Consider the following 57,245-nt stretch of genomic DNA (forward strand, 5'->3'; position numbering starts at 1 on the left):
CGCCCAGCGCGGCACCGGCCGGCGCGGCGGCACCGCGCCGAGGCGACGTGCCAGGCCGGCGCCGTAGGCGGCGCCGACCAGCAGCGGCAACAAGGTCAGGAGTCCGTGTACGCCCCGGCCGGCGAGCAGCGCCACGACACCGAAGCCGGACAGGTGCGGACGGTCGACGGTGGGCCCGCGCAGCCGCAGCCGGACCAGCTCGACAGCCACCGCGAAGATCACCGGCGCGACGAGCATGAACCAGCGGGACCGGCCCAGCCACCCGACGGCCAGCCCGACGGCCAGGCTCACCGCGACGGAGGCGAGTGCCGTGCCCACCGTGCCGGGCCCGCGCGGGGTCCACCAGCCGGCGACAGCACCCCAGAGCAGGGGCAGCGTCGACGCGAGGAGCATCCGGGTGCGCATGACGTCTCCCTCCGCCGAGATCGTCAACCCTAGCCAGAGCGGCCACTCTTCGCTGTCCCGTCCTCACGCTCGGTGCCGACCACGGCTCGCTCGGCGCACATACCCGCGCCCCCACCGGTCGATCATGAAGTTGACGGCCGTCGCGTCGGCGTGTCGCGCCGCCAACTTCATGATCGCCGAAGAAAAGGATGGGGCGGGTCAGGGGAGCCAGGTCAGGGACTGGCCGTGGCCTGTCGTCCAGGCCAGGGGGCGGCCGTCCAGGGCCAGGACGTTGTGGAAGCCTTGGGCGGGCGGCTCGGGCAGGTCGGCGTGGGGCAGGACCGACGGGTCCTCGTTGGCTATCCAGTGGCCGGGCAGGGTGCGGACCAGCGCGGTGAACGCCTCCCGCCGTGGCTGCGGCACCTGGTAGAGCACCGAGCTGTGGAACACCACGAGCGTCGCCCCGGCCGGGGCCTGCTCGGCCAGCGCCGGCAGGTCGTCGACCAGGTCACCGCGTACCAGCAGCGGCGGATCGGCCGCCGCGACCGCAGCCGCCGCGCGCAGCCGCTCCCGGCGGTGCCGGTGTTCCGGCCAGATCAACGCGTCCAGCCAGGCCACGTCGGCCGGGTCGGTGACGTCGAGCGGGTTCACGTCGAGCCCGGCCCGCCACACCACCTCCGGGCGCCGCTCCGGCGGGTCGGTGCCGGTCAGGTCACAGTCGAGCACCGGCTCGCCGTCGCCGACCCGCCGGTCGCCGTAGCGGTAGGCGTACCGGTCCGGGTAGAGGCACAGCCCGGCGGACGCGCCCACCTCCAGCAGCGCCAGCGGCTGCGGCAACGCGGCGAGCACCGGCAGCAGCACCGCACAGCGCCCCGCCTCGTTCGTCTGCGTCGCCCGCACCCGCATCTGCGCCGAGACGTCCGGCCAGTGCCCCATCACGTACGCGCGGAACGCCGCCGGGTCGTCCACCGGCCCGCCGCGCAGCCGCACCACCCCGAACAGCAGGTTCGGCTGACGCTTCGCCGGCGGCAGCGTGTCGAGCAGGGCGAGCAGATCCGGGTCGCCGGCTACCGACCGCGACAACCGCTCGTACGCCGGGGACACGCCGCGCGTCTCACGCTCGGCGAAGACCCGATAGATGTCGGTCGTGCTCATCCCCCGAGCATTCCAGCTCGCGTACACGATGGGGTGTGACAGTGGGCACCTATGGCCGTTTGGGCCGACGGGGACGAAGCCCTCGGGAGATCTCCTCCAGGTGCCGCTGTTGGTGTTCGCGCACCATGGCCTCCCAGACCTCCTGGTCGAAGTCAGGATCGAGCGGCACCCATCGATGCGAGCCGTCGCAGTAATGAAACCGTTCGTCGCCCGGCCGAATGACACTCATCGCACCCACCCGAGGAAGCGCTGATGCAACACCCCGGCCGGCACCCAGGTCAGATCCTCCGCCGCCCACACCAGATAAGACCCCATGTACAAGCCCAACGACACCGGCGCTCCGGCGAACTCGGCCCGCAGCTCACGACGCCGCGTCGGGCAGGGCCACGGAGCGCCACACCCACCGCAGCTCCACACTGGAAGAACCGGCCCGTGGGTGGTCACCGGAGGCCGTCCAGGAAGCGCCGCGTGGCGGTCCGCGCCTGCCGGCGGGCCGCCCATTCGACCTGCTGACAGGGGTACGGGGACAGGCGCGCCCACCATGCCCGGCACCCCGTGCAGAAGCCGTCGAGGCCGGGTACGTGCACCGACAGGATCTGCCGGACCTGCGACTCCGTCACGTCTGCTCCTCTCCCGGCCAGTGGCCGCGACGGATCGAGATGCGATGGCGTGCGCGGCACGGCAGTTCCGCGCCGCAGCGGCAGATCCGCCGGCATCGCCGCCAGGACCACACCGGCCGGTGCCGCCGGGCGAGGGTCAGCGCGACCGCCACCACGTAGTCCTCGTACGACACACGAGCACGCATGCCGCCTCCTACGTCGCTCATGCGCCACTAATTTTGCGCGCGCATTTTTAATCAGTCAACAACGGGCGCGCATGTCGCGCGGGCGTGTCGCGTGTTCACGACAGGCCAGCCGACGGCACAATCACCGCCATGGAGAGTCCGACCTTCGTTCGCTTCCAGCTCGGGGCGCAGTTGCGCAAAGCGCGGGAGCAGGCCGATGTCACCGCCGAGGAAGCAGCCGCGGCCATTGAGGTGACCGCGAGCACCCTGCGGCGGATCGAGGCCGGCCGGGTCGGCATCAAAGGTCCAGCGCTCAACGCGCTGCTTGATCGCTACGGCGTCACCGATGCCGGACTGCGCGACACGCTGCTGTCGATGGCGCGCACTGGGAAGCAGCGCGGTTGGTGGGCGAAGTACGGGGATCTACCCTCGTCGTATCGGCAGTACATCGGCCTGGAGTCTGCAGCCGACGAGGTACAGAACTTCGAGACGCTGGTGGTGCCGGGTCTGCTCCAGACACCGGCGTACACGCGGGCGATGATGGCGGAGGACGCCTTCGAACCGTCACCCGAGGCGGTCGAGAGGCGAGTCGCCGTCCGGACGCACCGCCAAGAGTTGATCTCGTCGGGAAAGCTCCGCCTGGTGGCTGTACTGGACGAAGCAGTTCTACACCGCCAAATCGGCGGTGCGGACGTCATGGCCGACCAACTCACCGCCCTGCTCCATGCCGGCAGCCGATGGAACGTCACGATCCAGGTGATCCCGTTCCGGGAGGGTGCCTACGCTTCCATGCTGTCGAGCTTCCACATCCTCAACTTCGCTGACGGCCCCAGCGTGGTCTACATCGAGGGCCTGACAGGTGATCTCTACGCGGAGGGCGAGGATGTACGCCGCTGTACGGTGGTGTTCAACAGCCTGCGCGCCGCGGCCCTGTCCTCCACCGACTCGGCGGCCATGATCGAAGCGATCCGAGGCGCGCTGCCCATGGAGTAGGAGGCGGACGTGGACTCGCAGTGGCGCAAGAGCAGCCGGAGCGGCAGCAACGGAGCCTGCGTCGAAGCGCGATACGCCGACCAGGCAGTAGAAGTCCGCGACAGCAAGGATGCAGGCGGCCCGGTTCTACGCTTCGAGCGTCAGCCGTGGCAAGCGTTCCTCCGCACCCTGCGCTGAGCGCCCACCTCGGCGGTGCTCGTGCCAGGCGCTGGTAGGAAATGGAGGTGGCATGACAGACCGGATCGGCATCAAGTGGCGCAAGTCGAGTCGCAGCGACAACAACGGCGGAGCGTGCGTAGAGATTGCCGCCGTCAACGGGAGCATCCTGATCCGCGACAGCAAGGACGCGTGCGGCCCGGTTCTGCGCTTTGGACGTCAGCCGTGGCACGTGTTCCTCCGCACCCTGCGCTGAGCCCGGGTCGGTCTTCCGGTGCAGCTAGGACAAACGACCACGCTTCCCAGCCGCACCCGGCACGGTCGTTTGCGCTCAGACGGTCTTGTCATACCCGTGAGCAACGCTCTCCGACATGTCTGGACCTCGCTCGCGCGTCCGCTCCGACTATGCCCTGCGCCTGCTGCTCGGGAAGATCGTCGAGTACGGCCTCTCCGACCACATCCGCAACCTCGTCGAGGACGCACAGAGGCACATGGGATACCGCAGTCCCTATCGCGGCGGCAGGACGCTCACCGACCTGCTGCGTCAGGCTCACAGCGCGGCTCGGGTCGAGGGCGACCAAGATACCGCCGAGCGGTTGGAGGACGCCCTCTCGTACGCAACCAACGTGATGCTCGCCCCAGACTTGGAAATCAAGTATCAGTTGCTCGGCGGTCCCCGTAGCCGACACACGAATACACTGACGAACTTCTTTTCGATCTCCGCGGCAATTGTCGCCGACAAGGCTCGCACGTTCCTCGACGAACACCCACAGGCAACCCGCGACGAGCTCATGGCATACCTCAACGAAATGAAGCGTCTAGTAATCACGGACCTAACCGGGGTAGCCGGGGCCTTTGAGGTCAGCCGCGGCATGAACGAGCAAGTGACCTGGATGACGGAGGTGCTGCTCGACCGGTTGCACGATGGCGATTCAGGCGTTGGTGTTACGCCGACCGCCCAGGCCACGGCAGAAGAGATCGCCGACGTGGTGTTGTTGCGAGCACGGCGCCGGGCACTTCGGGAACTCGATGCCGTCGTTCTCAACCGGCACAGTAGCGAGCGCGACCTGCAGCGAGCGCTGGAGAAGAATCTCTGGATATTCGGTGGGACGCAGCTGGCGGACAAGCTAGGGCCACGGCGAATTAGTCGCGGCATCGAGTTGGACCTGACGCTGCTGCGGCCGGACGGCACCGTGCACGTGGTCGAGTTGAAGCGGGCCGCCGTCCCGCTGCTCACCCATCAGCGGGGCCGATGGGTGCCGACCAACGAAGTACATCGGGCGGTAGCGCAGGCGATGAACTACCTCGTGACCCTTGACGAGGACCGAGCACGGCTCGCCCAGCAGGGCATCGACGTACGACGGGCCTCAGCAGCGGTGATCATTGGGCATCCGCAGTTTGAGGAAGAGGCGAGCGAGAACGAGGTGGACGCGGCGCTGCGCGTCTACAACAGCCATCTCTCCCGCGTCGAGGTCGTCACCTACAAGCACGTGGTGGACCGAGCCGACCGGGTCTTGCGGTTGGCGGAATGAGTGGCAGCTCCGAGCGGATACTGATCGGCTCTTGCCCGGACGCAGTGGCCGGAGGTCGGCATCGGGGTTCTTGGGCGCGCTCGACTGTGCACGGCGAGACGACCTTCAACGACATGTCTGCCCCCTACGCCGAAGCAGGTGTCTCCTATCCGAATTCGGATAGGAGACACCTGCTGTAGAGCTTCACCAGGGCGATGTCATCCAGCGGCTCCTTCTAGGAGCTGGAGACATGCCAACCTTTCTCGGTTCAGCTGCAGCCGCTGGTGGAGCCGCAGCCCTCGCAGACGTAGCAGCTACCGGCGGGCCGCATCTTCGTGCCACAGGTGAAGCAGAGCGGCGCGTCGGCGGCCTTGCCGATCACGGCCTCCAGCAGCTCGGTGCTGGAACCCACCGACGGCGCGGGCTTGACGGCCGCGGCGTCGGCCATCTCCTGCGCCGGCTGCGCGATCGGGCCGGTCTTCGGTTCGGGCGCCTCGACCGGGGCGGAGGCGGCCATCGCGGTGAGGTCCGCACCGCTCGCCTCCGCCTCCGCCTCGGCCGCGAGCTGGGCGGCCCGCTCCTTGGCGGTGAAGATGCCCAGCTCGGCGCGGCGGTCGTACGGCAGGAAGTCCAGCGCCAGGCGACGGAAGATGTAGTCCATCACCGAGGCGGCCATGCGCACGTCCGGGTCGTCGGTCATGCCGGCCGGCTCGAAGCGCATGTTGGTGAACTTGCTGACGTACGTCTCCAGCGGGACGCCGTACTGGAGACCGATGGAGATGGCCACCGAGAAGGCGTCCATCACGCCGGCCAGGGTCGAGCCCTGCTTCGACATCTTGAGGAAGACCTCGCCGAGGCCGTCGTCCGGGTAGGACGAGGCGGTGAGGTAGCCCTCCGCGCCGCCGACCGAGAACGAGATGGTCTCCGACGGGCGCTTCTTCGGCAGCCGCTTGCGCACCGGGCGGTACTCGACGACCTTCTCCACGACCTTCTCGACCTCGGCGGCCGGGGCCTGCGTCTCGGCGGTGGCCTTGTTCGGCTTGGCGGCCGACAGCGGCTGGCCGACCTTGCAGTTGTCCCGGTAGATCGCCAGCGCCTTGAGGCCGAGCTTCCAGCCCTCGAAGTAGATCTTCTCGACGTCCTCGACGGTGGCCTGCTCCGGCATGTTCACCGTCTTGGAGATGGCGCCGGAGATGAACGGCTGGACGGCCGCCATCATCCGCACGTGGCCCATCGGCGCGATCGAGCGCTCGCCCATGGCGCAGTCGAAGACCGGGTAGTGCTCCGGCTTCAGGCCCGGGGCGTCCACCACGTGGCCGTGGTCGGCGATGTGCTCGACGATCGCCTCGACCTGCTCCTCGGGGTAGCCGAGGCTGCGCAGGGCGCGCGGCACGGTCTGGTTGACGATCTGCATCGAGCCGCCGCCGACCAGCTTCTTGAACTTCACCAGTGCCAGGTCCGGCTCGACACCGGTGGTGTCGCAGTCCATCATCAGGCCGATGGTGCCGGTCGGGGCGAGCACGCTGGCCTGCGAGTTGCGCCAACCGAACTTGTCACCGAGCTTGTTGCCGAGCGTCCACTGCTTGGTGGCCTCGCGCTGCACGGCGGTCGCCACGGTGCCGGTCGCCTTGATCGCGTCGTTGGCGGCGGCGTGCTTGCGCATGACCCGCTTGTGCGGCTCGGCGTTGCGCGCGTAGCCGTCGTACGGGCCGACGATGCCGGCCAGCTCGGCGGAACGGCGGTAGGCGGTGCCGGTCATCAGCGAGGTGATCGCGGCGGACACCTCCCGGCCCTGCTCCGAGTCGTACGGCAGGCCGGAGGCCATCAGCAGCGCGCCCAGGTTGGCGTACCCGATGCCGAGCTGCCGGTAGGCGCGGGTGGTCTCACCGATCTTCTCGGTCGGGAAGTCGGCGAAGCAGATCGAGATGTCCATCGCGGTGATGACGAACTCGACCGACTTGACGAACTTCTCCACCTCGAAGCCGCCGTCGGCGCGGAGGAACTTCATCAGGTTCAGCGAGGCCAGGTTGCACGAGGAGTTGTCCAGGTGCAGGTACTCCGAGCACGGGTTCGACGCGGTGATCCGGCCGGTTTCCGGGCAGGTGTGCCAGTCGTTGATGGTGTCGTCGTACTGCAGGCCCGGGTCGGCGCACTCCCACGCGGCCTGGGAGATGGTGCGGAACAGCTTCTTCGCGTCGATCGTCTCGATGGTCTGCCCGTCGAGCCGGCCGCGCAGGTCGAAGCCGCCGCCGTTCTCCACGGCCGTCATGAACTCGTCCGAGACGCGGACCGAGTTGTTGGCGTTCTGGTACTGCACGCTGACGATGTCGGCGCCGCCCAGGTCCATGTCGAACCCGGCGTCGCGCAGCGCGCGGATCTTGTCCTCCTCGCGCGCCTTGGTCGCCACGAACTCCTCGATGTCCGGGTGGTCGACGTCGAGGATGACCATCTTGGCCGCGCGCCGGGTGGCGCCACCGGACTTGATGGTGCCGGCGGAGGCGTCCGCGCCGCGCATGAAGCTGACCGGGCCGGAGGCGGTGCCGCCGGAGGAGAGCAGCTCCTTCGAGGAACGGATGCGGGACAGGTTGACCCCGGCGCCCGAGCCGCCCTGGAAGATCCGCCCCTCCTCCTTGTACCAGTCGAGGATGGAGTCCATCGAGTCGTCGACCGACAGGATGAAGCAGGCGCTGACCTGCTGCGGCGACGGCGTGCCGACGTTGAACCACACCGGCGAGTTGAAGCTGAACACCTGGTGCAGCAGCATCCAGGTCAGCTCGTGCGCGAACACCTCGGCGTCGGCCGGGGTGGCGAAGTAGCCGTACTCCTCACCGGCGGTGCGGTAGGTCTCGACCACCCGGTCGATCAACTGCCGCAGCGACCACTCCCGCTCCGGGGTCCCCACCGCGCCCCGGAAGTACTTGGTGGTCACGATGTTCGCCGCGTTCACCGACCAGGACTCGGGGAACTCCACCCCGCGCTGCTCGAAGTTGATCGAGCCGTCCCGCCAGTTCGTCATGACGACGTCGCGGCGCTCCCAGGCGACCTCGTCGTAGGGATGCACCCCCTCGGTCGTCCAGACGCGCTCGATCTTCAGCCCCGCCCCGGCCTTGTTCCGTGACTTGCTGGTCGTCACGCCCTCGCCCCCCTCGTCGGCACGGTCACCCACCGCGCCTCGTGTACCTGTCAGAAACCCGAAAATGTCAGCTGATCGCGCCGGCGGCGTCCGCCGCACCGGCACCGGCGCCCTCCCGGGCGCGCGCTGCGGCCCGCAGCGTCTCGATCTCGCGCTCGAAGTCGGCGAGCGAGTCGAAGGACCGGTAGACGCTGGCGAACCGCATGTAGGCCACCTCGTCGAGGTCACGCAACGGGCCGAGGATGGCCAGGCCCACCTCGTGGCTGGGGATCTCGGCCGCCCCCTTGGCCCGTACGGTCTCCTCGACCTTCTGTGCCAGCAGCGCGATCGAGTCGTCGTCGACCGGCCGCCCCTGGCACGCCTTGCGCACCCCACCGATGATCTTCGTACGGCTGAACGGCTCGGTCACCCCGCTGCGCTTGACCACCGCGAGCACCGCCTCCTCGACGGTGGTGAACCGCTTGCCGCACTCCGGGCACGACCGTCGCCGCCGGATGAGCTGGCCGTCGTCGGCCTCCCGCGAGTCGACCACGCGGGAGTCGGCGTGCCGGCAGTACGGACACCGCATTCGCCCGACCTCCTCAGTCGATTCGCGGGCACACCTACCGGCTCCCGGGCACGCGTCGACACGGCGGGGCCATCGTCGGATGACCGTCGCCGAGTGCGCGGTGCGGGAGTGCGTTCGGTAGTTGAACCCAACCTGTAGGCAACTTACGCCCGTGTGACTACTACATCTAGGGGTCGACCGTATGCCGAACCCCAAGCGAGGTCAAGTTGACGGGCGTGTCCGGCGAGTCGTCAGGATCACGCCCGGCGCGACGCCACCGAGGAGCCCAACGGACGGCCTCCCGTGCTAGTCACGGGCGTCCGGGATAGAACATCCGTTCGAGCGGCGTACTCTTCTATCAGAACACCAGTTCGGAAATCCAGGAATTCGGCGCGACACGCCGACAGCAGGTCGTACAGATGTTTGAAAATGGCCGATCTCACCTATACGGTCAGACCACACGCACCACGAGCCGACGAGGCACCCCAGCGCCGACCAGGGAGGGACGGACGTGACCGAGGACCGGGCCAGCCGGCAGAAGAACCCGCAGCCGAACGACGGGGCGGGTCCTCCGGCGACCCGTCGCCCCCGCACCGCCCGCAGCCGCACCGCCCCCGCGGCGGTGCGTCCGGTCACCCCGGTGGTGAGCAGCTTCCCCGACCCCGCGACGGTCGACCTGACCGCCCGGCAGCGGCGGATCCTGGAGTTCATCCGCACCTGGGTCGAGCGCCACGGCTACCCGCCGAGCGTGCGGGAGATCGGCGAGGCGGTCGGGCTGGTGTCCCCGTCCAGCGTCGCCTACCAGCTCAAGGAGCTGGAGAAGAAGGGCTTCCTGCGCCGCGACCCGAACCGTCCGCGCGCCGTCGACGTCCGCGCGCCGGGCGAGGCGGACGACGAGGCGGCCCGCGCGCAGCGGCCCGCCCCCGCGTACGTGCCGATGCTGGGTCGCATCGCCGCCGGTGGGCCGATCCTGGCCGAGCAGGCGGTGGAGGACATCTTTCCCCTCCCCCGCGAGCTGGTCGGCGAGGGCGAGGTCTTCATGCTCCAGGTCAAGGGCGACTCGATGCTCGACGCGGCGATCTGCGACGGCGACTGGGTGGTCGTCCGGCAGCAGCCCAACGCCGAGGTCGGCGACATCGTGGCCGCCATGCTCGACGGCGAGGCGACGGTGAAGACCTACCGGCGCCGCGACGGGCACGTCTGGCTGATGCCGCAGAACCCGGCCTTCGACCCGATCCCCGGCGACGACGCCACCATCATGGGTCGCGTGGTGGCGGTCCTGCGCCGCATCTGAGGCGACAGCAGCGAAAAGGGGTGACCGTGGCCGGTCACCCCTTTTCCGTGTCGTCTCAGTATCGGTCGCCGCGGTACTCCCGGCCACCGCCGGACACCGGGCCGTACCGGCCCTGGTCGTCGTAACCGTCGCGGCGCCCGCCACGCGGTTCCTGGCCGCGGCGCGGCGGCTCGGCCCGGCCGCCCTCTGCGCGCGGCCCGCCGCCGTTCGGCTGCCCGCGATATCCGGCCCCGCCCGGGCCGCCGCCGTAGCCGCCACCCGGGCCGCCGCGGCCCGGACTGCCCTGGCCGCCGCCCGGTCCGCCACGACCGGGACCGCCCTGGCCCGCGCCCGGTCCGCCCTGGCCTCCGCCGCCGTAGACGCCGCCTCCGCGCCCTCCGCCGCCGGCCGGGGCTGCGCCGCCGCCGTAGACGCCGCCACCCTGCGGACGGGTACCGCCCGGAGGACGGCCACCGCCCTGACCACGACCACCGTCCTGAGGGCCGCCGCCGTACACGCCGCCGCCCGGCCGGCCACCGCCGTAGACACCGCCGGACGCCGGGCGGTCGCCGTTGGCCACGCCGCCGTAGACGCCGCCCTGACCGCCGCCGTAGACCCCGCCGCGCGGGGCGTCCGGCCGCTCGCCCGAGGGGAAACCGTTGTTCACCGGGAACTCGCCGCTGCGCTCGGGCTCGTCGGCGGGCGCCCGGGGCGCCGGCTTGCGCCGCGCCCGCAGGATGCCGAACACGCCCGCGCCGACCAGGAGCGCGCCGAGCACCCCGACGGCCGCGATCAGGTACGTGATCTCGTCGAGCGAGAGCCCTTCGAGCCAGGACTTCTCGGCGGACGCCTTGGTCTCGGCCTTGCCGCCGTTCGGCAGCGCCTCGGCGCCGGTGGTGGACGGGGTGTAGCTGAGGATGTCGATCGGGTCCGACTCGTCGAGCGTGCCGCCGTCGGAGACGGTGACGAACAACTTGCCGTCCGGCGTGTAGGAGATCGCCTCGCCGAACGGGTCGGCGAGCGGCGTGACCCGGGGCTTGCCGGTGGTGATCGCCTTGACGATGTCGCCGCCGGCCACGTCGAACTCGAAGGCGTCGGCGTACGTGCGCAGCACGACCTTGCTGCCGTCCGGTGAGCGGGCGGCGCCGGTGACCAGCGCCCGCCCGGGCGAGCCGAGTTTGTTCTCGGTGCTGGTCTTCGGGAGCGTGACCTCGCCGACCTTCTTCATCGGGATCGGCTCGGTGTCGCCGCTCGCCTTCAGCTTCACCGTCGGGGTGTAGATCTCCGACTTGCTGGAGAGCTCCTTCGTGATCACCAGCGGCATGTTGTCGTCGCCGACGAGCAGGGCCTCCGCGTCGTGCGGCTCCTTGCCCGGGTAGCTGAGCCGGTGCAGTACCGGCTGCTTCGAGCCGCTCAGCGGCATCGTCCAGACCGCGACCCGCTCCCGGCGGGTCTTCTTCTCCACGTTGTCGCCGGTGTCGGCGATCCAGAGCGTCTTGCGGTCCGGGCTGAGCGCCAGGTCCTCGGTGTCGAGCGGCCCGTCACCGGAGTAACGGACCTCCTTGTCGACCTTGCACTTGGTGTCCAGGTAGAAGACCCGCTTGCGGCTGGGGTCGTCCGAGCCGTCGTTGATCACGACGTACCCGTTGCTGGTGGCCACCAGGCCGGACAGCTCGCGGAGGCGATTGTCCTCGACAGTGCACTTCTTCTTGGGAGCCGCGGCCAGCACGGGGGCCGCGGCGGGAGCCGCCGGGGCCGGCCCGGCCGGCGCCACGACCGCGCCGACCAGGCCGAGCGCGAGCGTGACCGAGGAGACAACGTGCCGCATGACGCTCAGTGTCGCACGGCGCGGGTTTCCGGCGGGTGACGCCGGACGGCTCACCGCCCGGCGCCCACCCGCTCGTCGCTGGTCAGCCGGTCACCCGCCCGGTACGGCGCGAGCTCCGCGGCCAGACCCTCGCTGACCCGCACGTGCACCAGCGTGCCCTCGGGCAGGTGCGCGGTGCTGAGCACCTCACCCTGCCGGTGCACCCGGGAGACCAGGTCACCCCGGTCGTACGGGAGCACCGCGCGCACCTCGACGGCCGGCCGGGGCAGTCGACGCTCGACGGCCTCGCGCATCTCGTCGACTCCGCGCCCGCTGTGGGCGGAGACGAAGACCGCGTCCGGCCAGAGCCGCTTGAGCCGCAGCATCGTCTCCTCGTCGGTGGCGTCGGTCTTGTTCACCACCAGGAGTTCCGGCAGCCGGTCGGCGCCCACCTCGGCGAGCACCTCGCGTACCGCCCGGACCTGCTCCTCCGGATCCGGGTGCGTGCCGTCGACCACGTGCACGACCAGGTCGGCGTCGGCGACCTCCTCCAGCGTCGAGCGGAACGCCTCGACGATCTGGTGCGGCAGGTGCCGGACGAATCCGACAGTGTCGGACAGCGTGTAGAGCCGCCCGTCGGACGTGGTGGCCCGGCGGGTGGTCGGGTCCAGCGTGGCGAACAGCGCGTTCTCCACCAGCACGCCCGCACCGGTCAGGCGGTTGAGCAGGCTGGACTTGCCGGCGTTGGTGTAGCCGGCGATCGCCACCGCGGGCACCGCGTTACGGGTACGCCGGGCGCGCTTGGTCTGGCGTACCGTCGCCATGCTCTTGATCTCGCGGCGCAGCCGCGCGATGCGGTGGCGGATGCGCCGCCGGTCGGTCTCCAGCTTGGTCTCACCGGGACCACGCAGGCCCACGCCGCCGCCGGCGCCACCGCCGCGGCCGCTACCACCGGTCTGCCGGGACAGCGTCTCGCCCCAGCCGCGCAGGCGCGGCAGCAGGTATTCGAGCTGGGCCAGCTCGACCTGCGCCTTGCCCTCCTTGCTCTTGGCGTGCTGGGCGAAGATGTCGAGGATCAGGGCGGTCCGGTCGACCACCTTGACCTTGGTGCGCTGCTCCAGGTTGCGCAGCTGCGACGGCGACAACTCACCGTCGCAGATGATCGTGTCGGCGCCGGTGGACAGCACCACCGCGCCCAGGTCGTCCACCTTGCCCCGGCCGATGTACGTGGCCGGGTCGGGCCGGTGGCGACGCTGGATCAGCCCTTCGAGCACCTGCGAGCCGGCCGTCTCGGCCAGCGCCGCCAGCTCGGTGAGACTGTTGTCGGCGTCGGTCTGGGTGCCCTCGGTCCAGACCCCCACCAGGACGACCCGCTCCAGCCGGAGCTGGCGGTACTCGACCTCGGTGATGTCGGTGAGTTCGGTGGAGAGGCCGGGGACCCGCCGCAGCGCCTGCCGCTCCGACAGCTCGTACTCACCGGTGGTGGCGTCGAGCTCGTCGTCCTCGTAGGGATGGAAGGTCTCCTGCTCGCGCAAACTGCGTCTCCTGTCCGTTATGTGCAACGCCGAGAATTTTCGGCGCGTGACAGCAATCCTGACATGTGACAACGCCGGACGCACGCGTGTTATGCCCGCGACGCTACCCACTGGTAGCGGGGGCGGATGCCGGGCGACCAGGGCGGGCGAGTAGAAATGCCAGTCGAGCCGCTCAGCGCCGACGGAGGAGTTTCTCGTGGCCAACACACGACTGCCGAGTGCCGGATTCTCCATCACCATCCGGATCGCGGTACCCGCCGACGCCTCCTCCATCGGCCGGCTCACCACCGCCGCCGGCGAGGCCGGGGCCATCGTCACCGCGCTGGACGTGGTCGACTCCGACCCCGCGCACGTGATCGTCGACCTCACCTGCGACACCGCCGACGCCGGCCACGCCGACCAGGTCGTCGACGCGCTCACCGCGCTCGACGGGGTGGACGTGCGCAAGGTCTCCGACCGCACCTTCCTGCTGCACCTCGGCGGCAAGATCGAGGTCACCCCGAAGGTCGCGCTGCGCACCCGCGACGAGCTGTCCCGCGCGTACACCCCGGGTGTGGCCCGGGTCTGCATGGCGATCGCGGAGAACCCGGCCGACGCGCGCCGGCTCACCATCAAGCGCAACACCGTCGCCGTGGTCAGCGACGGCACCGCGGTGCTCGGCCTGGGCAACCTCGGTCCGGCCGCGTCGCTGCCGGTGATGGAGGGCAAGGCGGCGCTGTTCAAGCGCTTCGGCGGGGTGGACGCCTGGCCGGTGGTGCTGGACACGCAGGACACCGACGAGATCGTGGCGATCGTCAAGGCGATCGCGCCCGCGTACGGCGGCATCAACCTGGAGGACATCGCCGCGCCGCGCTGCTTCGAGATCGAGGCCCGGCTGCGCGAGGCGCTGGACATCCCGGTCTTCCACGACGACCAGCACGGCACCGCGATCTGCGTGCTGGCCGCGCTGACGAACGCGCTGCGCGTCGTGGGCAAGCAGCTCGCGGACGTCCGGGTCGTGGTCTCCGGCGCCGGCGCGGCCGGCACCGCGATCATGAAGCTGCTGCTGCGTCAGGGCGTGGGCGACATCATCGCGTACGACCGCCAGGGCGCCCTGCACCGCGGACTGCCGGACCTCAACCCGGCGTGGCAGTGGCTGGCCGAGAACACCAACAAGGAGAACTACTCCGGTGACCTGGCCGGGGCGGTACGCGGCGCGGACGTGTTCATCGGCGTGAGCGCGCCGAACCTGCTCACCGGCGAGGACGTCGCCCAGATGGCGAAGGACTCGATCGTCTTCGCGCTCGCCAACCCCGACCCGGAGGTGGACCCGCGGGAGGCGCGCAAGTACGCCGCAGTGGTCGCCACCGGCCGCTCGGACCAGCCCAACCAGATCAACAACGTGCTCGCCTTCCCCGGCGTGTTCCGCGGCATGCTCGACGCGCACGCCGAGGAGTTCACCGAGGAGATGGCGCTCGCCGCCGCGCGGGCCATCGCGGACGTGGTCGGCGAGGACAAGATCAACCCGACGGTGATCGTGCCCAGCGTCTTCGACTCCCGGGTCGCCCCGGCGGTGGCCGCCGCCGTGCGGGCCGCTGCCCAGAACCCGGCCGCCACGCCGGCCCCGGCGGCCGACCGGGTCCGGCCGACCTCCCCGAGATCGCCGCCAACGCCAGCGCCACCCCCTGACCCGCTCCCACGCCGCGCCGCCCAGCCCTCACACGGCCCCGCACGAGATCTTGGAAGGAAAAGGCCCTCACGGGGGCCCCAATCTTCCAAGATCTCCAACGACGCATCACCCGTGATCAACACCAGTTCGCCGAGGTGGTGTTGATCAACTGCGGGGGGTGCCAGGCGGAGGGGGCGCCGGTCAGGGGGTCAGAGCTGACGGGGTCAGGGTGCCTGTGGCCACCAGGACGGCGGGGCCGGACAGCCAGCAGGAGTCGGCTGTCACAGTGACGGTGAGGCGTCCGCCGGGCACGTCGACCGCCACCGTGCCGGTGTCGAGGCCGGCGTCGCGCAACGCCACCGCGCCGACCGCGCACGCGCCGGTGCCACAGGAGAGCGTCTCGGCCGAGCCGCGCTCGTAGACCCGCATCAGCACGTGCGCGTCGGTGCCGGTCACCGGCTCGCCGGGCGTGGTGAACTCGACGTTCACCCCGGACGGGAAGGTGGCGGCGTCGACGCCGGGCGCGCGGGTGAGGTCGAGCGCGGTCAGATCCAGCGCGGCGGGCAGCGCGCACACCAGGTGCGGGTTGCCGACGTCCACGGCGGCACCGGGCAGGGTCAGCCCGCCGAGCGTGGCGGTCGCCGTGTCGTACAGCCGGGGGCGGCGCATCTCGACCGCCACGTCCGCGCCCTCGACGCGGGCCCGGACCAGGCCGGCGCGGGTGGCGATGGGCAGCGTCCCGCCCGACGAGGACGAGGCAGCGGCGGCCAGCGAACGGTCCAGCAGGTAGCGGACGAACACGCGGGCCCCGTTGCCGCACATCTCGGCGAACGAGCCGTCGGAGTTCCAGTAGTCCATGAACCACTCCGCCTCGCCCGCCAGCGCGACGCCCTCGGGGTGCTTGGCGGCCCGTACGACGCGCAGCACGCCGTCGCCGCCGAGGCCGCGCCGCCTGTCGCAGAGCGCGGCGACCAGGCCGGGTGTCAGGTCGAGGGCGCCGTCCGGGTCGGGCAGGATGACGAAGTCGTTGCCGGTGCCGTGACCCTTGGTGAACTCCACGCCCCCATCATCGCCGATGCTCGGCGACCACCCGCAGGGCAGTGTCGAGAAACGCGGGCGAGGCCGAGTCCAGCCAGTGGATGCGCGGGTCACGCCGGAACCAGGAGCGCTGCCGCCGCACGAACCGGCGGGTGGCGCGGATCGTCTCCTCGTGTGCTTCGGTCTCGGTCAGCTCGCCGGCCAGGAACCGCAGCACCTGCTGGTAGCCGAGCGCCCGGCTGGCCGTCCGTCCCTCGGGCAGCCCGTCGCCGACCAGCGCCCGCACCTCGTCGACCAGGCCGTCGGCCCACATCCGGTCCACCCGCAGCGCGATCCGCTCGTCGAGGAGCGGGGTGTCCAGGTCGACGCCGAGCTGCACGGACGGGTAGTACGGCGTGGGCGACGGCAGCGACGCGGTGAACGGCGCACCGGTCAGCTCGATCACCTCCAGCGCCCGCACGATCCGTCGCCCGTTGGTGGGCAGGATGCTCGCCGCCGCGCCCGGGTCGACCTCGGTCAGCCGCGCGTGCAGCGGAAGGGGGCCGACCGCCGCGAGTTCCGCCTCCAGCCGCTCCCGCAGCGCCGGGTCGGTGCCGGGGAACTCGAACCGTTCCAGCACCGCCCGCACGTACAGCCCGGAGCCGCCGACCAGCAGCGGCACCCGGCCCCGGGCCAGGATGTCGTCGACCGCCGCGCGGGCCAGCGTCTGGTATTCGGCGACGCTGGCCGGCTCGGTCACCGGCCAGATGTCCAGCAGGTGGTGCGGCACGCCCTCGCGCTCGGCCGGTGTCAGCTTCGCGGTGCCGATGTCCATGCCCCGGTAGAGCTGCATCGAGTCGGCGTTGACCACCTCGCCGTCGAGCGCGTGCGCCAGCGCGATGCTCAGCGCCGACTTCCCGGCCGCGGTCGGCCCGACCACCGCCACGACGGTCACGACCGCTCCCAGTTCGCCACGAAGTAGGCAACGCCGTAGGGGGCGCGGTGGTAGCTCAGCTCGCCGTGCCAGTCGCCGCCCGCCGCGCCGACCGCGCCGGCCAGCACCTGCCACGGCGCCCGTCCGGCGGCCCGCAGCTCGGCGGAGAGCACCGGGTCCAGGCCGCGCAACGCGTCGGCGTCCGCGCCCGCCAGCGCCAGGGCGACCCCTTCGTCGTACGCCTCGGCGCGCGGGTCGTCGTACCCCGGCGCCTTGACGCCCCGGCAGGCGGACCCGTCACCGAGCACGAGCAGCGCGACCCGCGGATCGTCGTCGAGGATCAGGCTCGCGCCGAACGCCGCGCACTCCGCCGGTGTGGCGTCGTGGGCCACCGACCGGGCCAGGCGGGGCAGCTCGGTGCCGGAGCGGTTCAGCAGCCACGCGCCGATGGTCAGGCTCAGCGGCAGGACCTCGCCGCCGGAGCAGGAGATCTTCCACAGCCGCACCGGCCGGTTCAGCCCGAAGCCGCGCAGGGTGCCGGAGTCGGCGGCGTTGAACCGGACCGTCTCCGGTCCGCCGCCGACGAGCAGGATCGCCTCCGGCTCGGCGGCGAGCAGCCGCGCGACGGCGGCGTCGGTGGCGGCGCGCAGGTCGTCCAGCTCGGGCGCGGCGGCGCCGGCCAGCTCGGGCACGATCAACGGCGGGTGGGGGCAGACGGCGGCGGCGACCAGGGGCACGCCCCCAAACCTATCGCCGATCCCCGGTGCGTCCCCGCGCCGATCCGGTCATCGGGGGCGTACAACACCGTATGGTCACGGTCGGCGACAGGCGCTCGACACGGACGGGGGCGGACCTGTGACAATGCCGGGAGAAAGTTTGCTGCGCCGTGGCGGCGATCGAGGGCTGTCCCCTCGACGCCGGGAGAACGAGGATGGGCACATGAGCGACTGGACTGCCTTCGGACGGGTCGACGAGGACGGCACCGTCTACGTCAAGACCGCCGAGGGCGAGCGGGTGGTCGGATCCTGGCAGGCAGGGGCACCGGAGGAAGGGCTCGCCCACTTCGCCCGGCGCTACGCCGACCTGGTGACCGAGGTCGACCTGACCGAGGCTCGGCTCAACTCGGGCGCGGCCGACGCCGGCCACTCCCTGACCACGATCCGCCGGATCCGTGGGTCGCTGGCCGAGGCGCACGTGGTCGGTGACATCGACGCCCTGGCCGCCCGCCTGGACAAGCTGGCCACCGTCGCCGAGGAGAAGGCCGGCGAGGCCAAGGCGGCCCGCGAGGCCGCCCGGGGCGAGGCGCTGGCACGCAAGACCGCCCTGGTCGAGGAGGCCGAGAAGCTCGCCGCCGAGTCGACCGGCTGGAAGACCGCCGGCGACCGGCTCAAGGAGATCCTCGACGAGTGGAAGACCATCCGCGGCGTCGACAAGAAGACCGACGGTGAGCTGTGGAAGCGGTTCGCCGCCGCGCGGGACGGCTTCACCCGCCGCCGGGGCGCCCACTTCGCCTCCCTCGACCAGCAGCGCAAGCAGGCGCAGACGGTCAAGGAGGAGCTGGTCGCCGAGGCGGAGAAGCTCAAGGACTCCACCGACTGGGGCGTCACCGCCGGGCAGCTCAAGGATCTGATGGCCCAGTGGAAGGCCGCGCCGCGCGCCGCCAAGGAGGCCGAGCAGAAGCTCTGGGAACGGTTCCGCGCCGCGCAGGACGAGTTCTTCACCCGCCGCAGCGAGGTCTTCTCGGCGCGCGACAACGAGCAGCGCGCCAACCTGGAGCGCAAGCAGGCGCTGCTGGCCGAGGCCGAGGCGCTCGACGTCGACGGCGACCCGAAGGGCGCCCAGGCGAAGCTGCGGGAGATCCAGGCCCAGTGGCACGAGGCCGGCCGGGTGCCCCGCGAGGCCGCCGCCGGGCTGGAGCGCCGCCTGCGGGCCGTGGACGACAAGGTCCGCGAGGTGATGGACTCGGCGTGGCGGCGCACCTCCAAGGAGGACAACCCGCTGCTGGCGCAGATGCGCGCCCAGGTCGCCGAGGCCGAGGACCGGCTGGCCCGGGCCCAGGCCGCCGGTGACGCCCGCCGGATCAAGGAGGCCGAGCAGGCGCTCGCGTCGAAGCGGCAGTTCCTCCAGCTCGCCGAGCAGGCCGGCTGACGGAAGGACCCCGGCCGGGCGGGCCGGCGGACGGACACATCGGGTGAGCCCCCGGCCGGGTCGGCCGGGGGCTCACCTGCGTCCGGGCCGGGTTGACGCATCGAGGTGGGCTGATCAGAATGAGCGGCGGAGCCTGGTTCAGGCACCGGCACGAGGGCACCGACGGCTGATCTCGCCGTCGACGATCGCCGGTGTGACATCTCGCGGGTGGCCGTCCACACGACACGGCCCGGCGCGCGCTGCGCGCGTACTCGATGACGAGCGGGACGTGCCTCCTGGTCCTGCCGCCCGCGGCGCCCGCGCGGTGCGGGCATCCGAAGTGGAGCTTCCATGCACCGACGCACCGCCCTCGGCGGCGCCCTGACGGCGCTCGCCACCGCAGCGGCCGGCGTTCTCGTCGCCGCCGCCGTCTCCACCGCACCGGCCGCCGCGGCGGCCGGTGGCACCGGCACCGGTTACCTGCACACCAGCGGCAACAAGATCGTCGACAGTACGGGCGCGACCGTCCGGCTGACCGGCATCAACTGGTTCGGGATGGAGACCGACAACAAGACGTTCCACGGCCTGTGGTCGAGCAACCCGTGGCGCTCGCAGCTCGACACCATGGCCCGGCTGGGCTACAACACGCTGCGCATCCCGTACTCGAACGACGCGCTCAAGTCCGGCGCGACCGCCACCGGCATCAACGACTTCGTCAACCCGGACCTGATCGGGCTCTCCCCGTTGCAGATCCTCGACAAGGTCATCGACTACGCGGGCAGCAAGGGGATGCGGGTCATCCTGGACCGGCACCGGCCGACGTCGGCCGGGCAGTCGCCGCTCTGGTACACCTCGACGGTCTCCGAGGCGACCTGGATCAACGACTGGAAGATGCTGGCCCAGCGGTACGCCGGCAACACCACGGTGATCGGCGCGGACCTGCACAACGAGCCGCACGCCGAGGGCACCAACCCGGCCGCCACCGGCGCCTGCTGGGGCTGCGGCGACACCGCGCGGGACTGGCGGCTGGCCGCCGAGCGGGCCGGCAACGCGATCCTCGGCGTGCAGCCGAACTGGCTGATCTTCGTGGAGGGGGTGAGCTGCCCGAGCGGCGGCCTGTCGAACGTCTGGGACAACGACCCCAGCAACGACGAGGACTGCGGCTGGTGGGGCGGCAACCTGTCCAAGGCCGGGCAGTTCCCGGTGCGGCTGAACGTGGCGAACCGGCTGGTCTACTCGCCGCACGAGTACGCCACGTCGGTCTACCGGCAGGACTGGTTCGACGACCCGTCGTACCCGGCGAACATGCCGGCCATCTGGGACAAGTACTGGGGCTACCTCTACAAGCAGAACATCGCGCCGATCATGATGGGCGAGTTCGGCACCACGCTCCAGGACCCGAAGGACAAGATCTGGCTGCAGAACCTGATGGCGTACACCGGCACCGGCGTGAACGGCATGTCGTTCACGTACTGGTCGTGGAACCCGAACTCCGGTGACACCGGCGGCATCGCCAACGACGACTGGACCACGATCAACCAGCCGAAGCAGGACATCCTGACGCCGTACCTGATCCCGCCGACCGGCGGTGGCGGCACCACCAGCCCGTCCCCGACCGGCACGCCGAACACCTCGCCGGCGCCGACCACCCCGCCGCCTCCGGTGACCGGTGGCTGCACCGCCACCTACAAGCAGATCAACTCCTGGGCGGGTGGCTTCCAGGGCGAGCTGACGGTCAAGAACACCGGCACCGCCGCGGTGAACCCGTGGTCGGCCACCTGGACCTGGCCGTCCGGGGTGACGCTCGCCAGCGGCTGGAACGCCACTGTCACGCAGTCCGGCACCACAGTGACCGCGGCCGCGCCGGCCTGGGCGTCGTCGCTGGCGCCGGGCGCGTCGGTCACCGTCGGCTTCACCGCCAACGGCACCGCCGCGACGCCCGGCAGCGTGAAGCTCAACGGCACCGCCTGCTGAGGCAGTGACGGCGGGGGCCGACCCGGCCCCCGCCGTCACGCTCGGCTCAGTTCGCGGCGCAGCCGCCGACGGGGGCGGGCGCCGCGGCCGGCGCGCCGACCGCCGGCAGTCCGAGCAGCACCCCGGGGGTACGCGGAACCTGTCCCGCCTCGGCCGCGTCCCCGGCCCGGGTGCGCCGGTGGGCCAGCGGCGCGCCGTCGGCGTTCAGGTGGTGCGGGGCGGCGTACGTGACGACCGTGTGCACGATGTCGCCGGGGCGGATCCGTCCGGCCAGCTCACCGGTGGCGAAGTGCACGAGCCGTCCGTCGCGGGCCCGGCCGGACATCCGGCCGGTGCGCTCGTCCTTGCGGCCCTCGCCGACTGCGACCAGCACCTCGACGGTCTCGCCGACCAGCTTCTTGTTCTCCGCCCAGGTGATCTCCTCGACGCAGGCGATCAGCCGCTCGTAGCGCTCCTGCACGACCTGCTTGGGCAGCTGGCCGTCCATGGTCGCGGCCGGGGTGCCGGGGCGCTTGGAGTACTGGAACGTGAACGCCGACGAGAACCGCGCCTCCCGCACCACGTCGAGCGTCCTGGCGAAGTCGGCCTCGGTCTCGCCCGGAAAGCCGACGATGATGTCGGTGGTGATCGCCGCGTCCGGCATCGCCGCCCGGACCTTCTCGATGATCCCCAGGTAACGCTCCGACCGGTACGAGCGGCGCATCGCCCGCAGCACGTCGTCCGAGCCGGACTGCAACGGCATGTGCAGCGAGTGGCAGACGTTGGGCGTCTCGGCCATCGCCGCGATCACGTCGTCGGTGAAGTCCTTCGGGTGCGGGCTGGTGAACCGCACCCGCTCCAGCCCGTCGATGTCGCCGCAGGCGCGCAGCAGCTTGCCGAAGGCGTACCGGTCGCCGAACTCCACGCCGTAGGAGTTGACGTTCTGCCCGAGCAGCGTCACCTCCAGCACGCCGGAGTCGACCAGGGCGCGCACCTCGGAGAGGATGTCGCCGGGGCGGCGGTCCTTCTCCTTGCCGCGCAGGGAGGGCACGATGCAGAACGTGCACGTGTTGTTGCAGCCGACGGAGATCGAGACCCACCCGGCGTACGTCGACTCGCGCCGGGTCGGCAGCGTGGAGGGGAAGACCTCCAGCGACTCCAGGATCTCCACCTCGGCCGCGGTGTTGTGCCGCGCCCGGTCCAGCAGCGCCGGCAGCGAGCCGATGTTGTGCGTGCCGAAGACGACGTCCACCCAGGGCGCCTTGCGGACGATGTCGCCCCGGTCCTTCTGGGCCAGGCAGCCGCCGACAGCGATCTGCATTCCGGGGTGCTTCGCCTTCACGGGGCGAAGATGGCCCAGGTTGCCGTAGAGCCGGTTGTCGGCGTTCTCGCGGACCGCGCAGGTGTTGAACACCACCACGTCGGGCTGCTCGTCGGCCTCGGCGGCGCGCACGTACCCGGCGTCCTCGAGGAGGCCGGAGATGCGCTCGGAGTCGTGCACGTTCATCTGGCAGCCGTACGTACGCACCTGGTAGGTGCGCGGGCTGCCCGCGGCTGCGGTAGTCATGACCCGGACAGCGTATCCGGGTGGAGCCGATCGGATCGAACGAGGAGGAGCCGTGTGCCGGAGCATCAAGACCCTGCGTGAGCCGTACGTCCCGGTGGTGACCGAGGAGGACATCCGCGCCGCCGCGTTGCAGTACGTCCGGAAGATCTCCGGATTCCGTACCCCCGCCGCGCACAACGCCGCCGCGTTCGACGCCGCGGTGGACGCCGTGGCCGCCGCCACCGCGACGCTGCTCGACCAGCTCGTGGTGCGGGGGCAGCAGCCGGCGGCCCGGGGCTGAGCCCGGGGCCGCCACCGCTCGCCGCCGGAGGGGACACGGCGGCGAGCACCTGTCACGGGTGCCCGCCGGCGTCCGCGCTCAGGCGGCGGCGAGCGCCGGCGCGACCGTGTCGGGGGCCCAGCGCGAGCGGTGGCACTGCGACCAGCCCCGGCAGCGCGCGTCGGCGACCGTGCAGAGCCGGTGGTGGCTGAGCACCTCGCCGTCGTCGGTGTCGGCCACGTCGAAGTGCACCGGCCGGATCGTGCCGTCCGGCGCGACCAGCAGGTGCCGGCCGGCGTCGAGCGTGTCGTCCCGCATCAGGCAGTTGCGGCCCAGCAGCCGGGCCAGCGCCGCGATCGCGGGCAGCTCGGACAGGCTGTCGGGCACGCCGTAACAGTCGACCACCGTGCCGTACAGCCCGGGCGCCTCCCACACGTCGCAGACCACCGCGTACGCGGGGAGCCGGACCGGGTCGGCGACGGCCATGGGCATCACCACCCGGCCGAGCGCCTCGGCCAGTGCCGGGTAGACCTCCACCGGCTCGCCGCCGTCGATTCTCCAGTTCCACAGCTCGGTCATGCCGCCTCCTCGCTGCGCTCGTTCCACCGGCCTCCGGATCGGGCCTTAATGACGATGGTGGGGTGCATTTGACCTCAGCCGGGCGCAAGTTACCGGTCTGTGACCATTCCGGGCAAAATTCCCTCGGGCGACGTTGCCCAGAGTAGCTGGAAGATGACAGTTTATCGGGTACGGTGCCGCGGCGACCGCCCAGCCGCGCCGCGACAATCGAGGCTCAGCGCACCCGGATCAGGTGCTCCGAAGCAGGCAGCAGCTCACCGATCACCGTGCCGCCCGGCACCTCACCGGCGACCAGCAGGCCACCGGAGGTCTGCGCGTCGGCGAGCAGCAGCCGCTCCCCCTCGTCCGCACCGCCGAAGTCGGTCCACGGGGTGACCCACTCCAGGTTGCGCCGGGTGCCACCGCTGACGTACCCGTCGCGCAACGCCTCCCGCGCGCCCGGCAGGTACGGCACCGCCGCCGCGTCGATCGCCACCGTCAGACGGCTCGCGCGGGCCAGCTTCGAGGCGTGCCCGAGCAGGCCGAAGCCGGTCACGTCGGTGCCGCAGCGGATGCCCGCGGCCACCGCCGCGCGGGCGGCGTCCCGGTTGAGCCGGGCCATCGACTCGACCGCCTCGGGGAAGCGCTGCCCGGTCTGCTTGTGCCGGGTGTTGAGCACGCCCACGCCGAGCGGCTTGGTCAGCGACAGCGGCAGCCCGGCCCGCCCGGCGTCGAGCGTGATCAGCTCCTCCGGCCGGACCACGCCGGTGACCGCCAGGCCGTACTTCGGGCCGTCGTCGTCCACGCTGTGCCCGCCGGCCAGGTGGCAGTTCGCCTCCCGGGCCACGTCCAGACCGCCGCGCAGCACCTCGCGGGCCATCTCCGGCGGCAGCACCCCGCGCGGCCAGCAGAGCAGGTTGAGCGCGACGAGCGGGGTGCCGCCCATCGCGTACACGTCGGAGAGCGCGTTGGCGGCGGCGATGCGCCCCCAGTCGTAGGCGTCGTCGACCACCGGGGTGAAGAAGTCGGCGGTGCTCACCAGGCCCGTACGCTCGTCCAGCCGGACCACCGCGGCGTCGTCGCCGTTCTCCAGGCCGACCAGCAGGTCGGCCGAGCCGCCGGTGGCGCCGAGACCGGCGACCATCGCCTCCAGCTCGCCGGGCGGGATCTTGCAGGCGCAACCGCCACCACGGGCGTAGTCGGTCAGCCGGATCGCGTCGGTCATCCCCTCATGATCTCGGGCCTGCGGCGACGGCGCCAGTCGGCCCACCCGGTGATGACGAAATTCGGACGGGCCGGTACGCCGGTGACCGGTGTTACCGCTCCGTGACCATCTGAGTTGCGTTCTGCCACATCACCCCGCCTACAGTTGCCCAACCGGGGGTCGACCGACCCCCGAATTCCGCCATGGACGACAGGGACGGTGGACGACGTGACGACGGGCGACCCGCTGATCGTGCTCGACGGGGTCAACAAGTGGTTCGGGCCGCTGCACGTGCTCGACGACGTGTCCCTCTCCGTCGACCGGGGCGAGGTGGTCGTGGTGATCGGCCCGTCCGGCTCCGGCAAGTCGACGCTCTGCCGCACGATCAACCGGCTGGAGCCGATCGACTCCGGCACCATCACCTTCGACGGGCAGCCGCTGCCGGCCGAGGGCAAGCCCCTGGCCAAGCTGCGCAGCGAGGTCGGCATGGTGTTCCAGTCGTTCAACCTCTTCGCGCACAAGACCATCCTGGAGAACGTCGCGCTGGGGCCGGTCAAGGTCCGCAAGGAGAAGCCGGCCGCCGCCCGTGAGCGCGGCCTGGCCCTGCTGGACCGCGTCGGCATCGCCAACCAGGCGGACAAGTACCCGGCGCAGCTCTCCGGCGGCCAGCAGCAGCGGGCGGCGATCGCCCGCGCGCTGGCCATGCAGCCCAAGGCGATGCTGTTCGACGAGCCGACGAGCGCGCTGGACCCGGAGATGGTCGGCGAGGTGCTGGACGTGATGACGTCGCTGGCCCGCGACGGCATGACCATGGTCGTGGTGACCCACGAGATGGGCTTCGCCCGGCACGCGGCCAACCGGGTCATCTTCATGGCCGACGGCAAGCTGGTCGAGGACGCGCCGCCGGCCGAGTTCTTCGCGAACCCGCGCAGCGAGCGGGCCAAGGACTTCCTCTCCAAGATCCTCACCCACTGAGCGTCCGTAGTGGAGTCGTCCCGTCGACTCCGTCGAAGAAGGAGATGAGTATGCGTTACAAGCGCGTGGCGGCGGTGGCCATGATGGCCTCGCTCGCCCTGTCCGCGGCCGCCTGTGGCAAGGAGGGGGACCCCGCGCCCAGCGGCGGCGGCAACGCCAGCGGTGGAGCCCAGGGCGACAGCTGCAGCAGCTCGGGCGTGACCTTCACCCCCAAGACGGACGCCAACGTCGCCGGCAGCCCGGCCTTCGAGAAGATCAAGTCGGCCGGCAAGGTCGTCATCGGCGTCAAGTTCGACCAGCCGAACCTCGGCTACAAGGACGCCCAGGGCAAGCGCTGCGGCTTCGACATCGAGATCGCCCAGTACGTCGCCAGCACGCTCGGCGTCGACCCGGCGAAGATCGAGTACAAGGAGATCGCGTCCGCGAACCGGGAGACCGCGATCAAGGGTGGCGAGATCGACTACTACGTCGGCACCTACTCGATCACCGACAAGCGCAAGAACGACGTCTCCTTCGCCGGCCCGTACTTCGTCGCCGGCCAGGACCTGCTGGTCCGCAAGGACGAGTCGTCGATCACCGGCAAGGACACGCTCAAGGGCAAGAAGGTCTGCTCGGCCACCGGCTCCACGCCGATCCAGAAGATCCGCGACGAGGGCCTGACCGAAGGCGAGAACATCGTCGAGTTCAAGACCTACTCCGAGTGCGTCTCGCAGCTGCTCGACAAGAAGGTCGACGCGGTGACCACCGACGACGCCATCCTCAAGGGCTACGCCGCGCAGAACCCGGACGAGCTCAAGGTCGTGGGCCAGCCGTTCAGCACCGAGAAGTACGGCATCGGCCTGCCCAAGGACGACAAGGCGCTGCGTGACTACGTGAACGACCAGATCGAGGCGGCGTTCACCGACGGCACCTGGAAGAAGATCTACGACGGCACGCTCGGCAAGTCCGGCTCGCCGGCCACTGCGCCGCAGCTCGAGCGGTACTGACGGTCCGCACCGACGTCGGACCGGGCGGGGAGGTCCTCCTCCCCGCCCGGTCCCGTCTGGAGAGAGTGAGAGCGAGGTATGGGCGAGTTCTTCCGCGTCCTGACGGACAACGCGAGCCTGTTCCGCGAGGGGTTCTACAACACCGTCAAGCTGTTCCTGATCGCCGGCGTCGGCAGTCTCGTCCTCGGCATGCTGCTCGGCGCGATGCGGGTGTCCCCCGTCCCCGCGCTGCGGGCGTTCGGCGCCACCTACGTCAACCTGGTGCGCAACACTCCCCTGACGCTGGTGTTCGCGTTCCTCGTCTTCGCGGTGCCGAAGCTGGACGTCAACATCGACTACTTCAACAGCGCCTGCATCGCGCTGATCGCGTACACCTCGGCGTTCATCTGCGAGGTGGTCCGCTCCGGCGTGAATACGGTAGCCACCGGACAGGCCGAGGCGGCCCGCGCGCTGGGCATGACGTTCGCCCAGGTGCTCACGCTGATCGTGCTGCCGCAGGCGCTGCGGGCCATGGTCCCGCCCATGATGAGCGTGCTCATCGCCATGCTGAAGAACACCACGATCGCCGCCGGCTTCTCCGTGCTGGAGGCCGGCGCCATCCCGGCGTACATGTCGGAACGGGGTGAGCCGCAGTTCATCGTGCTCACCTGGATCGTGATCGGCTTCCTGATCCTGATCATCCCGCTGGTCGTGCTCCAGCGGATCCTCGAGCGCAAGTGGGCGGTGGCCCGATGAGCAGCAGCAGCGTCCTCTACGACATCCCCGGCCCGAAGGCCCGGATGCGCAACCGGATCCTCGGCATCGTCTCGATCGCGGCGATCGTCGCGCTGATCGCGTTCGTGGTCTACAAGTTCAACGAGACCGGTCAGTTCGAGGCCCGCAAGTGGGAACAGTTCCAGTACGCGGCCGTGCAGCGGGAACTGCTGAACGGCCTCTGGGCCACGCTGAAGGTCGCCGCCGTCGCCACCGTGCTGGCACTGCTGTTCGGCGCGTTCTTCGCCAGCGCCCGGCTCAGCGACAAGGTGCTGTTCCGGGCGCCCGCCACGTTCGTGGTGGAGCTGTTCCGGGCCATCCCGCTGCTGATCCTGATCTTCTTCGGCTACTACGTGCCGCTCCAGTACGGCTGGCCGATCGACAAGTTCTGGGCGCTGGTCATCGGGTTGACGCTCTACAACGGCTCGGTGCTGGCGGAGATCTTCCGGGCCGGCATCAACGCCGTGCCGTACGGGCAGTCCGAGGGCGCGTACGCGATCGGCATGCGCAAGAACCAGGTGCTGCGGCTGATCCTGCTGCCGCAGGCGTTCCGGTCGATGCTCCCGGCGATCGTGAGCCAGCTCGTCGTGCTGCTCAAGGACACCGCGCTCGGCTTCATCATCACGTACCCGGAGCTGCTGTTCGTGGGCAAGCAGATCGGCGGCCGGCTGGCGTTCGGCCTGCCGTACGTGCCGACGTACCTGATCGTCGCGGCCATCTACATCGCCATCTGCGGCCTGCTGTCCGTGCTGGCCTGGTGGCTGCAGAAGCGGCTGACCCGGCTGCCGCGCAGCGCGGCCAAGCCGGTGCCGGCGACGCAGACCGACGGCGGGACCGGCGTCACGCCTCTGTGAGTCGACGGACACGAAACGGGCGGGTGGGGGTTGTCCCCCACCCGCCCGTTCTCCGTCCTGCCGTCGCTCAGCGGGCGATCTCGGTGACCCGGGACTCGCGCACCACGGTCACCCGGATCTGACCCGGATAGGTCAGCTCCTCCTCGATCTGCTTGGCCACGTCCCGGGCCAGCACCGCCGCGCCGATGTCGTCCACGTCGTCCGGCTTGACCATCACCCGGATCTCCCGGCCCGCCTGCATGGCGAAGACCTTCTCCACGCCCAGCTTGCCGGCCGCGATCTCCTCGATCCGCTCCAGCCGCTTGACGTACGCCTCGAGGCTCTCCCGCCGCGCGCCCGGCCGCCCACCCGAGCAGGCGTCCGACGCCTGGGTCAGCACCGCCTCGATGGTCTGCGGCGGCACCTCGTTGTGGTGCGCCTCGATGGCGTGCACCACGTCCTCGCTCTCGCCGTACTTGCGGGCCACGTCCGCGCCGATGATCGCGTGGCTGCCCTCCACCTCGTGGGTGAGCGCCTTGCCGATGTCGTGCAGGAACGCGCACCGCTTGATCGTCGGCACGTCCAGCCGCAGCTCGGCGGCCATCACCCCGGCGATGTGCGCGGTCTCCACCAGGTGCTTGAGCACGTTCTGCCCGTACGACGTCCGGTAGCGCAGCCGGCCCAGCAGCGTGACCAGCTCCGGGTGGATCTCGGTGATGCCGACCTCGACCAGCGCGTCCTCGGCGGCCCGGAGGCACAGCTCCTCCACCTCCTGCCGGGCCAGGTCGTAGACCTCCTCGATCCGGTGCGGGTGGATCCGGCCGTCCAGCACCAGCTTCTCCAGCGTGACCCGGCCGACCTCCCGGCGCACCGGGTCGAAGCAGGACAGCAACACCGCCTCGGGGGTGTCGTCGATGATCAGGTTGACGCCGGTGACCGACTCGAAGGCGCGGATGTTGCGCCCCTCCCGGCCGATGATGCGCCCCTTCATCTCGTCGCCGGGCAGGTGCAGCACGCTGACCACGCTCTCCGCGGTCTGCTCGCTGGCCACCCGCTGGATGGCGTCCACCACGATGTTGCGGGCGCGCTGCTCGGCGCTGCCCCGGGCGTCCGCCTCGATCTCCCGGACCAGCAGCGCGGCCTCCCGCTTCGCCTGCCCCTCGATCGACTCGACCAGCTCGGCGCGCGCCGCGTCGGCGGTCAGGCCGGCCACCCGCTCCAGCTCGCGGCGGCGCTGCTCCTCCACCTCGGTCAGCGTCCGCTCGCGCTCGGCCAGTGCGGCCTCCCGGGCGGCGAGCGCCGCGGTGGCGGCGGTGAGCTGCCGCTCCCGCTCGGCCAGCCGCTCCACCTCCTCGGTGTGCAGCCGCTCCCGCTCGTCCATCCGGGCGGCCCGGCGTTCCACCTCGGCCGCCTGCTCCCGGGTGGTGGCGGCCAGCACCGCCACCTCCCGCTCGCCGCTGCGCCGCGCGGTGGCGCGCAACTGCTCGGCGTCGGCCTCGGCCTGCTTGTGCGCCCGCTCCAGCACCGTGTCCGCCTCGGCGCGGGCGTCGTCGAGCACCCGTCGCGCCTCGGCCCGGGCCGCCTTCGCCTCCGCCTTGGCGGCAGCCGCCTCGGCCCGCGCCGCCGCAGCCGCGGACTTCGCCACGTCGATGGTGCTGTTCACCTCGTCGGCGGCCGTCCGCAACGCCGCGAGGGACTGCTCCTGCCGATCCTTCTCCGCGATGAAGGCCGGGTCCTCCGGCGCGGGCGCCAGGCTGAGCCGCTTGAGGGCACGCACGCCGAACAGCACGGCGCCGACCACCACCACGACCAGCAGCAGCACGACCAGGAGGAGGACGACGTCGAAGGCGCTCATCGAGCCGCTCCGCACCGGTACGCGGACGCGCTCGCGCGCCGGGCTCCGGCGTCGTGCTTCCGCCCTGCTCCGACGGCCCGGCCGGCGTCGCCGGCACGTCGGGACTCGACGGCCCGGCCGGCGTCGCCGTTCCGCCGTGCTCCTGTCGCCCGGCCGGCGTCGCCGTTCCGCCGTGCTCCTGTCGCCCGGCCGGCGTCGCCGTTCCGCCGTGCTCCTGTCGCCCGGCCGGCGTCGCCGTTCCGCCGTGCTCCTGTCGCCCGGCCGGCGTCGCCGTTCCGCCGTGCTCCTGTCGCTCGGCCGGCATTGCCGGGCCGTCCGGGCTCGGTGGCCGGGCTGTCACCCGCCCGGAGGGAATCGGGGCCGTGTGGCAGACCGCCGGTGAACCTGTGCCGCCCTGCCATGGCCGCCTCCCCCTGAACGTCGGCGCCGCAGGACACGCGCGAAGGACACGCGCCTGCGACTCTGGACGCCCGACCGGAGCGGCTGGCTGTGGGCAGCTTTCCGTCGGCGGTGTCCCCTGTGGGGCACCGCTGGCGGGCCGGTTGCAGTTGTCGGAGGCTCCGGGGTCTCCGGAGCGCCCGTCAAGGGCCGGTGTAGCTGGCCAAAGTGATGCTGTTCTGTTACGAGATCTATGTTGTGCGCTTAGCCTGCGCTGGTCGGGCAAAGTGAGCCTGTATGGCGAGGCTAGGTCGCGAGGGGCCGTTCGGTCAAGGAGTCATGATCAAACCACCCGGACGGAGAGAAGTTGCAGCGTCACTCAGCGGTGATCAGATGCCGGACAGGCCCGGACAAACCCCGCCCCCTCAGCGCCACTGCTCGCCGTTCCCGACCTGCTCAGGCCCCCTCCCCCATCGACGCCGCCCGCACCCCCCACGCGATCAAGGAGTTGGCGTCACCCCGAGGGCCCTCCGGTGACACAAACTCCTTGATCACCGCGCCGAGCCAACCGGGCTGTCGCAGGCATGCCGGCGCAGGGAGGCGCGACGACCTTCTGACCCGCCTCTCCCCGCACGATCATGAGGTTGACGGGCTCGATCATGAAGTTGGCCTGGACAAACCGGACGAGAATTGCCGTCAACTTCATGATCAACAGGGCTGGGCGGGCGGGACAGGGCGGGGTGGGGCGGGGCGGTCCCGGGTGGGTCAGCGGGCGGCGGTGGCTCGGGCTGTGGTCACCAGGGTGGCGTTGTCGGGGGCCTCGGTGCCGTCGGGCAGCAGCAGCGTGTCCTCCAGGCCGATCCGGGTGTGCAGGCCACGACGGACCGCCTCGGCGTACACCGGCCAGGTGGCCGGACCCTCCCCGTGCAGCAGCACCGGCGGGTGCTCGCCGGGCAGCGCGCCGAGGATCGCCGCCGCGTCGGCCAGCGCCGTCTCGACCTGCTCGGCCATGCACTCGACGAGGATCCGCCCGGTCGGCGCGGCCCAGCGGCGCCAGGCGTCGACCGCTGCCGGGGTCCACAGACCGGCCTCGACCATCACGCCGCGCTCGTGCAGGGCGGCGGCGACCTCGGCCGCTCCGGGCTCGTGCGCGTTGACCGAGGCGAAGTCGGGCAGCACCGTCCAGGCGCGGACGGCGGCGACCCGCGCGGCCGGGTCGGGGACGATCCAGGCGCCGGTGCTCACGCCGGCCGGCAGGCCGGGACACGCGTCGCGGATGGCGGTGACCGCCGCGGCGATCACGGCCGGGTCGATCGACTCGGCGCCGCTGTCGTCGCGCGGGTGCACGTGCACCGCCGCCACCCCGGCGGTCGCGCAGCGGACCGCGTCGGCGGCCAGTTCGGCCGGGGTGAGCGGCACGGCGGGATGCTCGTCCCGCCGTCGTGTGCCGTTGAGACACGCCTTCAGCACCGGTGTGGCGCCTCTCCTGGGTCGGCGGCCGCGACAAGGGCGGCCGGTCGGTCAGTCGAGCCGGCGGGAGTCCAGGTCGTGCTCGGCGTCGGCCATCGCGTCGGCGTCGATGTGCTCGGCGAACTCGGCCGCCTCGGCGCTCTGCGCGGCCAGCGCGTCCTTCACCGCCCCGATCGCCACCCCCGCCGGGTAGCCCTTGCGCGCCAGCATCCCGACCAGGCGCCGGAACACCGCGTCCGGCTCGCCCCGGGCGGTGCGCAGTTTGCGCTCCACCAGGGCGCGGGCGGTCTGCGCCTCGGTCTCCTCGTCCAGCCCGTCCAGGGCCGCGCCGGCCACCTCGCCGTCGACGCCGCGCTGGCGCAGCTCGTTGGCGAGCGCACGGCGGGCCAGCCCACGGCCGTTGTGCCGGCTGCTCACCCAGGCGCGGGCGAAGGCGGCGTCGTCGACGATGCCGACCTCGTCGTACCGGTCGAGGACCTGCTCGGCGACCTCCTCGGAGATGCCGCGCCGGGCCAGCGCACCGGCCAGCTCGGCCCGGGTGCGCGGGCGCACCGCGAGCTGCCGCAGGCAGATCTCCCGGGCCACCTCGGCCTCGTCGCGCGGCGGAGCCGGAGCCTCCCCTGCATCGGGCTCCGCCGCGCGATCACGGCGTCCCCGGCGAGGCCGGGGCGTACCTGTGGCGTCGCCCGTACGGGGTGGACCGGCATCCCAGCCCCGGCCCGTACGGGCGCGTCGTCCTGCCACGGGTCAGCGGATCAGAAGTCGACCGGCGGCAGTTCCGGGCCACCGGTGGCGTCACCGGCACCGCCGGTGCCGACGCCGAGCTTCTCCAGGATCTTCTTCTCGATCTCGGCTGCCACGTCCGGGTTCTCGCGGAGGAACTCGCGGGCCTTCTCCTTGCCCTGGCCGAGCTGGTCACCGTCGTAGGTGTACCAGGCGCCGGACTTGCGAATGATCGCCTGCTCCACGCCGACGTCGATCAGCGAGCCCTCGCGGGAGATGCCCTTGCCGTACATGATGTCGAACTCGGCCTGCTTGAACGGCGCGGCGACCTTGTTCTTCACGACCTTGACCCGGGTGCGGTTACCGACCACGTCGGTGCCGTCCTTGAGGCTCTCGATGCGGCGCACGTCGAGCCGGACCGAGGCGTAGAACTTCAGCGCACGGCCACCGGTGGTGGTCTCCGGGCTGCCGAACATCACGCCGATCTTCTCGCGGAGCTGGTTGATGAAGATCGCGGTGGTGCCGGTGTTGTTGAGCACACCGGTGATCTTCCGCAGCGCCTGGCTCATCAGCCGGGCCTGGAGGCCGACGTGGCTGTCGCCCATCTCGCCCTCGATCTCGGCGCGCGGCACCAGGGCCGCCACCGAGTCGATCACGATGATGTCGATCGCGCCGGAGCGGACCAGCATGTCGGCGATCTCCAGCGCCTGCTCGCCGGTGTCCGGCTGGGAGACCAGCAGGGCGTCGGTGTCGACGCCGAGGGCCCGCGCGTACTCCGGGTCGAGCGCGTGCTCGGCGTCGATGAACGCGGCGATGCCGCCGGCGCGCTGGGCGTTCGCCACCGCGTGCAGGGCGACGGTGGTCTTACCGCTGGACTCCGGACCGTAGATCTCGACCACCCGGCCGCGGGGCAGACCGCCCACGCCGAGCGCCACGTCGAGCGCGATGGAGCCGGTCGGGATGACAGCCGTCTGCACGACGGGCCGCTCCCCCAGCCGCATCACCGAACCCTTGCCGAACTGCTTGTCGATCTGAGCGAGAGCAAGGTCGAGCGCCTTCTCCCGGTCAGGCCCTGCTGCCATCGTTGCCACCCCTGCCTTCGCCGGCGTCTTTCCTGAGCTTCGCGTCACGCGGGACACGCTAGGCGCTGGGTCCGACAGAAAACCAGCCGACGGGCCGTGAGCTGTGGACGAGCACCCCGCTGTGGACAATAGCCGAACAGGTGTACGACTGGGCAAGCGACACGCGGGATGGACGAAAAGGCTGCTCAGCGTAGTCGGGCGGGCACCCGGTCCGGGTAGGCGGCGACCACGGCACGCCAGACCACGTGCGTTTCCTCACCGGCGGCGAGGGCCTGCTCGATGGTCCGCCCGCCGAGCTGGGACAGCACCTGGTCGCTGGCGATGCTGGCCGCGTACCCCGGGCCGAACGCCTCCTCCAGCCGCGTCCAGAAGTCGGTCAGCCGCACGTGTTCAGTCCTCCTCGTCGAGTGGTGCCGTGCCGGTAGGGCGCAGCGCCAGCGCCACCAGCGGCACCACCGCGATCGCCGACAGCAGGGTGAGCGTCGGGTACCCCACGGCTCGCATGACGAACCCGCTCGCCGCCGCCGCGCCCGCCCCGGCCAGCCCCATGAGCAGGTCGGACAGGCCCTGCACGCCGGGCCGGTCGGCGGTGGGCACCGACTCCGACAGCAGCGTCGAGCCCGCCACCATCGTGCCCGACCAGCCCAGCCCGAGCAGCGTCAGCCCCACCGACAGCAGCGGCGTGTGGTGCCCGGCGGTGCCGGACACCGCGCACGCGGCCAGCAGCAGCGCCACCCCGCCGAGGATCACCGGCCGCCGGCCGAACCGGTCGGTGAGCCACCCCACCACCGGCGACAGCGCGTACATGCCGGCGATGTGCAGGCTCAGCACCAGGCCGACCACTGGTAGCACGTCCGCGTCGGAGTGCCACTCGCCGAGGTGCACCGGGGTCATCGACATCACCGCGACCATCACCAGGTGCCCCACCGCGACAGCGGCGATGCCGAGGCGGGCGGCCGGCCGCCCGCGTACCGTGCGCCACGCGGCGGCCATGCCACCGCGGCGGTTGACCGCCGGTGCGGCGCCCGGTGCCGGCTCGGCCGCCGTCAGCCGGCGCGCGGTGAGCAGCGGGTCCGGCCGCAGCAGGACCAGGAGTACGACGGCGGTGAGCGTGAACGCGACGGCGCTGAAGGCGAACGGGCCGGCCAGCGCCGGCAGGCCCCAGCCCCGGGTGGTGTCGTCGGCGAGCGCGGCGAAGTTCGGCGCGGCCACCGCGCCGATGGTGGTGGCCCAGACGACCAGCGAGAGCTGCCGCCCCCGGCGCTGCGGCTCGGCCAGGTCCACCGCGGTGTAGCGGGCCTGGAGGTTGGCCGCGGTGCCGCCGCCGAACAGCAGCATGCCGACGAAGAGCAGCGGCACCAGGCGCGTCACGGTGGCGACCACGACCAGCACGCCGCCGACCGCGCCCACGACGTACGCGAGGACCAGCCCCGGCCGGCGACCACGGGCGGCCATGAGCCGGGTGACCGGGATGGCGAGCAGCGCGGCGCCGACCACACCGGCGCTCTGCGCCAGCCCGGCCAGGGCGGTGCCGGCCACCCGGGCGGCGAGCAGCGCGCCGACCGAGATGCCGATGGTGACGCCGATGCCGCCGATGATCTGGGTGAGGAACAGCAGCCGGACGGTACGCCGCTGGATGCCGGCGACGTCGGGCCGGGGCGGGGCCGGCGCGGTCAGGTCGGTGGACATGCGCGCTCCTGGTGAGGACGGATGCCCCATCCTCCCCCGCCGGTCCGTTCGACCGGCAACCCGGTTTCGCTACAGGCCGAGGCCCCGGCCGATGATCTCCTTCATGATCTCGGTGGTGCCGCCGTAGATCGTCTGCACCCGGCTGTCCAGCCACGCCTTCGCCACCGGGTACTCGGCCATGAAGCCGTAGCCGCCGTGCAGCTGCACACAGCGGTCGGCCACCCTGGTCTGCAACTCGGTGGTCCACCACTTGGCCTTCGCCGCGTCGGTCACCGACAGGCGGCCCGCGTTGAACTCGGTGACGCAGTGGTTGACGAACGTCCGCGCGATGGTGACCTCGGTGTCCAGCTCGGCCAGCAGGAACCGGTTGTGCTGGAACCGGCCGATCGGCCGCCCGAACGCCTCGCGGGAGCGGGCGTACTCGATGGTGAGCGCGAGCAGCTTCTCGCAGGCCGCCACCGCCGCGACGGCGATGCTCAGCCGTTCCCGGGGCAGGTTGGCCATCAGGTGGTAGAAGCCCTGGTTCTCGGCGCCGATCAGGTTCTCCGCCGGCACCCGGCAGTCGTCGAAGAACAGCTCGGCGGTGTCGTTGGCCTTCAACCCGACCTTCGCCAGCCGGCGGCCCCGGCTGAAGCCCGGTGTGCCGTCCTCCACCACGACCAGGCTCACCCCGTGCGCGCCCTGGTCCGGCGCGGTCTTGACCACCACGACCACCAGGTCGGCCATCTCGCCGTTGGTGATGAACGTCTTCTGCCCGTTGAGGACCAGGCTGTCGCCGTCGCGGACCGCCGTGGTGCGGATGCCCGCCAGGTCGCTGCCCGCGCCCGGCTCGCTCATCGCGATCGCGGTGACCAGGTCGCCGGAGCAGAAGCCCGGCAGCCACCGCTTGCGCTGGTCGCCGGTGGTCAGCTCGGTCAGGTACGGCGCGACCACGTCGTTGTGCAGCCCGAACCCGAGGCCCGAGCACCCGGACGCGACGATCTCCTCGTCGAGTACCGCGTTGAACCGGAAGTCGCGCTGTCCGCCGCCGCCGTACTCGGGATCGACGTCGGGGCCGAGCAGCCCGGCCGCGCCGGCGGCCCGCCACACCTCCCGGTCGACGATCCCGTCGGCCTCCCAGCGCTCGTGGTGCGGCACCGCCTCCCGGGTCAGGAACCGGCGGCACAGGTCACGGAACTCGTCGTGGACGGGCTCGTAGAGATGCTGCTCCATGGCGGCCAGTCTGGCACCGCTCACCCGCGCCGGACAGGGGCGAACCGGGCGGGGTGGCCCGCCATCGCGCGGTGGACCAGGATGGCGGGATGAGCACACTCACGGGGAAACAGGTCGCCGAGGCCGGGCTGGACGGGTGGACGTACCTGCTGGGGGCGTTGCAGACGCGCGTCCGTACCCCCGATTTCGCGGCCGGGCTGGCGCTGGTGGCCGCGGTGGGCGCGGAGGCCGAGCGGGTCGACCATCATCCGGACCTGGACCTGCGCTACACCCACGTCGACGTTCGGCTGTGGTCGCACGACGCGGGCGGCGTGACCCAGCGTGACCTGCGGCTGGCCCGGACGATCTCGGCGCTGGCCGCCGACGCCGGGCTGACCCTGTCGGCGGCCGGGCTGGCCCGCCTGGAACTGGCGCTGGACACCCCGGAGCACGCGGCGGTGCTGCCGTTCTGGCGGGCGGTCCTGGCCTGGCAGTCGCCGGGCGGCCGGGGCCCGGACGACGACGAGGTACGCGACCCGGACGGCGTGCTGCCGACGATCTGGTTCCAGCGTTCCGGCCGGGACGAGCCCCGGCAGCGGTGGCACCCGGACGTGTGGGTCGACCCGGCCGAGGTGGACGCGCGCATCGCTGCCGCGCTGGCGGCGGGCGGCACGCTGGTCAGCGACGCGGAGGCGCCGAACTTCTGGGTGCTCGCCGACCCGGACGGCAACCGGGTCTGCCTCTGCACCTGGCAGCAGCGCTCCTGACTCAGCGCAGCGCCTTGGCGGCCACCTTCAGGTCGGCGACCAGCCCTTCGTACGCCACGTCCTGGTTGTCGGCGCGCAGCACCGCGGACGGGTGGATGGTGGCGAGCAACCGGGCCGCCGGGGCGTCGGCGACCGCGCCCGTCCGGTCCACCGGCACCCGTTCGAAGTCCTCCGGGTGCTGGGCGGCGGCGGGCCAGGGCATCAGCTCGCCGCGCTGCTTCGTCACCCGGAACGACGGGCCGAGCAGCGCCTTGGCGGCGGTGGCGCCGAGCACCACCACGATCTCCGGGCGCAGCCGGGCGAACTCGGCGACCAGCCAGGGCCGGCAGGCGGTGACGTGCACCCGGTCCGGGGTCTGGTGGATGCGCCGCTTGCCGCGCAGCTCGAACCGGAAGTGCTTCACGGCGTTCGTCAGGTAGATCTGGGCGGGGTCGAGCGCGGCGTCGTCGACGGCCTTGCGCAGCAGCCGTCCGGCCGGGCCGACGAACGGCAGTCCCTTCTGGTCCTCGATGTCGCCCGGCTGTTCGCCGACGAAGACCACGCGGGCGTGTTCGTCGCCGCGGCCGAAGACGGTCTGGGTGGCGTCCCGGTACAGCTCGCAGCCCCGGCAGCCGCCCGCCGCGGCGCGCAGCTCGTCGATGGTGTCCGCCGACGGCGGGATGAACTCCTGCGCTCCGGGGGCGCTCTCGGTCTCGGCCATGCCGACCGTTCTACCCCCTCGGCAGCCGCCCACGCGAGCGCTTGCCGCGATCAGGCGGTGAAGGCCGGGGTGGGCCGGGCGGCGCGGGCGATCACGTCGGCGAGCGCGGGGATGTCCGCCTCGTCCAGCGCGCTGACCGAGACGCGCACGGCGGGGGCGGCCGCGATCCGGTACAGGCCGCCGGGGGCGAGCGACCACCCGGCGTCGCGCAGCGTCGTGACCGCCACCGTCTCGTCGGGCACCGGCACCCAGACGTTGATCCCGGTACGCCCGTGCGCGGCCACCCCGCGCGCGGCGAGCGCGGCCACCAGCCCGTCGCGCCGCCGGTCGTAGCTGTCCGCCGCGTGCCGTACCAGCCCGGCGGTGGCCGGGTCGCGCCAGAGCGACACGACCAGGCGTTGCAGCACCGTGGAGACCCAGCCGGCGCCGACCCGTGCCCGCCCGGCGACCCGGGCCACTGTGGCCTCGTCGCCGGCCAGCACCGCCAGCCGCAGGTCGGGCCCGTAGGGCTTGCTCACCGACCGGACGAAGGCCCACGCCGGGGTCGCCCCGGCGAGCGGGCACAGGGGTACGCGGGCCAGCTCGGCGGCGTGGTCGTCCTCGATGAGCAGCAGGTCGGCCCGGCCGGCGAGCAGCGTCCGCAGCGCGTCGCCCCGGTCGGCCGAGACGGCGGCCCCGGTCGGGTTCTGCGCCCGGCTGGTCACCACGAGCGCCCGGACCCCGGCGGCCAGCGCCGCCCGGACCCCGCCCACGGTGGGGCCCTCGTCGTCCACCGGAACCCCGACGGTACGCAGCCCGAGCGCGGCGATCAGGTCGAGCAGGTTGGCCCAGCCCGGGTCCTCCACCGCCACCGCGTCGCCGGGGCGCAGGTGGGCGGCGAGCAGCCGTTCGATGCCGTCGAGCGCACCGCCGGTGACTGTAAGCTCGGCGGCCGGCACCCCGTCCGCGGCGAGCCGGTCCCGGGCCAGGGCGGCCAGGTCGGGCAGCACGGCGTCGGTCGCGTACCCGCCGGGGGGTCCGATCTCGGCGGCGAGCGCGGCCAGGTGCGGCCCGAGCGGGGGCAGCAGCCGGGGGTCGGGCTGACCGGCGGAGAGGTCGCGGCCGCCGGTCAGGGGCGGTGGCAGCAGCGCGGCGCGGCGGGCGGCGACCGGCGGGCGGGGGCGGACCCGGGTGCCGTGCCGGCCGGCGGTCGCGACCAGGCCGCGTTGCCGCAGTTCCTGGTACGCCTTCGCGACGGTGGCCGGGCTGACGCCGAGGTCGGCGGCGAGCGCGCGGACGGCGGGCAGGGCGTCGCCCGGCGCGAGGTCACCGGCGCGGATGCCGGATTCGACGCTTGCCGAAATCGCGGCGGAGGTGGAACCGACGATCTGATAATGTGCTGCCACAGTTCGGAGATTGTACTAGCACGAAGGTGGGATGTCACGTGTACCCCCCGACCGAACGCACCACCGCCAGCCGCGTCCGCGACCGGATGTCCTACGACCGGGCCACCGCCCACGCGCTGCTCGACGAGGCGTACCACTGCGCGCTGTCGTTCACTGTGGACGGTGAGCCGCGCGTCCTGCCGACGCTGCACGTGCGCGTCGGCGACACGCTCTACCTGCACGGGTCCACCGGCAGCCGGCCGCTGCTGGCCGCCCGGGGCCAGGCCGGGCTGCCGGTCTGCGTCGCGGTGACCCACCTCGACGGGCTGATCTACGCCCGCTCCCAGTTCCACCACAGCGCCAACTATCGGTCGGTGGTGGCGCACGGCACCGCCCGGCTGGTCGACGACCCCGGCGAGAAGGCGGCGGTGATGACCGCGCTGGTGGAGAAGGTGGCCGCCGGCCGGTCCGGCGACAGCCGCCCGCCGAACCGGCGTGAGCTGGCCGAGACGGCCGTGCTGGCGCTGCCGCTGCGCGAGGTGTCGGTACGGGTGCGCACCGGCGGCGTCAACGACGAGCCGGCCGACGAGGCGCTGCCGTACTGGGCCGGTGTGGTGCCGCTGCGGCTCACGCCCGGCCGCCCCGAACCGGCGCCCGGTGTGGCCGCGCCGGTGCCTGCGTACCTGCGGGCGGCCCGCTCGCCGTGGCACGAGCCGGCGGTGCTGCGCGGTGAGCACGTCGTGCTGGAGCCGCTCGACCTCGCCCACGCCGACGAGCTGTACGCCGCCACCGCCGACCCGGAGGTCTGGCGGCACCTGGGCGGCACGCAGCCGGCCGACGCCGCCGAGATGCGCCGGGTGGTCGCCGGTTACCTGGACGCGCAGGAGCGCGGCGAGCAGGTGTGCTGGACGCAGCGCTGCGCGGTCACCGGCGGGGTGATCGGCACGACCTCCTACTACGAGATCGACCCGGTCCGCCGGTCACTGGCGATCGGCTACACCTGGCTGGGCCGCCCGTGGTGGCGTACCGGCGTCAACACCGAGGCGAAGCTGCTGCTGCTGGGCCGGGCCTTCGACGACCTGGACGCGGTCCGCGTGGTCTGGCACACCGACATCCGCAACGAACGCTCGCAGCGGGCGATCGCACGGCTCGGCGCGAGCCGGGAGGGCGTGCTGCGGCAGCACAAGCAGCGCGCCGACGGCTCCTGGCGGGACACCGTGCAGTACTCCATGCTCGCGCAGGAGTGGCGGAAGGCACAGGTCAGCCTGCGGGAAAGGCTTCGCCCCACGGCGGGCGCGGCGTCATGATGTCCGGCGTGCTGGGGATCACCGACATCTGGACGTACGTGCTGGGCACAGTGGCGATCGTGCTGCTGCCCGGGCCGAACTCGCTCTTCGTGCTGGCCACCGCCGCCCGCCGGGGCGTGGCCACCGGTTACCGGGCCGCCGCCGGGGTGTTCGTCGGCGACGCGGTGCTGATGGTCCTGTCCGCCGCCGGGGTCGCCTCGCTGCTCCAGGCGTACCCGCCGCTCTACCTGGTGATCAAGTACGCCGGCGCGGCGTACCTCGGGTATCTGGGGCTGGCCATGCTGCGCGGCGCGTGGCGGCGCTGGCGCGACCGCAACGACCCGGCCACGCCGCGCCTGATCGACGAGGTGGAGCCGGCGGAACAGCGGGAGCCGTTCCGGCGGGCGCTGGTGATCAGCCTGCTCAACCCGAAGGCGATCCTGTTCTTCGTCTCGTTCTTCATCCAGTTCGTCGACCCCGGGTACGCGTGGCCTGCGCTGTCCTTCCTGCTGCTCGGGCTGATCGCACAGGTCGCCAGCGCGATCTACCTGACCGTGCTGATCTTCACCGGCACGTACCTGGCGGCCCAGTTCCGGCAGCGCCGCCGGCTCGCCGCGAGCGGCACCACGGCGGTCGCGGTGCTGTTCCTCGGCTTCAGCCTCAAGCTCGCCGCCGGCTGACCGGCGGCGCGGTCAGGTGCCGTCGCCACCTCCGCCACCACCGCCGATGCCCGCGCCGCCGGCCGTCCCGCCGAGCCCGTAGCCCGGCGCGACGGGCCGGTCGGGGCGGCGGCTGACATGCGCCGACTCGCGGATCGTGGCGGACCAGTCGGCGTGCGCGGCGGCCGCCGCGTGCCGGTCGACGGCGTGCCGCAGCCAGCCGTCCACTGTGGCCACCCAGTCGCGCTGGTCGGCCCCGGCGTGCCAGACCCGGAACCGGCTGATGCTCTGGTGGGTGATCCCGGCGAGGGAGAGCCGCCGGTCCACCCAGAGCAGCACCTCCATACCGGCCGGGTCGGTCATCATGATCACTTCGAGTTCGGTCATCGGCCCGGCGTAGAGCGGCGCGGCCCAGAACCCGTACCACTGCTGGAACGGCAACGTCTGCTCCACCCCCGGCAGCCGTCCCTCACGCAGCCCCGCCTGCCGGATCGCGAAGCCGAGCGTGTCCAGCGCGGCGAGCACGTGCTCCTGGGTGGGCAGCGGGTGGATCAGCACCGGCACCATCGCGCCCTGGTCCACCTCCGGGTCCACCGACACCTCGGTGCGCAGCCCGGTACGCAGGCTCAGCAACGGCACCCCGCCGTACGTGGTCACCGGCGACTCCCAGGGCAGCGGCACGGCGAAGTCGACCGCCCGCCGCCGCCCGGCCGGCACCACGAACCGTCCCGCGATCGTCCACGTCTGGAACTGCACCAGGCGGCGCGGCGCCTCCGGGTCCTCCGGTTCGACCTGGGTCACCAGCCCCAGCCGGATGTGCCGGACCGGCACGTCCGAGCCGCCGGCGCTCAACGTCACCCGGCCCGGCAGGCGCAGGCCCGGCCGGGTGCTCGGGTTGGGCACCGTGGTGCTCACCGAGAGCCCGGTCCAGGCGGAGTCCCGCGACACGCCGGTCAACCGCATGCCGGGGCATTCCCGCTGCCCGCCCGGCCATGCCAGGCCGGAACGGACGCCGGCCCGGCCGAGGTGGTGTTCCACCCCGCCGGGCCGGCGGCATGACGGTCAGCGCATCCGGCGGCCTCGCGGCACCGGGTCGGTCTCGTCGTCGAACTCGCCGATGACCTCCTCCAGGAGGTCCTCCAGCGCGACGAACCCGATCGGCCGGGTCGGCCCACCGCCGTTGCTCACCAGCGCGAGCTGCGCCTGCTGCGCCCGCATCGCGGCCACCGCCTCGGTCACCGACGCCTCGGCCGGCAACGTGAAGGCGTTGGTCATCAACTCCTCCGCGGTCGCCGGGCGGCCGGTGGTGACGGCGCGCACCGCCTCGCGTACGTGCACCAGGCCGCACACCTCGCCACCGCTGTCGACCACCGCCAGCCGGGAGCGGCCGCTGTCGCGGGACACGTGCTCGATCCGCTCGGCGGTCTCGCCCCGGCCCACCGTCACGATCCGGTCGAACGGCTCCATCACCTGGGCGACTGTGGTGCCCTGGAGCTCCAGCATGCTGCTGAGCAACTGGTGCTGCTCGGCGCCGAGCAGCCCGTGCTCCCGGGACTGCTCCAGCAGGATGCGCAGCTCGTCCGGGCCGTGCACCTGCGCCAGCTGGTCCTGCTGCTGCACCCCGAACAGGCGCAACATCGCGTTCGCGAGCCCGTTGAGCAGGGACAGCACCGGCCGGACGATCCGGGCGAACGCCCGGAACGGCAGCGCCAGCAGCATCGCCGAACGCTCCGCGTCGGTGATCGCCCACGACTTCGGGGCCATCTCGCCCACCACCAGGTGCAGGAACGTCACGAGCGACAGCGCGAACACCAGCGCCACCACGTGACTGGCCGCGGCGGGCAGGCCGACCGCGTGCAGCAACGGGCTGAGCAGGTGCTCGATGGCCGGCTCGGCCAGCGCGCCCAGACCCAGCGTGCACAGCGTGATGCCGAGCTGCGCGCCGGCCAGCATGAGGCTCAGCTCGCGGACGCCGTCCAGCGCCGCGCGGGCCGCCCGGCCACCGCCGGCCGCCGCCTGTTCCAGCCGGTACCGCTTGGACGCGACGAGCGCGAACTCGGCGGCCACGAAGAACCCGTTGAGCGCCAGCAGCACCCCGGAGAAGATCAACGCGAACCCGGGGCTCATGCGGCACCCTCCCCGGACACGTCGGCGGTCGGCCGCAGCCGCACCGAGTCGGCCACGTGCCGGTCCACCGCCAGCACCTCGACCAGCACCCGCGGGCCGCCGGCCGGCCCGTCGCCGTCCGCGGCGACCGGGATCTCCAGCCGGTCACCGACCTCGGGCACCCGGCCCAGCTCACGCATCACCAGACCGGAGAGCGTGTCGTACTCGGGCGCCTCCGGCAGTTCGATGCCGGTGCTGTCGGCGACCTCGTCGATGCGCCAGCGCGCCGGGACCACCCAGGAGCCGTCCTCCTGCCGCGCCGCGGCCCGGTCCGGCGGGTCGTCCTCGTCGCGGATCGGCCCGACCAGTTCCTCGGCCAGGTCCTCCAGCGTGATCACGCCGGCGAAGCCGCCGTACTCGTCGACCACGCAGGCGAGCTGCCGGTGCCCGGACCGCAGGCGGTCCAGCACCGTCGGCAGCGGCAGCGTCTCGGGCACCAGCAACGGGGGTACGGCCACCGCGTCGACCCGGGTGGTCGCGCGCTGCGCCGGGGGCACCCCGAGCACGTCGGCGATGCCGACCACGCCGATCAGGTCGTCGACGCCCTCGGCGCCGCGCACCGGGAACCGGGAGTGGCCGGTGTCCAGCAGCTCGACGATCCGGCTGACCGGCTCGTCGGCCCGGACGGTGTGCACGTCGACCCGGGGCACCATCGCCTCCCCGGCGGTCAGCTCCCGGAAGTCCAGACCCCGGTCCAGCAGGTCGGACATCTCGGCGTCGAGATGCCCCTCCTCCCGGGACTCGGCGATGATCTGTTCCAGGTCCTGCGGGGTGGCACCGCTGGGCAGCTCCTCGATCGGCTCGATGCCGACGCGGCGGAGCAGCCGTACGGCGGCCCGGTCGAACAACGTGATCAGCGGACCGGCGATCTTCAGGTAGATCAGGGTGGACCGGGACAGCGCCCGGGCGAGCGGCTCGGCCCGCGCGATGGCCAGGTTCTTCGGGGCCAGCTCGCCGAGGACCATCTGCACCACCGTGGCGATGATCAGGGCGAGGGCAACCGACAGCGGCAGCGACACCGAGCTGGAGAGCCCGGCCAGGCCGAGCAGGTCGGCCAGCCCGGCGCCCAGGTACGGCTCGGCGACGTAACCGACCAGCAGGGCGGTCACGGTGATGCCGAGCTGCGCGCCGGACAGCATGAACGAGAGCCGCCCGGTCACCTCCAGGGCCCGGGCCGCGGCACGGTCGCCACCGTCGGCGAGCTGCTTGAGCTTGCCCCGGTCCACGGCGACGTAACCGAACTCCTGGGCCACGAAGTACCCGGTGGCGGCGGTGAGGACGGTGATGAGAAGGAGACCGACGAGGATCAACACGGGAGGTTCAGGGCTCCCGGGGTCGTCGGGGAGGGAATTCGCCGGGTATGACCCGGCCGGCTACTGCTGCCCTCCGGGGCAGGAGAGTCGATCATGCCGCCCATTTTATCGGGGGCCGCTGGATGTTCGCTGAGGGTGCCGGGAAGCCCCCCGCACGTCCGGTTCAGCGCCCGGCCAGTTCGTCGGCGTCCAGCAGCGTGCGGTCGACCCGCCCGGAGCGGTACGCGGCCCGGCCGATCATCTGCGCGGCCACCGGCGCGGTGGAGAGCTGGAAGATCGCCACCAGGACCAGCATGCCCAGATCCGAGGGGGTACGCAGACGCAGCGCCAGCCCGGCCAGCAGCAGCAGGACGCCCAGCACCTGGGGCTTGGTGGCCGCGTGCATCCGGTCCAGGACATCCGGGAAGCGCACCAGCCCGATGCCGGCGACCAGGGCCAGCGCCGCCCCGGCCAGCAGCAGGAAGCCACCCACCCAGTCCGCCACCGCGCCGGCCATCAGGATTCAGCCCGGACCGCGAAGCGCACCAGCGACACCGACCCGATGAAGCCGAGCAGGGAGAGCACCACCAGGACGGGCAGCGTGGTGGCGTGCCGGTTCACCGCGGCCTCCGCCCCCACCGCGGCGAGCATCGCCGACAGCAGCAGGTCGGCACCGACGACCCGGTCGAGCAGGGACGGGCCGCGGTAGATCCGGGCCAGGGCGAGCAGCGCGGTGGCCGAGAGCAGCACGGTGAGCGCGACGGCGAGCAGGACTGTCACTGGTGGTTCCTCCGTTCCACGGGTTCGATGTCGAGCCGGCGTACCTCGTCGGGAGATCCGATGGCGCGCACGATGCGCCGTTCGACGGCGAGCACGCGCTCGCGGCTGGCGGTGATGTCCTCGGGGCCGCGCACGTCGAGCAGGTGCACGTAGAGCATGCCCTCGGCCCGGTCGACGTCGAGGATCAGCGTGCCCGGCACCAGCGAGATCACCTCGGCGGTGAGCGCCAGGTTGAGGTCGGTGCGCACGCGCAGCGGCACCGCGATGATCGCGCCGCGCGGGCGGTAGCCGAAGTGCAACGCCACGCCGGCCACGTGCACGCTGGCGCTGATCAGCTCCACGACGAACGTGGCAGCGAACACCAGCAGCGCGCGGGGGCGTACCCGGCCGCCGAACGTGACCGGTGGCAGCGGGAAGAACAGCAGCACGGCCACGCCGACCACCAGGCCGGCGAACAGGTTGCCCCAGGACACGTCGCCCCACAGCAGCATCCAGGCGACGACCAGCCAGGCGAGCGCGACCGCCTGGTCCCGCCGCCGCCCACCCCGGCCGACCGTCGGTGCCGGCGCGTCCGGTGCGGGCGCGGCCCGGGGTACGCCCGCGGGCTCACCGGTCGCCCCCGCGCCCGGGGGCAGGTCGTCGGTCACGGCACGTCCCGGGGCAGGACCGCCCGCACGTACGGGGTGCGCTCGCGCAGGTCGGTGGCCGCGTCCGCGGTGACCTGGAACAGCGGCCCGGCCAGCAGCGTGAACAGCACGCCCAGCGCCACCAGGGCGGTGGTCGCCCCGACCATCAGCCCGGGCAGCCGGGCCGGCGGGGTGGCGGTGGCCAGCCGGGGCGCCCGCCAGAACGCGATGTTCCACACCCGGGAGGCGGCGTAGAGCGTGAGCAGGCTGGTCAGCGTGCCGGCCGCGACGAGTACGGCGGGCAGCGTGCCGCCGGCCGCCACGCCGGCCTGGAGCAGGCCGAGCTTGCCGAGGAACCCGGAGAACGGCGGGATGCCGGCCAGGTTCATCGCGGGGACGAAGAAGAGCACGCCGAGCATCGGGGCGATCCGCGCCAGGCCGCCGATGCGGCGCAGGTCGGTGCTGCCCGCGCGTTCCTCGACCAGGCCGGCGACCAGGAACAGTGTGGTCTGGATGGTGATGTGGTGCACCACGTAGAAGATCGCCCCGGACAGGCCGGCGACGCTGCTCAGCGCCACCCCGAAGATCATGTAGCCGATGTGGCTGACCAGCGTGAAGGACAGCAGCCGTTTCAGGTCCGACTGGGCCACCGCGCCGAGGATGCCCACCACCATGGTCAGCCCGGCCACCACCATCAGCAGCGTGGCGACCTGCCCGCCGGGGAACAGCAGCGTCTCGGTGCGGATGATCGCGTACACGCCGACCTTGGTGAGCAGACCGGCAAAGACCGCCGTCACCGGTGCGGGCGCGGTCGGATAGCTGTCCGGCAGCCACGCCGACAGCGGGAACACCGCCGCCTTGATCCCGAACGCGAGCAGCAGCGTCAGTTGCAGGGTCAGGCGTACGCCCGACGGCAGCGCGTCCAGCCGGTCGGCGAGCTGCGCCATGTTCAGCGTGCCGGTGGCCGCGTACACCAGCCCCACGGCGGACAGGAACAGCAGCGACGACAGGATGCTGACGACCACGTACGTCGATCCGGTCCGCAACCGCACCTCGGTGCCGCCCAGCGTGATCAGCACGAAGCTCGCGGCCAGCAGGATCTCGAAGCCGACGAAGAGGTTGAACAGGTCCCCGGCCAGGAACGCGTTCGTCACGCCCGCGGTCAGCACCAGGTACGTGGGGTGGAAGATGCTCACCGGCGCGGTCTCACCGGTCTCCGCCCGGCCCTGGCCGATCGAGTAGAGCAGCACGCACAGCGTCACCGCCGAGGAGACGAGCACCATCAGCGCCGCCAGCTGGTCCGCCACCAGCACGATGCCCACCGGCGCCGGCCAGCCACCCACCTGCACCACCACCGGCCCGAACCGGTACGCCTGCACCAGCAGCACCGCCGCCACCACCAGGACGCTGGACAGGCAGAGCACGCTCACCCACCGCTGCAACCGGGGCCGGCCGGACAACAGCAGGGTGAGCGCCGCGCCGAGCAGCGGCACCACCACCGGCAGCGGCACCAGGGCGCTCATGTGGTTTCCCCGTCCCGGCGCAACCGCCGGCGGGCCGGCTCCGGATCCACCTGCTCCGGGTCGTCGTCCGGGCCCTCGCCGCCGAGATCAGCCGTGGACACCTCGTTGCTCTCGGCGAGCCGGACGATCTGCCGGTCCTCCAGGTCGTCCTGCACCTCGTCGTCGCCGCTGGTGTACCAGCTCCGGTAGGCGACGGCGAGCAGGAACGCGGTCAACCCGAACGTGATCACCACGGCGGTGAGCACCATGGCCTGCGGCAGCGCGTCGCTCATCGCGCCCTGCGAGGCGGAGCCCACGAGCGGTGCGGCGCCGGCTCGCCCGCCGAGCAGGATGAGCAGGTTCACGCCGTTGCCGAGCAGGATGATGCCGAGCAGGATCCGGGTCAGGCTGCGTTCCAGCAGCAGCGTCACACCGGCGGCGACGAGGACCCCGACGGCCAGCACCAGCACCAGCGTCGGCCCGGCCGCCCCCCTCGTCACTGAGCCACCTCTGTTCGCGACTGCGGGGCTCGCAAACCCGGCTCACTCCTCGCGCTCACGATGAACTCTCCCGCTGGACGACCAGCCCCCGCCCTGCCTCGCCCGCGGCCTCCACGTGCCGGTCCACCTCGGCGCCCAGGCTGCGCAGGATGTCCAGCACCAGCCCGACCACCACCAGGTAGACGCCGATGTCGAAGAACAGCGACGTGACCAGGTAGAAGTCGCCGACGACCGGCAGCCACAGGTTGACCTTCACGCTCTGCAGCACCTCACCGGTGAGCGCCAGGCCGAGCACACCGCTGCCGACCGAGATGCCCAGGCCCGCGCCGAGCACCGTGCCCGCTCCGACCGGGGCCGCCTCGGCCAGCTCGTACCGGCCGCCGGCCAGGTAACGCAGCGCCAGCGCGAGGCCGGCGACCAGCCCGCCGGCGAAGCCGCCGCCGGGGGCGTTGTGGCCGGAGAAGAGCAGGAACAGCGAGAAGATCAGCACGGTGTGGAAGATCAGCCGGGTGACCACCTCGAACACGATCGACCGCCGGCGCTCCGGCAGCGTCTGCCCGCCGCGCAGCCACACCGTGCGCCGGTCCCCGGCGCGCAACGCGACCGGCTGGGGACGGCGGGGACGCGGCCCGGTGCGGGAACGCTCGTAGATGAGGCTGGCCACGCCCGTCGCGGTCACCACGAGCACCGAGATCTCCCCCATCGTGTCCCAGGCCCTGATGTCGACCAGGGTCACGTTCACGACGTTGCGGCCGTACCCCTCGACGACCGCGAGGTCGGGGAAGGCCGCGGAGATCGACGGCGCCCGCCGGGCTCCGGCCGCGGCCAGCGCCAGGCCGGCCATCACCGCGCCGGCGGCGATCCCGATGCCGCGCCGCACCCAGCGGCTGCGGCGCAGCGGGCGGGCCGAGAAGCGCTCCGGCAGCCGCCGCAGCACCAGCACGAACACGGCGATCGTCGCGGTCTCCACGAGGAACTGGGTCAGCGCCACGTCCGGCGCGCCGTAGAGGACGAACATCATCGCGGTGCCGTAGCCGGTCACGCCGACGAGCAGCATCGCGGTGAGCCGGCGGCGCGCGCCGACCGCGAGCAGCGCGGCGACCGCGATCACCACGCAGACCACGAGCTGGGCCGGGTTGTCCCAGGCCGCCAGCTCGACCCGCCACGGCGCGGTCGCGATCATCGCCCCGCCCGGCACGAACACCAGCGCGAGCAGCACGGTGCCGAGGTACTGCGGCAGCGAGCCGCGCTGGGTGGCGCCGGTGACCTCGATGGCGAGCCGGTCGAAGCCGTGCGTCACCCACTCGTACCCCTGGTTGCCGTTCACCGGCGAGCGCAGCCGCGCCAGCGCGGGCGCCAGCGGGCCGCGGACCAGGTGCAGCACCACACCGCCGGCCAGCACGAGGGCGGACAGGCCGAGCGCCGCCGTGGGTCCGTGCCAGAGCGCCAGGTGCTCCTCGACCGGCCCGAACAGCTCGGCGTACGGCTCGAACAGGCCGCTCAGCCACCCGGCGGCCGCACCGGCGGCGAGCCCGGCCACGGCGAGCAGCGACGGGGGTACGAGCATGGCGGCGGGCGGCCGGGCCAGCTCGGTGTCCGGCACGCCGGGCCGGGCGCCGAACGCGCCCCAGAGGAACCGGATGCTGTACGCGACGGTGAGCGCGCTGCCGACCACCAGCACGATCAGGACCAGTGGATCGCCGGTGAACGCGGCGAGCGCCGCCTCCTTCCCGACGAACCCGAGCAGCGGCGGCACCCCGGCCATCGAGGCGGCGGCCAGCGCGGCGACCGTGGCCAGCACCGGCGCGGCCCGACCCACCCCGGACAGCTCCCGCAGGTCACGCGTGCCGGCCTCGTGGTCGAGGATGCCGACGACCAGGAACAGCGCCGCCTTGAACAGTGCGTGTGCGGCCAGCATCGCCACGCCGGCCAGCGCCGCCTTCGGGGTGCCCGTGCCGAACAGGACGGTGAGCAGGCCGAGCTGGCTGACCGTCCCGTACGCCAGCAGCAGCTTCAGGTCGGTCTGCCGCAGCGCCGCCCACCCGCCGATGACGAGCGTGACCAGGCCGGCGACCACCGTTACCGGCCGCCACCCGTCGACCGGGGCGAGCACCGGGCCGAGCAGTCCGATGAGGAAGATGCCGGCCTTCACCATCGCCGCCGCGTGCAGGTAGGCGCTCACCGGCGTCGGGGCGGCCATCGCCACCGGCAGCCAGGCGTTGAACGGGAACACCGCGGACTTCGCCAGCGCCCCGGCGAGGATGAGCAGCACCGCGACGGTCAGGTAACCGCCGCCGGGCAGCGGCGCCGAGGCCACCGCCGACCACCGGTATCCCCCGGCGTGGTGGCCGAGCAGCAGGAACCCGACGAGCATGGCCAGCCCGCCCAGCGTGGTCACGGTGAGCGCCTGGGCGGCGGCCCACCGGCTGGACCGGCGCTCGGTGCTGTGCCCGATGAGCAGGTAGGAGAAGACGGTGGTCAGTTCCCAGAACACGTAGAGCAGCAGCAGGTCGTCGGAGACGACGAGGCCGAGCATCGCCCCGGCGAAGGCGACCATGACGGCGGCGAACCGGGCCAGCCCGGCCGACCCGGGCGGGAAGTAGCGGGCGGAGTAGACCAGCACCAGCGCGCCGACGCCGCCGACGAGCAGCAGCATCAGCCAGGACAGCGTGGTGACCCGCAGCGCCACGTCGAGCTGGAGCTGCGAGATCCAGGGGTACGTCTCGACCACCTCGCCGCCGTCGCGTACGTCGGCGGTGTGCGCCGCCGCCCAGACCGCTGTGGCGGCCGGGGCGAGCGCGAGCAGCAGGCAGGCGCGCGGACCCCACCGGCGGACCAGCAGCGGGGCGAGCAGCGCCGCCACCAGGTGCACGATCAGCAGGACGAGCACGCGTACTCCCGGTCGAGGTGACAGCGCGCAGAACACGCTGGTGTCACAACCGATCACACGCCACAGAGGCACCGAACCGGGCCGTTTTCCCCAAAACCCACCCTTACCTCCACCCGGCCGTCCCGGCCGTCCCGGCCTCTCGGGCGGCGATCAAGGAGTTTGCGGCGGGATCGGGCGCGCTCCCGGACACGAACTCCTTGATCACCGGGGCGGCGGAAGGGCGGAAGGGCGGGGTGCGGCGGGGGTCAGGGGGTGGGGTTGGGGGTGGCCAGCTGGCGAGCGGCGCGGTCGACGGCGCGCTGGGCGGCGACCAGGGAGCGCAGCGGCAGCCGGGCGTCCCGGCTCTCCCGGCGCTGGACGAAGTAGTGCACGGCGGCCCGGACCCGGGCGCGGTCGGCGGCGCTGGACCGCGCGGTCGCCAGGACCATCTCGCGCAGGCGCGCGGCCAGCTCCTCGGCCAGCTCGAGATCGGGACCGTGCAGCGCGGCGCGGAGCGCGGCCAGGCGACTGTCGACCTTGCGGATGAGCACGTCGGTTCCGGAGCCCAGACCTCGGTCCTCGACGGTCATCCACGCCTCCACCCCACGCCGCATCGCGAGTGAAGTTACTTTATGTTGCAGCCCACAAGCAAGCAGTTAAGTAAGACTTAACGGAATAATCGCCCATTCCATTCTTGGTCTGCTGCGGGCGGGACGGAACGGTCCGGCGGCGGGCCGGATGTCACACCGGCGCGGCAGGATGGGAGCGTGGCGGACGAGGTGACCCCGTCGGGCCGGCCAGGCGGGTCAGGCGGGCAGGGCGGGCCAGGCGGGCAGGGCGGGCCAGGCGGGCAGGGCGGGCCAGGCGGGCAGGGCGGGCAGGGCGGGCCAGGCCGGTCGGGCGGTGTCCTGGCGGAGTTCGGCGCGGCGACCCGGGAGTGGTTCACCGCGGCGTTCGCCGCGCCCACCCCGGCCCAGGAGGGCGCCTGGCGCTCGGTGGCCGCCGCACGCAACGCCCTCGTCGTCGCGCCGACCGGCTCCGGCAAGACGCTCGCGGCGTTCCTCTGGTCGCTCGACCGGCTCGCCAAGGAGCCGCCGCCGGCCGACCTCCGGCGCCGCTGCCGGGTGCTCTACGTCAGTCCGCTCAAGGCGCTCGCCGTGGACGTGGAACGCAACCTGCGTGCCCCGCTCACCGGCATCCGCCAGGCCGCCTCCCGGCTCGGCCTGGTCCCGCCCGACATCACCGTCGGCATGCGGACCGGCGACACCCCGGCCGACGAGCGCCGGGCCTTCGCCCGCACCCCACCGGACATCCTCATCACCACGCCCGAGTCGCTGTTCCTGTTGCTCACCTCCGCCGCCCGCGACTCGCTGCGCGGCGTCGACACGGTGATCGTGGACGAGGTGCACGCGGTCGCCGGCACCAAGCGCGGCGCCCACCTGGCGCTGTCCCTGGAACGGCTCGACGCGTTGCTGGAGCGTCCCGCGCAACGGATCGGGCTGTCCGCCACCGTCCGGCCGATCGACGTGTGCGCCCGCTTCCTCGGCGGCGCACGCCCGGTCGACGTGGTGCAACCGCCGGCGAACAAGACCATCGAGGTCAGCGTCCAGGTCCCGGTGGAGGACATGACCCGCCTCGACGAGCAGGAGCCGCCGGAGGACGATCTCGGCGGCCTCGCACCCCGCCGACCGTCGATCTGGCCGGCGGTCGAGGAACGCGTGTTCGCGCTGATCCGCGCGCACCGGTCCACGATCGTGTTCACCAACTCCCGGCGCAGCGCCGAACGCCTCTGCGCCCGCCTCAACGAACTGGCCGCCGAGGAGGTGGAGGCGGCGGCCGCCCCGGACGGCAGCCACGTGGCCCGGGGCGGGGAGCCGGTGCGCGTATCCGATCTGCTGCCCGGCGCCGACGGCCCGTCGGCCGGCGACGGGGCCGGGCTCGACGACGCCGGCGGGTTCGGCGCGGTGTCCGGCGGCGAACCGGGCGACGGCGACGGGCCGTTCGACGATTTCGGCCAGGTGTCCGGCGGCGGGCCCGGCGACGGGAGCCGGGCCCGGCGGGGGGCGGAGGCGTCCGGCGGGCCGGTGCGCGCGCCGCGGCAGCCCGCGGAGGTGATGGCGCAGTCCGGCGCCGCGGCCGGGGCGCCGGCGGTGATCGCGCGGGCACACCACGGCAGCGTGTCGCGGGAGGAGCGCAAGCAGATCGAGGAGGCGCTCAAGTCCGGTCGGTTGCCCGCCGTGGTCGCCACGTCCAGCCTGGAACTCGGCATCGACATGGGCGCCGTCGACCTGGTGGTGCAGATCGAGGCGCCGCCGAGCGTGGCGGCCGGGCTGCAACGGGTCGGGCGGGCCGGGCACCAGGTCGGCGCGGTCTCGCGTGGCGTCGTCTTCCCCAAGCACCGGGGCGACCTGCTCTCCTGCACGGTGGTGGCCGAGCGGATGGGCGCCGGGGCGATCGAGGAGTTGCACTACCCGCGCAACCCGCTCGACGTGCTGGCCCAGCAGATCGTCGCGATGGTGGCGCTGGAGCCGTGGCGGCTCGGTGACCTGGCCGTGCTGGTCCGGCGGGCGGCGCCGTTCGCGGAGCTGCCCGACTCGGCGCTGCACGCGGTGCTCGACATGCTCTCCGGGCGCTACCCGTCCACCGCGTTCGCCGAGTTGCGTCCCCGGCTGGTCTGGGACCGCGCCACCGACGTGCTGACCGGCCGGCCCGGCGCGCAGCGGCTCGCCGTGACCAGCGGCGGCACCATCCCCGACCGGGGCCTGTTCGGCGTCTTCCTGGCCGGGGCGGAGCGGGCCGCGCGGGTCGGTGAGCTGGACGAGGAGATGGTCTACGAGTCGCGGGTGGGTGACGTGTTCCTGCTCGGCTCGTCGTCCTGGCGGATCGAGGAGATCACCCCCGATCGGGTGCTCGTCTCCCCCGCACCCGGGCAGGCGGCCCGGATGCCGTTCTGGAAGGGCGACCAGCTCGGCCGCCCGGTCGAGCTGGGGCGGGCGATCGGCGCCCGGGTCCGGGCGCTGCTGCGGCAGTCCGACGCCGACGCGGTCGCGGCGCTGCGGGCCGGCGGGCTGGACGACTGGGCCGCCGGCAACCTGATGAACTACCTGCGCGAGCAGAAGGCGGCCACCCGGTCGCTGCCGGACGACCGGACGGTGGTGGTCGAACGGTTCCGCGACGAGCTGGGCGACTGGCGGCTCGCCGTGCACTCGGTGCTCGGCGCGCGGGTCAACGGGCCGTGGGCGCTCGCGATCGGCCGCCGGCTGACCGAGCGGTACGGCGTGGACGCCCGGGTCATGCCCTCCGACGACGGCATCGTGGTGCGCCTGCCGGACACCGCCGACACCCCGCCCGGCGCCGATGTGGTCGTCTTCGAGCCGGACGAGATCGCCCAGCTCGTCGAGGAGTCGGTGGGCACGTCGGCGCTGTTCGCGTCCCGGTTCCGCGAGTGCGCGGCCCGGTCGCTGCTGCTGCCCCGCCGTGACCCCCGGCGGCGGCAGCCGCTGTGGCAGCAACGCCAGCGCGCCGCGCAACTGCTCGACGTGGCCCGCGAGTACGCCGACTTCCCGGTCACGCTGGAGGCCGCCCGCGAGTGCCTCCAGGACGTCTTCGACCAGCCCGCCCTCGGCGAGCTGATGCGCGACCTGGCCGCCCGCAAGGTACGCCTGGTCGAGGTGGAGTCCGAGCGCCCGTCGCCGTTCGCCAGGTCGCTGCTGTTCGGGTACGTCGGCGCGTTCCTCTACGAGGGCGACGCCCCACTGGCCGAGCGGCGCGCCGCCGCGCTGGCGCTCGACTCCGGGCTGCTCAGCGAGTTGCTCGGCCGGGTCGACCTGCGGGAACTGCTCGACCCGGAGGTGCTCGCCGAGACCGCGCGCCAACTGCGCTGGCTCACCGAGCAGCGGCGGCCACGCGACCCGGAGGACGTGGTCGAGCTGCTGCGCGTGGTCGGTGACCTGAGCGACGCCGAGCTGGCCGCGCGGGGCGTACCGGAGTCCTGGACCGACGAGCTGGCGGCGGCCCGGCGGGTGCTACGGGTCCGCATCGCCGGCGAGGACCGCTGGGTGGTCGTCGAGGACGCCGCCCGGCTGCGCGACGCGCTCGGGGTGGCGCTGCCCGTCGGGGTCGCCGAGGCGTACCTCGCACCCGTGGCCGATCCGCTCACCGACCTGGTCGCCCGGTACGCCCGCACGCACGGTCCGTTCGCGGCGGCCACCTGCGCGGCCCGGTTCGGGCTCGGCGTGTTCGTGGTGGAGCAGGCGCTGCGCCGGCTGGCCGCGAACGGCCGGGTGGTTTCCGGCGAGTTCGCGCCGGACAGTGTGGGCACCCAGTGGTGCGACGCGGAGGTGCTGCGCCTGCTGCGCCGCCGTTCGCTGGCGGCGCTGCGCCGGGAGATCGAGCCGGTGCCGCCGCGCGCGCTCGCCGCGTTCCTGCCCCGCTGGCAGCAGGTCGGCTCGTCGGCCCGGGGCGTCGAGGCGGTCGCCGCCACCGTCGAGCAGTTGCAGGGCGTGAGCGTGCCGGCGTCCGCGCTGGAACGCCTGGTGCTGCCCGCCCGGGTCGCCGACTACTCCCCCGCCCAGCTCGACGAGCTGTGCGCCGGTGGCGAGGTGGTGTGGGCCGGCGCGGGTGCGATCTCCGGCGGCGACGGGTGGGTGACGCTCGCGTACGCCGACGTCGCGCCGCTGCTGCTGCCACCGCCGGACGAGGCGCTGACGCTGACCCCGCTGCACGAGTCGGTGCTCGACGCGCTCGCCGACGGGCAGGCGTTGTTCTTCCGCTCACTGTCCGACCGGGTCGGCGCCACCGACGACGCCGCCCTGTCCGGCGCGGTGTGGGACCTGGTGTGGGCCGGTCACCTCACCAACGACACGCTCGCCCCGCTGCGGGCCGCGCTCGGCGCGGGCGGGGCGCACCGGTCCCGGCCGTCGGCGCCGCGCACCCGCTACCGCCGCCCCGGCCGGGTGGCGCTGCCCAGCCGGGGCGGTCCGCCCACCATGGCCGGTCGCTGGTCCCGGCTCCCCGACCGCGACCTCGACCCCACCCGCCGGGCCGCCGCCCTGGCCGATCTGCTGCTGGAACGGCACGGCGTGGTGACCCGGGGCGCGGTCGTCGCCGAACAGGTCACCGGCGGCTTCGCCGGGGTCTATCCGGTGCTGTCCGCGATGGAGGAACGCGGGGCGGCCCGGCGCGGCTACTTCGTCGAAGGGCTCGGCGCGGCGCAGTTCGCGGTGCCGGGCGCGGTGGACCGGATCCGGGCGCTCGCCGACGACAGCCAGGGACGGGGCGGGCCGACGGTCGTGCTCGCGGCCACCGACCCGGCGAACCCGTACGGCGCGGCGCTGCCCTGGCCGGAACGTGTGGTCGACTCCGGCGACGGAGCGGCGGCGGCGACCGGCCACCGGGCCGGGCGCAAGGCGGGCGCGCTGGTCGTGCTCGTCGGCGGCGACTTGGTGCTCTACGTCGAGCGGGGCGGCCGGACGATCCTGTCGTTCACCGACGACACCGACACGCTCGGCGCGGCCGGCAAGGCGCTCGCCGACGCGGTGCACTCCGGTGCGCTCGGCGCGATCTCGGTGGAACGCGCCGACGGCGAGGCCGTGAACGCGTCCCCGCTGCGCGACGCGCTGACCGCCGCCGGTTTCCGTGCCACCCCGCGCGGCCTGCGCCTGCGCGGCTGACCGCCCGGAGTTCCGGGGAGCGGGAACGTAGGGTGTGCCGGTGGCCTCGATCCGGGTACGTCAGGCGCGCGACGGGGACCGTGCCGCGCTGACGGCGTTGCACGAGCGGGAGTGGGGCGGGCCGATCGTGGTCGTCCACGACACCCGCTACGACCTGCGTGACCTGCCCGCACTGGTGGCGGTCGACGGCGACGGCGCGTTCGCCGGGGCGCTGGTGTACCGGGTCGACGCCGACGGGCTGGAAGTGGTGAGCCTGGCCGCGTCGACGCCCGGCACCGGGGCCGGGAGCGCCCTGCTGGCCGCCGCTGAGGAGGTGGCCGTCGCTGCCGGGGCGGACCGGATCTGGCTGGTCACCACCAACGACAACCTGGGCGCGCTGCGCTTCTACCAGCGACGGGGGCTGCGGATCGTCGCGGTGGACACGGGCGCCGTGGACCGGGCCCGCGCGGTCAAGCCGACTATCCCGCACGTCGGCGCGGACGGGATCCCGCTGCACGACGAACTGCGCCTGTCCCGGCACCTGATCAGGGCGGGCAACCCGTGAACGGCACACCGCACTGTGTCTCGCTGACCACCGACTAC

49 protein-coding genes and 3 pseudogenes (2 of these 52 only partly in view) are annotated in these 57,245 nt (G+C 72.7%); 19 read left to right on the forward strand and 33 right to left on the reverse strand.

What is annotated here, in order from left to right:
* From V6U82_RS03575 to V6U82_RS03590, 4 genes are all read right to left on the reverse strand, one after another.
* Positions 1-405 carry the beginning of an alpha/beta hydrolase gene (locus V6U82_RS03575; RefSeq protein ID WP_334459174.1) on the reverse strand. It extends 1,038 nt beyond the left edge of the window, so only the first 405 of its 1,443 coding nucleotides appear in the window; the start codon lies at positions 403-405; its stop codon lies off the left edge, out of view.
* Positions 406-603: 198 nt separating this feature from the next.
* Positions 604-1,539 (reverse strand): DUF2332 domain-containing protein, encoded by a 936-nt coding sequence (locus V6U82_RS03580; RefSeq protein WP_334459175.1) that lies wholly within the window; start codon positions 1,537-1,539, stop codon positions 604-606.
* Positions 1,540-1,979: 440 nt separating this feature from the next.
* Positions 1,980-2,159 carry a hypothetical protein gene (locus V6U82_RS03585; RefSeq protein ID WP_013284757.1) on the reverse strand — a complete coding sequence of 60 codons (180 nt, stop codon included), beginning with the start codon at positions 2,157-2,159 and terminating at the stop codon, positions 1,980-1,982.
* The gene (locus tag V6U82_RS03590; RefSeq protein WP_334459178.1) at positions 2,156-2,344 is read right to left on the reverse strand and encodes a hypothetical protein; all 189 of its coding nucleotides are present in this window, start codon (positions 2,342-2,344) and stop codon (positions 2,156-2,158) included. The genes V6U82_RS03585 and V6U82_RS03590 overlap by 4 nt, the downstream gene beginning before the upstream one ends.
* 129 nt (positions 2,345-2,473) lie before the next feature.
* On the opposite strand from V6U82_RS03590, the gene V6U82_RS03595 reads away from it, so the two are divergent.
* From V6U82_RS03595 to V6U82_RS03610, 4 genes are all read left to right on the forward strand, one after another.
* Positions 2,474-3,316, forward strand: a complete 843-nt coding sequence (locus tag V6U82_RS03595) for a DUF5753 domain-containing protein (RefSeq protein WP_334459180.1) — start codon at positions 2,474-2,476, stop codon at positions 3,314-3,316.
* 9 nt (positions 3,317-3,325) lie between these two features.
* Positions 3,326-3,493 carry a DUF397 domain-containing protein gene (locus V6U82_RS03600; RefSeq protein ID WP_334459182.1) on the forward strand — a complete coding sequence of 56 codons (168 nt, stop codon included), beginning with the start codon at positions 3,326-3,328 and terminating at the stop codon, positions 3,491-3,493.
* Between the two features lie 52 nt (positions 3,494-3,545).
* On the forward strand, positions 3,546-3,728 hold the full coding sequence (locus V6U82_RS03605; protein ID WP_334459185.1) for a DUF397 domain-containing protein: 183 nt from the start codon (positions 3,546-3,548) through the stop codon (positions 3,726-3,728).
* Positions 3,729-3,843: 115 nt separating this feature from the next.
* A complete protein-coding gene (locus V6U82_RS03610; protein ID WP_334459186.1) occupies positions 3,844-5,004 on the forward strand; it encodes a Shedu anti-phage system protein SduA domain-containing protein in 1,161 nt (386 codons plus the stop codon).
* Between the two features lie 247 nt (positions 5,005-5,251).
* Here V6U82_RS03610 and V6U82_RS03615 read toward each other — a convergent pair whose 3' ends face one another.
* A complete protein-coding gene (locus tag V6U82_RS03615) occupies positions 5,252-8,149 on the reverse strand; it encodes a vitamin B12-dependent ribonucleotide reductase (RefSeq protein ID WP_334459187.1) in 2,898 nt (965 codons plus the stop codon).
* 34 nt (positions 8,150-8,183) lie between these two features.
* Positions 8,184-8,684: a transcriptional regulator NrdR gene (gene nrdR, locus V6U82_RS03620; RefSeq protein WP_013284751.1), complete on the reverse strand. Its 501-nt coding sequence runs from the start codon at positions 8,682-8,684 to the stop codon at positions 8,184-8,186.
* 490 nt (positions 8,685-9,174) lie between these two features.
* Here nrdR and lexA point away from each other — a divergent pair, with 490 nt between their 5' ends.
* The gene (lexA, locus tag V6U82_RS03625) at positions 9,175-9,957 is read left to right on the forward strand and encodes a transcriptional repressor LexA (protein WP_128137231.1); all 783 of its coding nucleotides are present in this window, start codon (positions 9,175-9,177) and stop codon (positions 9,955-9,957) included.
* 55 nt (positions 9,958-10,012) lie between these two features.
* On the opposite strand, the gene V6U82_RS03630 is transcribed toward lexA, so the two are convergent.
* Positions 10,013-11,764, reverse strand: coding sequence for a hypothetical protein (locus tag V6U82_RS03630; RefSeq protein WP_334459188.1), 1,752 nt, complete (start codon positions 11,762-11,764; stop codon positions 10,013-10,015).
* Positions 11,765-11,814: 50 nt separating this feature from the next.
* Positions 11,815-13,278: a GTPase HflX gene (gene hflX, locus V6U82_RS03635; RefSeq protein WP_128138909.1), complete on the reverse strand. Its 1,464-nt coding sequence runs from the start codon at positions 13,276-13,278 to the stop codon at positions 11,815-11,817.
* Between the two features lie 196 nt (positions 13,279-13,474).
* On the opposite strand from hflX, the pseudogene V6U82_RS03640 reads away from it, so the two are divergent.
* Positions 13,475-14,946 (forward strand): annotated as a pseudogene (locus V6U82_RS03640) (NAD-dependent malic enzyme).
* 181 nt (positions 14,947-15,127) lie between these two features.
* Here the strand turns inward: V6U82_RS03640 and dapF are convergent.
* From dapF to V6U82_RS03655, 3 genes are read right to left on the reverse strand one after another with little or no spacing between them, the layout of a single operon-like run.
* Positions 15,128-15,985, reverse strand: coding sequence for a diaminopimelate epimerase (gene dapF / locus V6U82_RS03645; protein ID WP_128138218.1), 858 nt, complete (start codon positions 15,983-15,985; stop codon positions 15,128-15,130).
* Positions 15,986-15,992: 7 nt separating this feature from the next.
* On the reverse strand, positions 15,993-17,012 hold the full coding sequence (gene miaA, locus V6U82_RS03650; RefSeq protein WP_442933418.1) for a tRNA (adenosine(37)-N6)-dimethylallyltransferase MiaA: 1,020 nt from the start codon (positions 17,010-17,012) through the stop codon (positions 15,993-15,995).
* A complete protein-coding gene (locus tag V6U82_RS03655) occupies positions 16,895-17,614 on the reverse strand; it encodes a class III extradiol dioxygenase subunit B-like domain-containing protein (RefSeq protein ID WP_334459191.1) in 720 nt (239 codons plus the stop codon). Before V6U82_RS03655 ends, miaA begins: the two co-directional genes overlap by 118 nt.
* A 202-nt stretch (positions 17,615-17,816) precedes the next feature.
* On the opposite strand from V6U82_RS03655, the gene V6U82_RS03660 reads away from it, so the two are divergent.
* Positions 17,817-19,025: a DUF349 domain-containing protein gene (locus V6U82_RS03660; protein WP_128138216.1), complete on the forward strand. Its 1,209-nt coding sequence runs from the start codon at positions 17,817-17,819 to the stop codon at positions 19,023-19,025.
* Positions 19,026-19,355: 330 nt separating this feature from the next.
* Positions 19,356-20,978: a cellulase family glycosylhydrolase gene (locus tag V6U82_RS03665; protein WP_334459192.1), complete on the forward strand. Its 1,623-nt coding sequence runs from the start codon at positions 19,356-19,358 to the stop codon at positions 20,976-20,978.
* 46 nt (positions 20,979-21,024) lie between these two features.
* On the opposite strand, the gene miaB is transcribed toward V6U82_RS03665, so the two are convergent.
* Positions 21,025-22,524, reverse strand: coding sequence for a tRNA (N6-isopentenyl adenosine(37)-C2)-methylthiotransferase MiaB (miaB, locus tag V6U82_RS03670; protein WP_334459193.1), 1,500 nt, complete (start codon positions 22,522-22,524; stop codon positions 21,025-21,027).
* Positions 22,525-22,576: 52 nt separating this feature from the next.
* Between miaB and V6U82_RS03675 the strand changes: the two genes are divergently transcribed.
* Positions 22,577-22,804, forward strand: a complete 228-nt coding sequence (locus tag V6U82_RS03675) for a DUF2277 family protein (RefSeq protein ID WP_013284740.1) — start codon at positions 22,577-22,579, stop codon at positions 22,802-22,804.
* Between the two features lie 78 nt (positions 22,805-22,882).
* Here V6U82_RS03675 and V6U82_RS03680 read toward each other — a convergent pair whose 3' ends face one another.
* Positions 22,883-23,362 (reverse strand): hypothetical protein, encoded by a 480-nt coding sequence (locus V6U82_RS03680; RefSeq protein WP_334459194.1) that lies wholly within the window; start codon positions 23,360-23,362, stop codon positions 22,883-22,885.
* 214 nt (positions 23,363-23,576) lie between these two features.
* Positions 23,577-24,566, reverse strand: coding sequence for a selenide, water dikinase SelD (selD, locus tag V6U82_RS03685; RefSeq protein WP_128138144.1), 990 nt, complete (start codon positions 24,564-24,566; stop codon positions 23,577-23,579).
* Positions 24,567-24,764: 198 nt separating this feature from the next.
* Between selD and V6U82_RS03690 the strand changes: the two genes are divergently transcribed.
* From V6U82_RS03690 to V6U82_RS03705, 4 genes are all read left to right on the forward strand, one after another.
* Positions 24,765-25,520 (forward strand): amino acid ABC transporter ATP-binding protein, encoded by a 756-nt coding sequence (locus V6U82_RS03690; RefSeq protein WP_120571055.1) that lies wholly within the window; start codon positions 24,765-24,767, stop codon positions 25,518-25,520.
* Between the two features lie 50 nt (positions 25,521-25,570).
* The gene (locus tag V6U82_RS03695; RefSeq protein WP_121685686.1) at positions 25,571-26,506 is read left to right on the forward strand and encodes a glutamate ABC transporter substrate-binding protein; all 936 of its coding nucleotides are present in this window, start codon (positions 25,571-25,573) and stop codon (positions 26,504-26,506) included.
* 78 nt (positions 26,507-26,584) lie between these two features.
* Positions 26,585-27,241, forward strand: a complete 657-nt coding sequence (locus V6U82_RS03700) for an amino acid ABC transporter permease (protein ID WP_013284735.1) — start codon at positions 26,585-26,587, stop codon at positions 27,239-27,241.
* Positions 27,238-28,113, forward strand: a complete 876-nt coding sequence (locus tag V6U82_RS03705; RefSeq protein WP_128138145.1) for an amino acid ABC transporter permease — start codon at positions 27,238-27,240, stop codon at positions 28,111-28,113. The genes V6U82_RS03700 and V6U82_RS03705 overlap by 4 nt, the downstream gene beginning before the upstream one ends.
* Positions 28,114-28,180: 67 nt before the next feature.
* Here the strand turns inward: V6U82_RS03705 and rny are convergent, their stop codons facing one another.
* From rny to V6U82_RS03740, 7 genes and pseudogenes are all read right to left on the reverse strand, one after another.
* A complete protein-coding gene (rny, locus tag V6U82_RS03710) occupies positions 28,181-29,947 on the reverse strand; it encodes a ribonuclease Y (protein WP_334459198.1) in 1,767 nt (588 codons plus the stop codon).
* 1,143 nt (positions 29,948-31,090) lie between these two features.
* A complete protein-coding gene (locus V6U82_RS03715) occupies positions 31,091-31,795 on the reverse strand; it encodes a 3-keto-5-aminohexanoate cleavage protein (protein WP_334459199.1) in 705 nt (234 codons plus the stop codon).
* Positions 31,796-31,846: 51 nt separating this feature from the next.
* Entirely contained in the window at positions 31,847-32,539 is a 693-nt protein-coding gene (locus V6U82_RS03720) for a regulatory protein RecX (protein WP_334459200.1), read from the reverse strand.
* Between the two features lie 11 nt (positions 32,540-32,550).
* On the reverse strand, positions 32,551-33,600 hold the full coding sequence (recA, locus tag V6U82_RS03725) for a recombinase RecA (protein WP_073830227.1): 1,050 nt from the start codon (positions 33,598-33,600) through the stop codon (positions 32,551-32,553).
* Positions 33,601-33,785: 185 nt separating this feature from the next.
* Positions 33,786-33,986 (reverse strand): DUF3046 domain-containing protein, encoded by a 201-nt coding sequence (locus V6U82_RS03730; protein WP_091190932.1) that lies wholly within the window; start codon positions 33,984-33,986, stop codon positions 33,786-33,788.
* Positions 33,977-35,289, reverse strand: a pseudogene (locus tag V6U82_RS03735) (MFS transporter). Before V6U82_RS03735 ends, V6U82_RS03730 begins: the two are co-directional and overlap by 10 nt.
* A 69-nt stretch (positions 35,290-35,358) precedes the next feature.
* Positions 35,359-36,501: an acyl-CoA dehydrogenase family protein gene (locus V6U82_RS03740; RefSeq protein WP_128138936.1), complete on the reverse strand. Its 1,143-nt coding sequence runs from the start codon at positions 36,499-36,501 to the stop codon at positions 35,359-35,361.
* A gap of 89 nt (positions 36,502-36,590) precedes the next feature.
* On the opposite strand from V6U82_RS03740, the gene V6U82_RS03745 reads away from it, so the two are divergent.
* Positions 36,591-37,247, forward strand: coding sequence for a 4a-hydroxytetrahydrobiopterin dehydratase (locus V6U82_RS03745; RefSeq protein ID WP_128138935.1), 657 nt, complete (start codon positions 36,591-36,593; stop codon positions 37,245-37,247).
* Position 37,248: 1 nt separating this feature from the next.
* On the opposite strand, the gene V6U82_RS03750 is transcribed toward V6U82_RS03745, so the two are convergent.
* Positions 37,249-37,947: a UdgX family uracil-DNA binding protein gene (locus tag V6U82_RS03750; protein WP_121686670.1), complete on the reverse strand. Its 699-nt coding sequence runs from the start codon at positions 37,945-37,947 to the stop codon at positions 37,249-37,251.
* A gap of 50 nt (positions 37,948-37,997) precedes the next feature.
* On the reverse strand, positions 37,998-39,332 hold the full coding sequence (locus tag V6U82_RS03755; RefSeq protein WP_334459208.1) for an aminotransferase class I/II-fold pyridoxal phosphate-dependent enzyme: 1,335 nt from the start codon (positions 39,330-39,332) through the stop codon (positions 37,998-38,000).
* A 38-nt stretch (positions 39,333-39,370) separates the two neighbouring features.
* Here V6U82_RS03755 and V6U82_RS03760 point away from each other — a divergent pair, with 38 nt between their 5' ends.
* Together V6U82_RS03760 and leuE are read left to right on the forward strand one after the other, a co-directional pair.
* The gene (locus V6U82_RS03760) at positions 39,371-40,618 is read left to right on the forward strand and encodes a bifunctional pyridoxamine 5'-phosphate oxidase family protein/GNAT family N-acetyltransferase (RefSeq protein ID WP_334459209.1); all 1,248 of its coding nucleotides are present in this window, start codon (positions 39,371-39,373) and stop codon (positions 40,616-40,618) included.
* Entirely contained in the window at positions 40,615-41,277 is a 663-nt protein-coding gene (gene leuE, locus V6U82_RS03765) for a leucine efflux protein LeuE (protein WP_120571072.1), read from the forward strand. The genes V6U82_RS03760 and leuE overlap by 4 nt, the downstream gene beginning before the upstream one ends.
* Positions 41,278-41,289: 12 nt before the next feature.
* Here the strand turns inward: leuE and V6U82_RS03770 are convergent, their stop codons facing one another.
* From V6U82_RS03770 to V6U82_RS03815, 10 genes are all read right to left on the reverse strand, one after another.
* Positions 41,290-42,219 (reverse strand): sporulation protein, encoded by a 930-nt coding sequence (locus V6U82_RS03770; protein WP_334459213.1) that lies wholly within the window; start codon positions 42,217-42,219, stop codon positions 41,290-41,292.
* Between the two features lie 99 nt (positions 42,220-42,318).
* On the reverse strand, positions 42,319-43,383 hold the full coding sequence (locus tag V6U82_RS03775; RefSeq protein WP_334459214.1) for a hemolysin family protein: 1,065 nt from the start codon (positions 43,381-43,383) through the stop codon (positions 42,319-42,321).
* Positions 43,380-44,735, reverse strand: a complete 1,356-nt coding sequence (locus tag V6U82_RS03780) for a hemolysin family protein (protein ID WP_334459215.1) — start codon at positions 44,733-44,735, stop codon at positions 43,380-43,382. Before V6U82_RS03780 ends, V6U82_RS03775 begins: the two co-directional genes overlap by 4 nt.
* Positions 44,736-44,898: 163 nt before the next feature.
* Complete coding sequence (gene mnhG / locus V6U82_RS03785; RefSeq protein WP_121683666.1) at positions 44,899-45,231, reverse strand: monovalent cation/H(+) antiporter subunit G; 333 nt, start codon at positions 45,229-45,231, stop codon at positions 44,899-44,901.
* Positions 45,231-45,494 carry a monovalent cation/H+ antiporter complex subunit F gene (locus V6U82_RS03790; RefSeq protein ID WP_120571077.1) on the reverse strand — a complete coding sequence of 88 codons (264 nt, stop codon included), beginning with the start codon at positions 45,492-45,494 and terminating at the stop codon, positions 45,231-45,233. Before V6U82_RS03790 ends, mnhG begins: the two co-directional genes overlap by 1 nt.
* On the reverse strand, positions 45,491-46,141 hold the full coding sequence (locus V6U82_RS03795; RefSeq protein ID WP_334459219.1) for a Na+/H+ antiporter subunit E: 651 nt from the start codon (positions 46,139-46,141) through the stop codon (positions 45,491-45,493). Before V6U82_RS03795 ends, V6U82_RS03790 begins: the two co-directional genes overlap by 4 nt.
* A complete protein-coding gene (locus V6U82_RS03800) occupies positions 46,138-47,643 on the reverse strand; it encodes a Na+/H+ antiporter subunit D (protein ID WP_334459220.1) in 1,506 nt (501 codons plus the stop codon). The genes V6U82_RS03795 and V6U82_RS03800 overlap by 4 nt, the downstream gene beginning before the upstream one ends.
* Entirely contained in the window at positions 47,640-48,122 is a 483-nt protein-coding gene (locus V6U82_RS03805) for a Na(+)/H(+) antiporter subunit C (RefSeq protein ID WP_334459222.1), read from the reverse strand. The genes V6U82_RS03800 and V6U82_RS03805 overlap by 4 nt, the downstream gene beginning before the upstream one ends.
* 55 nt (positions 48,123-48,177) lie before the next feature.
* Positions 48,178-51,012, reverse strand: coding sequence for a Na+/H+ antiporter subunit A (locus tag V6U82_RS03810; protein WP_334459224.1), 2,835 nt, complete (start codon positions 51,010-51,012; stop codon positions 48,178-48,180).
* Positions 51,013-51,257: 245 nt separating this feature from the next.
* Entirely contained in the window at positions 51,258-51,581 is a 324-nt protein-coding gene (locus V6U82_RS03815) for a hypothetical protein (protein WP_128139212.1), read from the reverse strand.
* Between the two features lie 318 nt (positions 51,582-51,899).
* Here V6U82_RS03815 and V6U82_RS03820 point away from each other — a divergent pair.
* The 3 genes and pseudogenes from V6U82_RS03820 to V6U82_RS03830 all read left to right on the forward strand — a co-directional run.
* Positions 51,900-56,663: pseudogene (locus V6U82_RS03820) on the forward strand (Lhr family helicase); the annotation flags it as partial.
* 40 nt (positions 56,664-56,703) lie between these two features.
* Positions 56,704-57,207 (forward strand): GNAT family N-acetyltransferase, encoded by a 504-nt coding sequence (locus V6U82_RS03825; RefSeq protein ID WP_334459225.1) that lies wholly within the window; start codon positions 56,704-56,706, stop codon positions 57,205-57,207.
* Positions 57,204-57,245 carry the beginning of an SAM hydrolase/SAM-dependent halogenase family protein gene (locus V6U82_RS03830; RefSeq protein WP_334459227.1) on the forward strand. 747 nt of this gene lie beyond the right edge of the window, so the window shows 42 of its 789 coding nt (coding positions 1-42); its start codon is at positions 57,204-57,206; its stop codon lies off the right edge, out of view. The genes V6U82_RS03825 and V6U82_RS03830 overlap by 4 nt, the downstream gene beginning before the upstream one ends.

Origin of the sequence: Micromonospora sp. CPCC 205554, from assembly GCF_036902745.1 — a bacterium.
GTDB classification, from domain to species: Bacteria; Actinomycetota; Actinomycetes; order Mycobacteriales; family Micromonosporaceae; genus Micromonospora; species Micromonospora tulbaghiae.

Excerpts from the sequence above, each read along its gene's own strand:
- V6U82_RS03580 (WP_334459175.1), bottom strand. The coding sequence starts at position 1,539 with ATGAGCACGACCGACATCTATCGGGTCTTCGCCGAGCGTGAGACGCGC.
- V6U82_RS03590 (WP_334459178.1), bottom strand. The coding sequence starts at position 2,344 with ATGCGTGCTCGTGTGTCGTACGAGGACTACGTGGTGGCGGTCGCGCTG.
- V6U82_RS03595 (WP_334459180.1), top strand. The coding sequence starts at position 2,474 with ATGGAGAGTCCGACCTTCGTTCGCTTCCAGCTCGGGGCGCAGTTGCGC.
- V6U82_RS03605 (WP_334459185.1), top strand. The coding sequence starts at position 3,546 with ATGACAGACCGGATCGGCATCAAGTGGCGCAAGTCGAGTCGCAGCGAC.
- V6U82_RS03610 (WP_334459186.1), top strand. The coding sequence starts at position 3,844 with ATGTCTGGACCTCGCTCGCGCGTCCGCTCCGACTATGCCCTGCGCCTG.
- nrdR (WP_013284751.1), bottom strand. The coding sequence starts at position 8,684 with ATGCGGTGTCCGTACTGCCGGCACGCCGACTCCCGCGTGGTCGACTCG.
- V6U82_RS03630 (WP_334459188.1), bottom strand. The coding sequence starts at position 11,764 with ATGCGGCACGTTGTCTCCTCGGTCACGCTCGCGCTCGGCCTGGTCGGC.
- V6U82_RS03660 (WP_128138216.1), top strand. The coding sequence starts at position 17,817 with ATGAGCGACTGGACTGCCTTCGGACGGGTCGACGAGGACGGCACCGTC.
- V6U82_RS03665 (WP_334459192.1), top strand. The coding sequence starts at position 19,356 with ATGCACCGACGCACCGCCCTCGGCGGCGCCCTGACGGCGCTCGCCACC.
- miaB (WP_334459193.1), bottom strand. The coding sequence starts at position 22,524 with ATGACTACCGCAGCCGCGGGCAGCCCGCGCACCTACCAGGTGCGTACG.
- V6U82_RS03680 (WP_334459194.1), bottom strand. The coding sequence starts at position 23,362 with ATGACCGAGCTGTGGAACTGGAGAATCGACGGCGGCGAGCCGGTGGAG.
- selD (WP_128138144.1), bottom strand. The coding sequence starts at position 24,566 with ATGACCGACGCGATCCGGCTGACCGACTACGCCCGTGGTGGCGGTTGC.
- V6U82_RS03695 (WP_121685686.1), top strand. The coding sequence starts at position 25,571 with ATGCGTTACAAGCGCGTGGCGGCGGTGGCCATGATGGCCTCGCTCGCC.
- V6U82_RS03700 (WP_013284735.1), top strand. The coding sequence starts at position 26,585 with ATGGGCGAGTTCTTCCGCGTCCTGACGGACAACGCGAGCCTGTTCCGC.
- V6U82_RS03705 (WP_128138145.1), top strand. The coding sequence starts at position 27,238 with ATGAGCAGCAGCAGCGTCCTCTACGACATCCCCGGCCCGAAGGCCCGG.
- rny (WP_334459198.1), bottom strand. The coding sequence starts at position 29,947 with ATGAGCGCCTTCGACGTCGTCCTCCTCCTGGTCGTGCTGCTGCTGGTC.
- recA (WP_073830227.1), bottom strand. The coding sequence starts at position 33,600 with ATGGCAGCAGGGCCTGACCGGGAGAAGGCGCTCGACCTTGCTCTCGCT.
- V6U82_RS03740 (WP_128138936.1), bottom strand. The coding sequence starts at position 36,501 with ATGGAGCAGCATCTCTACGAGCCCGTCCACGACGAGTTCCGTGACCTG.
- V6U82_RS03745 (WP_128138935.1), top strand. The coding sequence starts at position 36,591 with ATGAGCACACTCACGGGGAAACAGGTCGCCGAGGCCGGGCTGGACGGG.
- V6U82_RS03750 (WP_121686670.1), bottom strand. The coding sequence starts at position 37,947 with ATGGCCGAGACCGAGAGCGCCCCCGGAGCGCAGGAGTTCATCCCGCCG.
- leuE (WP_120571072.1), top strand. The coding sequence starts at position 40,615 with ATGATGTCCGGCGTGCTGGGGATCACCGACATCTGGACGTACGTGCTG.
- V6U82_RS03770 (WP_334459213.1), bottom strand. The coding sequence starts at position 42,219 with ATGCGGTTGACCGGCGTGTCGCGGGACTCCGCCTGGACCGGGCTCTCG.
- V6U82_RS03775 (WP_334459214.1), bottom strand. The coding sequence starts at position 43,383 with ATGAGCCCCGGGTTCGCGTTGATCTTCTCCGGGGTGCTGCTGGCGCTC.
- mnhG (WP_121683666.1), bottom strand. The coding sequence starts at position 45,231 with ATGGCCGGCGCGGTGGCGGACTGGGTGGGTGGCTTCCTGCTGCTGGCC.
- V6U82_RS03800 (WP_334459220.1), bottom strand. The coding sequence starts at position 47,643 with ATGAGCGCCCTGGTGCCGCTGCCGGTGGTGGTGCCGCTGCTCGGCGCG.
- V6U82_RS03815 (WP_128139212.1), bottom strand. The coding sequence starts at position 51,581 with ATGACCGTCGAGGACCGAGGTCTGGGCTCCGGAACCGACGTGCTCATC.